At 41.3% G+C, this 55136-nt stretch carries 54 protein-coding genes; 27 read left to right on the top strand and 27 right to left on the bottom strand.

Features of this window, described 5'->3' with window-relative positions; genetic code table 11:
* A partial coding sequence (locus tag ABWK04_03765) for an RNA-guided endonuclease TnpB family protein (GenBank protein MEZ0361004.1) occupies positions 1–764 on the top strand: 764 nt, incomplete at its 5' end.
* Here the strand turns inward: ABWK04_03765 and glyA are convergent.
* Positions 722–1990: a serine hydroxymethyltransferase gene (glyA, locus tag ABWK04_03770; GenBank protein ID MEZ0361005.1), complete on the bottom strand. Its 1269-nt coding sequence runs from the start codon at positions 1988–1990 to the stop codon at positions 722–724. The two genes, ABWK04_03765 and glyA, sit on opposite strands and share 43 nt — an antisense overlap.
* 299 nt (positions 1991–2289) lie before the next feature.
* Between glyA and ABWK04_03775 the strand changes: the two genes are divergently transcribed.
* Entirely contained in the window at positions 2290–2547 is a 258-nt protein-coding gene (locus tag ABWK04_03775; GenBank protein ID MEZ0361006.1) for a thioredoxin family protein, read from the top strand.
* Positions 2548–2792: 245 nt separating this feature from the next.
* On the opposite strand, the gene ABWK04_03780 is transcribed toward ABWK04_03775, so the two are convergent.
* From ABWK04_03780 to ABWK04_03795, 4 genes are read right to left on the bottom strand one after another with little or no spacing between them, the layout of a single operon-like run.
* Positions 2793–3443, bottom strand: coding sequence for a 3'-5' exonuclease (locus ABWK04_03780; protein ID MEZ0361007.1), 651 nt, complete (start codon positions 3441–3443; stop codon positions 2793–2795).
* Positions 3443–5296, bottom strand: a complete 1854-nt coding sequence (locus tag ABWK04_03785) for a putative nucleotidyltransferase substrate binding domain-containing protein (GenBank protein MEZ0361008.1) — start codon at positions 5294–5296, stop codon at positions 3443–3445. The genes ABWK04_03780 and ABWK04_03785 overlap by 1 nt, the downstream gene beginning before the upstream one ends.
* Positions 5297–5336: 40 nt before the next feature.
* Positions 5337–6878, bottom strand: coding sequence for a cation/acetate symporter ActP (gene actP, locus ABWK04_03790; GenBank protein MEZ0361009.1), 1542 nt, complete (start codon positions 6876–6878; stop codon positions 5337–5339).
* A gap of 3 nt (positions 6879–6881) precedes the next feature.
* Positions 6882–7172 (bottom strand): DUF485 domain-containing protein, encoded by a 291-nt coding sequence (locus tag ABWK04_03795; GenBank protein ID MEZ0361010.1) that lies wholly within the window; start codon positions 7170–7172, stop codon positions 6882–6884.
* Positions 7173–7412: 240 nt separating this feature from the next.
* On the opposite strand from ABWK04_03795, the gene thiS reads away from it, so the two are divergent.
* The 4 genes from thiS to fsa are packed head-to-tail and all read left to right on the top strand — an operon-like array spanning position 7413 to position 10451.
* The gene (gene thiS, locus ABWK04_03800) at positions 7413–7619 is read left to right on the top strand and encodes a sulfur carrier protein ThiS (protein ID MEZ0361011.1); all 207 of its coding nucleotides are present in this window, start codon (positions 7413–7415) and stop codon (positions 7617–7619) included.
* A 27-nt stretch (positions 7620–7646) separates the two neighbouring features.
* Positions 7647–8450, top strand: a complete 804-nt coding sequence (locus ABWK04_03805; GenBank protein ID MEZ0361012.1) for a thiazole synthase — start codon at positions 7647–7649, stop codon at positions 8448–8450.
* Positions 8447–9772 carry a protoporphyrinogen oxidase gene (gene hemG / locus ABWK04_03810; GenBank protein MEZ0361013.1) on the top strand — a complete coding sequence of 442 codons (1326 nt, stop codon included), beginning with the start codon at positions 8447–8449 and terminating at the stop codon, positions 9770–9772. The genes ABWK04_03805 and hemG overlap by 4 nt, the downstream gene beginning before the upstream one ends.
* A 25-nt stretch (positions 9773–9797) precedes the next feature.
* The gene (gene fsa / locus ABWK04_03815) at positions 9798–10451 is read left to right on the top strand and encodes a fructose-6-phosphate aldolase (protein MEZ0361014.1); all 654 of its coding nucleotides are present in this window, start codon (positions 9798–9800) and stop codon (positions 10449–10451) included.
* Here fsa and rseP read toward each other — a convergent pair.
* Genes rseP through ABWK04_03845 form a run of 6 tightly spaced genes read right to left on the bottom strand, consistent with a single transcriptional unit; the run spans position 10448 to position 16387 of the window.
* Positions 10448–11743: an RIP metalloprotease RseP gene (gene rseP / locus ABWK04_03820; protein ID MEZ0361015.1), complete on the bottom strand. Its 1296-nt coding sequence runs from the start codon at positions 11741–11743 to the stop codon at positions 10448–10450. The genes fsa and rseP overlap by 4 nt on opposite strands.
* Positions 11744–12145 (bottom strand): secondary thiamine-phosphate synthase enzyme YjbQ, encoded by a 402-nt coding sequence (locus ABWK04_03825; GenBank protein MEZ0361016.1) that lies wholly within the window; start codon positions 12143–12145, stop codon positions 11744–11746.
* Positions 12145–12630, bottom strand: a complete 486-nt coding sequence (locus tag ABWK04_03830) for a V4R domain-containing protein (GenBank protein ID MEZ0361017.1) — start codon at positions 12628–12630, stop codon at positions 12145–12147. The genes ABWK04_03825 and ABWK04_03830 overlap by 1 nt, the downstream gene beginning before the upstream one ends.
* On the bottom strand, positions 12618–12926 hold the full coding sequence (locus tag ABWK04_03835) for a metal-sulfur cluster assembly factor (protein ID MEZ0361018.1): 309 nt from the start codon (positions 12924–12926) through the stop codon (positions 12618–12620). Before ABWK04_03835 ends, ABWK04_03830 begins: the two co-directional genes overlap by 13 nt.
* 7 nt (positions 12927–12933) lie before the next feature.
* Positions 12934–13908, bottom strand: a complete 975-nt coding sequence (gene galE / locus ABWK04_03840; protein ID MEZ0361019.1) for a UDP-glucose 4-epimerase GalE — start codon at positions 13906–13908, stop codon at positions 12934–12936.
* A gap of 34 nt (positions 13909–13942) precedes the next feature.
* Positions 13943–16387 carry an ATP-dependent Clp protease ATP-binding subunit gene (locus ABWK04_03845; protein ID MEZ0361020.1) on the bottom strand — a complete coding sequence of 815 codons (2445 nt, stop codon included), beginning with the start codon at positions 16385–16387 and terminating at the stop codon, positions 13943–13945.
* Positions 16388–16495: 108 nt separating this feature from the next.
* On the opposite strand from ABWK04_03845, the gene ABWK04_03850 reads away from it, so the two are divergent.
* Complete coding sequence (locus tag ABWK04_03850) at positions 16496–17752, top strand: NADP-dependent isocitrate dehydrogenase (protein ID MEZ0361021.1); 1257 nt, start codon at positions 16496–16498, stop codon at positions 17750–17752.
* On the opposite strand, the gene ABWK04_03855 is transcribed toward ABWK04_03850, so the two are convergent.
* The 3 genes from ABWK04_03855 to ABWK04_03865 form a co-directional block, all read right to left on the bottom strand.
* Positions 17717–18895, bottom strand: coding sequence for a polysaccharide ABC transporter ATP-binding protein (locus tag ABWK04_03855; GenBank protein ID MEZ0361022.1), 1179 nt, complete (start codon positions 18893–18895; stop codon positions 17717–17719). The genes ABWK04_03850 and ABWK04_03855 overlap by 36 nt on opposite strands.
* 250 nt (positions 18896–19145) lie before the next feature.
* Positions 19146–21032, bottom strand: a complete 1887-nt coding sequence (locus tag ABWK04_03860) for an ATP-dependent DNA helicase (GenBank protein ID MEZ0361023.1) — start codon at positions 21030–21032, stop codon at positions 19146–19148.
* Positions 21033–21124: 92 nt separating this feature from the next.
* Positions 21125–21331, bottom strand: a complete 207-nt coding sequence (locus ABWK04_03865; protein MEZ0361024.1) for a chromosome segregation protein SMC — start codon at positions 21329–21331, stop codon at positions 21125–21127.
* Positions 21332–21554: 223 nt separating this feature from the next.
* Here ABWK04_03865 and ABWK04_03870 point away from each other — a divergent pair, with 223 nt between their 5' ends.
* The gene (locus tag ABWK04_03870) at positions 21555–22814 is read left to right on the top strand and encodes a ComEC/Rec2 family competence protein (protein ID MEZ0361025.1); all 1260 of its coding nucleotides are present in this window, start codon (positions 21555–21557) and stop codon (positions 22812–22814) included.
* Here the strand turns inward: ABWK04_03870 and ABWK04_03875 are convergent.
* The gene (locus ABWK04_03875) at positions 22780–25071 is read right to left on the bottom strand and encodes a DNA topoisomerase (ATP-hydrolyzing) (protein ID MEZ0361026.1); all 2292 of its coding nucleotides are present in this window, start codon (positions 25069–25071) and stop codon (positions 22780–22782) included. The two genes, ABWK04_03870 and ABWK04_03875, sit on opposite strands and share 35 nt — an antisense overlap.
* Before the next feature lie 53 nt (positions 25072–25124).
* Here ABWK04_03875 and queF point away from each other — a divergent pair, with 53 nt between their 5' ends.
* Positions 25125–25502 carry a preQ(1) synthase gene (gene queF, locus ABWK04_03880; protein ID MEZ0361027.1) on the top strand — a complete coding sequence of 126 codons (378 nt, stop codon included), beginning with the start codon at positions 25125–25127 and terminating at the stop codon, positions 25500–25502.
* On the opposite strand, the gene ABWK04_03885 is transcribed toward queF, so the two are convergent.
* The 5 genes from ABWK04_03885 to ABWK04_03905 form a co-directional block, all read right to left on the bottom strand.
* The gene (locus tag ABWK04_03885) at positions 25480–27402 is read right to left on the bottom strand and encodes a DUF3488 and transglutaminase-like domain-containing protein (GenBank protein MEZ0361028.1); all 1923 of its coding nucleotides are present in this window, start codon (positions 27400–27402) and stop codon (positions 25480–25482) included. The two genes, queF and ABWK04_03885, sit on opposite strands and share 23 nt — an antisense overlap.
* On the bottom strand, positions 27389–28528 hold the full coding sequence (locus tag ABWK04_03890) for an HD domain-containing protein (protein ID MEZ0361029.1): 1140 nt from the start codon (positions 28526–28528) through the stop codon (positions 27389–27391). Before ABWK04_03890 ends, ABWK04_03885 begins: the two co-directional genes overlap by 14 nt.
* A 118-nt stretch (positions 28529–28646) precedes the next feature.
* Positions 28647–29561, bottom strand: a complete 915-nt coding sequence (locus ABWK04_03895) for a hypothetical protein (GenBank protein ID MEZ0361030.1) — start codon at positions 29559–29561, stop codon at positions 28647–28649.
* Positions 29562–29615: 54 nt separating this feature from the next.
* A complete protein-coding gene (locus tag ABWK04_03900) occupies positions 29616–29765 on the bottom strand; it encodes a hypothetical protein (protein MEZ0361031.1) in 150 nt (49 codons plus the stop codon).
* Positions 29766–29834: 69 nt separating this feature from the next.
* Positions 29835–30491 (bottom strand): ATP-binding protein, encoded by a 657-nt coding sequence (locus tag ABWK04_03905; GenBank protein ID MEZ0361032.1) that lies wholly within the window; start codon positions 30489–30491, stop codon positions 29835–29837.
* Positions 30492–30509: 18 nt separating this feature from the next.
* Between ABWK04_03905 and surE the strand changes: the two genes are divergently transcribed.
* From surE to cmk, 7 genes are read left to right on the top strand one after another with little or no spacing between them, the layout of a single operon-like run.
* Positions 30510–31262, top strand: a complete 753-nt coding sequence (gene surE / locus ABWK04_03910; protein MEZ0361033.1) for a 5'/3'-nucleotidase SurE — start codon at positions 30510–30512, stop codon at positions 31260–31262.
* 15 nt (positions 31263–31277) lie between these two features.
* On the top strand, positions 31278–33518 hold the full coding sequence (purL, locus tag ABWK04_03915; GenBank protein MEZ0361034.1) for a phosphoribosylformylglycinamidine synthase subunit PurL: 2241 nt from the start codon (positions 31278–31280) through the stop codon (positions 33516–33518).
* Positions 33476–33961, top strand: coding sequence for a signal peptidase II (gene lspA, locus ABWK04_03920; GenBank protein ID MEZ0361035.1), 486 nt, complete (start codon positions 33476–33478; stop codon positions 33959–33961). The genes purL and lspA overlap by 43 nt, the downstream gene beginning before the upstream one ends.
* 22 nt (positions 33962–33983) lie before the next feature.
* Complete coding sequence (gene gatC / locus ABWK04_03925; protein MEZ0361036.1) at positions 33984–34265, top strand: Asp-tRNA(Asn)/Glu-tRNA(Gln) amidotransferase subunit GatC; 282 nt, start codon at positions 33984–33986, stop codon at positions 34263–34265.
* A 4-nt stretch (positions 34266–34269) separates the two neighbouring features.
* On the top strand, positions 34270–35286 hold the full coding sequence (gene recA / locus ABWK04_03930; GenBank protein ID MEZ0361037.1) for a recombinase RecA: 1017 nt from the start codon (positions 34270–34272) through the stop codon (positions 35284–35286).
* Complete coding sequence (locus ABWK04_03935; GenBank protein ID MEZ0361038.1) at positions 35267–36364, top strand: type IV pilus twitching motility protein PilT; 1098 nt, start codon at positions 35267–35269, stop codon at positions 36362–36364. Before recA ends, ABWK04_03935 begins: the two co-directional genes overlap by 20 nt.
* Positions 36364–37035 carry a (d)CMP kinase gene (gene cmk, locus ABWK04_03940; GenBank protein ID MEZ0361039.1) on the top strand — a complete coding sequence of 224 codons (672 nt, stop codon included), beginning with the start codon at positions 36364–36366 and terminating at the stop codon, positions 37033–37035. Before ABWK04_03935 ends, cmk begins: the two co-directional genes overlap by 1 nt.
* Positions 37036–37060: 25 nt before the next feature.
* On the opposite strand, the gene ABWK04_03945 is transcribed toward cmk, so the two are convergent.
* Together ABWK04_03945 and ABWK04_03950 are read right to left on the bottom strand one after the other, a co-directional pair.
* On the bottom strand, positions 37061–38266 hold the full coding sequence (locus tag ABWK04_03945) for a porin (protein MEZ0361040.1): 1206 nt from the start codon (positions 38264–38266) through the stop codon (positions 37061–37063).
* Between the two features lie 85 nt (positions 38267–38351).
* On the bottom strand, positions 38352–39785 hold the full coding sequence (locus tag ABWK04_03950; GenBank protein ID MEZ0361041.1) for an aldehyde dehydrogenase family protein: 1434 nt from the start codon (positions 39783–39785) through the stop codon (positions 38352–38354).
* 23 nt (positions 39786–39808) lie between these two features.
* Between ABWK04_03950 and thiE the strand changes: the two genes are divergently transcribed.
* The 3 genes from thiE to ABWK04_03965 are packed head-to-tail and all read left to right on the top strand — an operon-like array spanning position 39809 to position 42172.
* Complete coding sequence (gene thiE / locus ABWK04_03955; protein MEZ0361042.1) at positions 39809–40450, top strand: thiamine phosphate synthase; 642 nt, start codon at positions 39809–39811, stop codon at positions 40448–40450.
* On the top strand, positions 40447–41316 hold the full coding sequence (locus ABWK04_03960; GenBank protein ID MEZ0361043.1) for a 5'-3' exonuclease H3TH domain-containing protein: 870 nt from the start codon (positions 40447–40449) through the stop codon (positions 41314–41316). The genes thiE and ABWK04_03960 overlap by 4 nt, the downstream gene beginning before the upstream one ends.
* Complete coding sequence (locus ABWK04_03965; GenBank protein MEZ0361044.1) at positions 41270–42172, top strand: lysylphosphatidylglycerol synthase domain-containing protein; 903 nt, start codon at positions 41270–41272, stop codon at positions 42170–42172. The genes ABWK04_03960 and ABWK04_03965 overlap by 47 nt, the downstream gene beginning before the upstream one ends.
* Here the strand turns inward: ABWK04_03965 and ABWK04_03970 are convergent.
* A complete protein-coding gene (locus ABWK04_03970; protein MEZ0361045.1) occupies positions 42169–43437 on the bottom strand; it encodes a nodulation protein NfeD in 1269 nt (422 codons plus the stop codon). The genes ABWK04_03965 and ABWK04_03970 overlap by 4 nt on opposite strands.
* A 67-nt stretch (positions 43438–43504) precedes the next feature.
* Between ABWK04_03970 and rpmF the strand changes: the two genes are divergently transcribed.
* From rpmF to mgtA, 4 genes are read left to right on the top strand one after another with little or no spacing between them, the layout of a single operon-like run.
* Entirely contained in the window at positions 43505–43690 is a 186-nt protein-coding gene (gene rpmF, locus ABWK04_03975) for a 50S ribosomal protein L32 (GenBank protein MEZ0361046.1), read from the top strand.
* Positions 43690–44709 (top strand): phosphate acyltransferase PlsX, encoded by a 1020-nt coding sequence (gene plsX, locus ABWK04_03980; protein MEZ0361047.1) that lies wholly within the window; start codon positions 43690–43692, stop codon positions 44707–44709. The genes rpmF and plsX overlap by 1 nt, the downstream gene beginning before the upstream one ends.
* Positions 44709–45632 (top strand): beta-ketoacyl-ACP synthase III, encoded by a 924-nt coding sequence (locus ABWK04_03985; GenBank protein ID MEZ0361048.1) that lies wholly within the window; start codon positions 44709–44711, stop codon positions 45630–45632. The genes plsX and ABWK04_03985 overlap by 1 nt, the downstream gene beginning before the upstream one ends.
* Positions 45605–48037, top strand: coding sequence for a magnesium-translocating P-type ATPase (gene mgtA / locus ABWK04_03990; GenBank protein MEZ0361049.1), 2433 nt, complete (start codon positions 45605–45607; stop codon positions 48035–48037). Before ABWK04_03985 ends, mgtA begins: the two co-directional genes overlap by 28 nt.
* A gap of 7 nt (positions 48038–48044) precedes the next feature.
* Here mgtA and ABWK04_03995 read toward each other — a convergent pair whose 3' ends face one another.
* Positions 48045–49142 carry a DEAD/DEAH box helicase gene (locus ABWK04_03995; GenBank protein ID MEZ0361050.1) on the bottom strand — a complete coding sequence of 366 codons (1098 nt, stop codon included), beginning with the start codon at positions 49140–49142 and terminating at the stop codon, positions 48045–48047.
* A 168-nt stretch (positions 49143–49310) separates the two neighbouring features.
* Here ABWK04_03995 and ABWK04_04000 point away from each other — a divergent pair, with 168 nt between their 5' ends.
* Genes ABWK04_04000 through ABWK04_04015 form a run of 4 tightly spaced genes read left to right on the top strand, consistent with a single transcriptional unit; the run spans position 49311 to position 52833 of the window.
* The gene (locus ABWK04_04000; protein MEZ0361051.1) at positions 49311–50549 is read left to right on the top strand and encodes a molybdopterin-dependent oxidoreductase; all 1239 of its coding nucleotides are present in this window, start codon (positions 49311–49313) and stop codon (positions 50547–50549) included.
* 14 nt (positions 50550–50563) lie between these two features.
* Complete coding sequence (locus tag ABWK04_04005; GenBank protein MEZ0361052.1) at positions 50564–50845, top strand: cytochrome c; 282 nt, start codon at positions 50564–50566, stop codon at positions 50843–50845.
* A 16-nt stretch (positions 50846–50861) separates the two neighbouring features.
* Positions 50862–51983, top strand: coding sequence for a geranylgeranyl reductase family protein (locus ABWK04_04010; protein MEZ0361053.1), 1122 nt, complete (start codon positions 50862–50864; stop codon positions 51981–51983).
* Between the two features lie 4 nt (positions 51984–51987).
* Positions 51988–52833 carry a family 1 encapsulin nanocompartment shell protein gene (locus ABWK04_04015; protein ID MEZ0361054.1) on the top strand — a complete coding sequence of 282 codons (846 nt, stop codon included), beginning with the start codon at positions 51988–51990 and terminating at the stop codon, positions 52831–52833.
* Here ABWK04_04015 and ABWK04_04020 read toward each other — a convergent pair whose 3' ends face one another.
* The 3 genes from ABWK04_04020 to ABWK04_04030 all read right to left on the bottom strand — a co-directional run.
* Entirely contained in the window at positions 52834–53388 is a 555-nt protein-coding gene (locus ABWK04_04020) for a TetR/AcrR family transcriptional regulator (protein MEZ0361055.1), read from the bottom strand. It lies immediately after the preceding gene.
* A 27-nt stretch (positions 53389–53415) separates the two neighbouring features.
* A complete protein-coding gene (locus tag ABWK04_04025; GenBank protein ID MEZ0361056.1) occupies positions 53416–54789 on the bottom strand; it encodes a TolC family protein in 1374 nt (457 codons plus the stop codon).
* Positions 54786–55136 (bottom strand): efflux RND transporter permease subunit (locus tag ABWK04_04030; GenBank protein ID MEZ0361057.1); only part of this gene is annotated, 351 nt, incomplete at its 5' end. The genes ABWK04_04025 and ABWK04_04030, both read right to left, overlap by 4 nt.

Consider the following 55136-nt stretch of genomic DNA (forward strand, 5'->3'; position numbering starts at 1 on the left):
ATCTGACTGTGAGGGTTTATAAGGAAATTCAAAAGTTAAAGCCAGTGGATAGAATATGTGCCATAGACGTAGGGCTTAAGCATTTTGCCACCATTTGCTATTCGGATGGCTACTCAGAAAAGGTGGAAAACCCGAAGTATCTTGTCAAAACAGAAAAGAGGGTGGCAAGAGAGCAGAGGAAACTCTCAAGAAAGCAAAAGGGTTCAAAAAACTATGAAAAACAAAGGCTGAAGGTGGCAAAACTTCATGAGAAAGTCAAAAACCAGAGAGAGGACTTTTTGCACAAGCTGTCCAGAAGGATAGTGAGCGAAAACCAGGCCATTGTCCTTGAGGACTTAAATGTGAAAGGTCTTCTCTCTGGCAATCTTTCCAAATACATACAGGACAGCTCATGGAGGAAGTTTTTTGAGTATCTATCCTACAAAGCTTTGTGGTATGAAAGAGAGCTGATTTTTGCGGACAGGTTTTATCCATCTTCCAAGACCTGTCATGTGTGTGGATACAAAAATCAAGAGCTCAAACTGAGCGATAGAGAGTGGGTCTGTCCTGTATGTGGCACAAGACATGACAGGGATATAAACGCAGGCAAAAACTTATTGCTTTATGGGTTCGCTCACCTTACGAGCGGTAGGGTCGGAACGGCCCGAGCTAAAGCCTGTGAAGAGGCGAGAGCCTCAATGAAGCAGGAAGCTCCACCTTATAGAAGTGGGAGTAGTTCACTTCATTTGGATAAGGCTGATATCTCCTCCCTAAGTTCTGGATAAAGGGGAAATTGCTCACAGAGGTCTATAACCTCCTGTCTTACTTCCTGCAGAATCTTCTCGTCTCCTATGTTTTTTATCACCTTAGATATAAGTTTTGCTATCTTCCTCATTTCATACTCTTTCATGCCTCTGGTGGTCATTGCAGGTGTGCCTATCCTGATACCGCTTGTTTTGACGGGCGGTAAAGGATCAAAGGGTACAGCGTTTTTGTTCACCGTTATGTTTGCTTTTCCAAGTGCCTCTTCTACCTCTTTACCCGTCAGTCCTGTATCTCTTAGGTCCAAAAGTACTATGTGGCTGTCCGTTCCTCCAGAAACCACTTTGAAACCTTCTCTCATAAACTCCTCAGCGAGGACTCTGGCATTGGCTACGACTTGTCTGGCATACTCCTTAAACTCTTCTGTCATAGCCTCTTTGAAAGCTACAGCCTTCGCAGCTATGACGTGCATGAGCGGTCCCCCCTGCACTCCCGGAAATACTGACTTGTCTATATCCTTAGCGAACTCGCTTTTGCATAAGATAAAACCGCTTCTGGGTCCACGCAACGTTTTGTGTGTGGTTGAGGTAACAAAATGTGCATGCGGTACTGGATTAGGATAAACACCTCCCGCTATTAAACCTGCGTAGTGTGCCATATCTACCATAAGGTAAGCGCCTACACTGTCAGCTATCTCTCTCATCTTAGCCCAGTCTATAATCCTGGGATATGCGGAAGCACCACCCACTATCAGTTTCGGCTTATATTCCTTTGCGAGCCTATACATGCCATCGTAATCTATAGTTTCCTTTTCCGGATGCACTCCATAATAAACCGCGTTATATATCTTTCCTGAGAAATTAACTTTCGCCCCGTGGGTGAGATGTCCACCGTGAGCTAAATCCATACCCATTAGCGTATCTCCGGGTTTTAACACAGCCATATATACCGCCATATTTGCCTGTGTACCCGAATGAGGCTGTACATTTGCATGTTCAGCACCAAATAGGAGTTTTGCTCTCTCTATAGCCAGATCCTCCGCAATATCCACAAACTCGCATCCACCGTAATACCTCTTGTGAGGAAGCCCTTCTGCATATTTGTTGGTCATTACGGAACCCTGAGCTTCCATAACTGCAAGGGATGTAAAGTTCTCGGAAGCTATAAGCTCAAGATGGTAAAACTGCCTCTCGTATTCCTTCACTATAGCTTCGTAAATTTCCGGATCAGTCTTAAAAAGGTGTTTCATTTTTCCTCCTCAATTTTTAAAATTCTAAGGTGTAAGCTTTTGTATGTCAAGTCAAGTGGAGAATGCTTTAAAATTCCAGCCGTATTTTTCAATTCCGCAATTTATAAAATACTCTCACCTCACATCGAAAAATTCAAAAGTTTGAGGAAGTGAGCTTCAAAAAAATCTACGGACATCCTACTGCTGAAGAAAATAAATTAAGAAACATGAGATGGTGAGGATGGACTTATATATCAGAAACAGGTTGATGACAACAATGGACGGAAAGAGCTTGTTAATTTTGCATAGGAGGTTTTTGTATGGAGATAAAAATCTATGGAGGACCTGATTGTAGAAGTTGTCAGGAACTTTTTGAACGTATAAGAGTAGTTGCCGAAGATCTGGGGCTTAAGGCGGACATTCAAAAGATAACGGATATAGAGGAGATAATAAACTTTAATGCTCTTCCTGTGCTAATGATAGATGGCATAATAAAACACATAGGCAAACCTATACCAACTGTGAGTGACATAAAAGTTTTGCTTACTTCAGCCAGTGTGACCTCCTCCCCTCATTAATTGAGGGGCTTCCTGCTTCACAGAGGCTTTCGCCTCTCCACAGGCATAAGCTTGGGTCGGTCCAACCCTACCGCTCGTAAGGTGAGCGATCCCATATATAAAACATTGCTGGCTGACTTGGTTTCGTCAGCCTCACATACCTTTATAGCACATTCAAGAACAATGTCAAGTCCTTTTTGTCTGCTTTCATCTCTCCTTTAAAAAGGAGAGCCTTCTGGTTGTAGGTCGTAAATCCTTAAAGCTTATCACCATACTCTCAAGGGCAGATCCTTCAATTTCTTTCTCCCGTAAGGTTTTATAAGCTTCAGGAATATAAGAGAGGTCATATAAGCATCTTCTAAGGCTGAGTGGTAAGAGCTGTAGGGAAGTTCAAGATCGGAAAGCATCTTCTCCATAGGAATAGGCTTTTCACCTTTGTAAAGATCAAGTACATCAAGAGAGTACGGTATAAAAGGGATACTGCAAAAATTCTTTACGAGCTTTTTGATCATTACAAGATCTATATAAAGGAAGTAACCTGTTAGCAAGCTACCTTTTGCAAACATTAAAAACTCCCTGCCCACTTCGGATCGCTCTCCTGCAAAGCTAAGATCGGAAGGAGTTATACCGTGTACCTCAACGGAGGATCTTTTAGGTGGTTTTTCGGGTTTTATAAGCCTGTAAAAGCTTTGGGAAAGGTCAAGATACAATCTATCAACCTTCAAAGCGCCTATAGCGATAGGCTCATCCCTTTTCATGTCAAGACCCGTTGTTTCTGTATCAAAAATTACAAAGGTGGCATCCTCAACCTTTGTGTTCAGATCAATATCCCAGTTACACATATAAAATCTATCCTTATAGATCCTTTTGTAGGTGTATCTTGTGCACCTGTTTAAGAGATTGGGATAGTAAAACATCACATAAAGTACCTCAATTGATACCTGTGACGCAGAATGTCTTGAAACTCTTCCACTATACCAAAAACATCTTTAAGTACTGACCTTTCTGCTCTTGAAAGAGCTTGGGGGTTTATGTAGTTGGTAGGCTCTTTAGACCTATGCAGATCCTCAGCTTGAAACTTTAAACGAAGCCCCATAAGAAACCTGTAAGCATCTTCAAGATCTTTGGCAAACCTTTCCGAAAATACGCCTGCAGAAGAAAGCTCCCTTATCCTGTCAAAGGTGTTGGTAGATCTTATCCTATGTTCAAGAGCTAACACTCTCACACCCTGCACTATGGGAAGTATTCCACCCGCTTTTATGTCAAATTCCCCTTTGTGAAGCCCAGATCTCTCCACAACAAAACCTCTAAAAAAGCCCAAGGGCACCTTAAATCTCACAGCTTGACCTGCCAAAAAGGATAGGAAAACCATATTTTCGCTCACCTTTTTGAATACATGTTCCCAAAGTCTCTCCACAAGTGAGTGAGATCCGAAAACACCTCTGAAATCAAAAAATATGGACACGTTTAATGTATGCTCGCCTTTAGGATTCTCTATCCAAGTATCTATCTGTTTCATCCACCCTTCAACGCTTTTTCTCCATAGAGGATTTGACAGCATAACATTACCAGGGCATGGAGGGAAGCCTATATTGAGAAGATTCCTCACATACTTTTCCGAGAAATCTTCAAAATACTCACTGACTTTAATATCAAGCATGGGTTTATCTTCGTATATAATGGCGTTATCCTGGTCCGTTTTAAGGCTCTGCTCTTTCCTTCCCTCGCTTCCCAACACAAGTATGTTAAAAGCTGTAGGAGGTTCTATGCCCATGTCTTTTATGGTGAGAAGTACCGTCTTTTGCATGATCTTATCGTTTATCTCTGATATGTACCTTCCCACCAGTTCAGGATCCGCACCCTGTGAAATGTATTCAACAGCTACCTGAGATACGAGAGAGTAAACATAAGTGAGATCCTCCACACCCTTTGCCTTACCTATATCCTTCACGAGAAAAAGGAGATTTTTGCTCTCGTAAGCTATCATATCTTTATCCTCAAGTACACCTACTATTTTCCCTTTATCTTTTACCACAAGCCTCCTTATATTATGCTTTGCCATCAATAAAAGGGCATCAAAAAGGAAAGCGTCAACATCTATCTCTATAACTGGAAAGGAAGCAACTTCCTTTGCTTTCACCTTTTTGAGATCATGTCCGGAGGCTACCACCTTCCTTATTATGTCTCTCTCAGTTATTATGCCTGTGGCGTTACCATCACGCACAAGGGCAAAGGTCAGATCCGCACCTATCATCTTCAGAATCACTTCTGAAAGTTTTTCCTCACCATCAACTAACAGGGGTGATGAAAGTTTTATCTTTCTTATAGGTAAGTTAGTCAGCTTTTCAAAACCTACATTTATAGCGTTCTTTTCCTTGCGTAACCTGTTTATGAGTTTATTGGTATAAAAATTTCTAAAATCTTCGTAATTCTTAGTCAACCTTTCAAAGACACCCTTTGGGATCATAAAAAGTATAGTATCTTCTACCGCCGTGGCGCTTGAAGATGATGGTATGTTTCCCAAAAGGGACACATAACCGAAGCTGTCCCCTTCGTGAAGGTAATCAATAACGATACCATCTTTCTTTAAAACTACAGCACCTTTCCTTATAACGTATAAAAACTCAAGCGGAGATTCACCTTCTTTGAAAATCACTTCACCTTTGGAATAGTATCTCACGAGAAGGTTAGAGCTAAGACGAAGTATTTCCTCATCTGGAAGCTGGTCAAAAGGATAAATCTCTTTAAAGAAGCGCTCCGGATCTAACATCTTTTAAAAGATGGCTCGCCACAAGGCGAGCCTTTTTCCTTCATTCGGCACCTATGCCTAAGTAAGTTCTTATCTTTTCTTCTTCGTACTTTTTCTCGGCGCTTTCCTCTTTTGTAAGCAGTGAAACCAATATACCCATCAAGAAAGAGGCGGTCATAGATATTAGGGCTGGATTCTTCCATGGAAATATGGGAGCTTGATTTTTAAGTACATCTACCCACACGGTAGGACTGAGAATTATGAGAACTACAGCCAAGAACGTACCAGTTAATATGCTTGCAACCGCACCGGCTGTAGTGAACTTCTTCCAAAAGATGGACATCACCAAAGGAGGAAAGTTGGCACTTGCGGCTATGGCAAAGGCAAGACCAACCATAAAAGCCACATTCTGCCCTTTAAAGACTATACCGAGGATGATGGCGAGCACTCCAAGTATTAAGGTAGCTACTTTAGCAACCTTCACCTCTTCCTCTTCTGAAGAATGCCCACCTCTCACCACATTTACATAAAGGTCATGAGATAAGGTAGAAGCACCTGCTAAGGTAAGACCTGCAACGACCGCAAGTATGGTAGCAAAGGCAACCGCAGCGATAAAACCTAAAAATACGGTTCCCCCGACAGCTTCTGCGAGCAGAGGAGCTGCCATGTTTCCACCTTTATCTATCTTGGATATGACCTCTTGTCCGGCTAAGGCAGCAGCTCCAAAACCTATTATAAAGGTCAGTATGTAGAAATATCCTATAAAGCCCGTTGCGTAAAATACGGACTTTCTTGCCTCCTTTGCGTCTGGAACTGTATAGAATCTCATAAGTATGTGAGGCAGTCCAGCGGTTCCAAACATTAAAGCAAGACCCAAGGATACAGCATCCCATGGATTTGCTACAAGACCGCCAGGCACAAGCATCTTATCTCCATACTTTTGTGCAACACTTGAAAATAGCGACATGGGATTAAAACCAAAATGGGAAAGAGCCAGAATGGCAAGCAGAGTAGCACCACCCAAAAGCAGTACAGCCTTTATAATTTGAACCCATGTGGTAGCAAGCATGCCACCAAAAAGCACGTAAGCTATCATAATAGTTCCCACTATGACTACAGCGATTTCGTAAGGTAGTCCGAACATGAGCTTTATAAGACTACCAGAACCCACCATCTGAGCTATAAGATAGAGTATAACTGTGGATAAAGCACCCAAAGATGCGGAAATCCTTATAGGTTTCTGAGATAATCTGTAGGCAACCACATCAGCAAAAGTGTACTTACCCAAGTTTCTTAGCTGTTCAGCTATCAAGAACATAACTATGGGCCATCCCACCAAAAAACCTATGGAGTAAATGAGTCCGTCATAGCCTTTCAGTGCTACAAGTCCAGCTATACCTAAGAAGGATGCAGCGCTCATGTAGTCTCCCGCTATTGCAAGTCCATTCTGAAGACCTGATATGCTTCTTCCTGCAGCGTAAAACTCAGTTGTTGTTCTGGTTCTCTTTGCTGCCCAGTAGGTTATCCCAAGTGTTATGGCAACAAAGAGGAAAAAGAAAGCTATAGCTACCAGATTTGGTTGTCCAAGACTTGTCTGTGGCATAGCTTACCTCCTGAACTTATTTTTAATCTCTTCAACTGCGCGATCGTAATAGGTATTTGCCCAATAAACATAAATACCTGTAAGAAGCCAAGATATAACGATTATGGCGATACCGACAGGTATACCGACGGTTAGACCTTCGCTCACTTTCTGGCTAAGAATGTCCTTTTTGAAGGCTAAAACAAATATAAAGCCAAAATACATAAGAAGCTGAAGTACAGTCAAAAGTGTAGCGACCGTGTTTCTTCTTGATGCAAGCTCTTTGAACTCCTTTGATTCCAGTACTTCTTTCATGATAAACCTCCTCCTTAAATTGTATGATTTATTTTATAAACCTTTTGAATTTTGTCAAGAATATAAGATTTTTTGCATATAAATAAGGCAAATTTCCCACTTTTTCAATCAATAATCTTTCTTATTATACACAAAAATAGCTGATAAATATCATAGATTTTTGAATATCAAAGAAACAAAAACATGGATCATAACCACAGCCCTCTTGATTAAAAGGCTTTGAGTAATATCTTTTTACACATGATCGTTTACGTAAACGGTGAAAAGAGAGAAATAGAAAGGAGCATGAACATTTATGAACTTTTAGAGTATTTGGGTGTGGCTTACAGGGAAATAGGGCTTGCTGTTTCGGTAAATGGTGAAGTAATTGCGAAAGGTGAATACAAGAACAGAAGGATTATGGAAGGTGACAGCGTGGAGATCATACACATAGTAGGTGGTGGTTGAGATAAAATTTAGTAATGGAGGTATAGTATGGTTGATCTTGAAAAGTTTTTGGAAGAAGATCCATTTGAAATCGCAGGCAGAACTTTCAAGTCAAGGCTCATAATAGGATCTGGAAAGTTTAAGAGTTTTCAGCAAAATAAAGAAGTGCTTGAGGCGAGCGGTGCGGAAATAATAACCGTCGCAGTCAGGAGAGTGAATATCACCGATCCAACAAAGGAAAATCTCTTGGATTATATAGATCCTCAAAAGTATCTGATACTCCCAAATACCGCAGGATGTTACACCGCAGAGGAAGCTATAAAGACGGCTATGCTTGCAAGAGAAGCTACAGGTATAAACTGGATAAAGCTCGAAGTGATAGGAGATCAAAAAACATTACTTCCTGATATGGAGCAGACGTTAAAAGCTGCAGAGTTTCTCGTAAAAGAGGGATTTATAGTTCTTCCTTATATATTTGACGATCCTGTTTACGCCAGAAAGTTTGAGGATGTAGGTTGTGCTGCGGTTATGCCACTTGCCGCACCTATAGGCTCAGGGCTTGGTCTTCAGAATCCTTACAACATCATGTTTATAAAGGAAGCTGTTTCTGTCCCTGTTATAGTTGATGCGGGAATAGGAAGCGCTGCGGACATTCCTCCCGTTATGGAACTCGGTGCGGATGCTGTACTCACCAACACAGCCTTAGCTGAGGCAAAAGATCCCATAAAGATGGCTGTTGCGATGAGATACGCTGTTATAGCGGGAAGACTCTCTTATCTTGCCGGAAGAATGCCAAAGAGAACTTACGCTGTTCCTTCCTCTCCCTTAAGGGGAATTCCTTACAAATCATGATTGATGTTGCAGTTATAGGCGGTGGAATATCTGGGCTTTCGTTGGCTCACCATCTCAAAAAAGCTGGACTTGACATAAAGGTATTTGAAAAGGAAGATTCCTTAGGAGGAAACATACAGAGCGAGTATGTAAACGGCTATCTGTGTGAGCTTGGACCCCAGACCATACTTGCCGATAATATGGTAGAGAAATTTTTAAAAGATGTAGGTATAGAAGTCCTTTATGCTAACCCATCTTCCAAAAAGAGATACATATACAAAAATGGTAAGTTAATACCTCTTCCCATGTCTCCCTTTGAGTTTTTAGTATCACCCCTTATCTCCATCAGTGGAAAGTTGAGGCTTTTAAAAGAACCTTTCATCCCCAGATCACCAAAAAAAGAGGAAAGTATAGCTCAGTTCGTAAAGAGAAGATTCGGAAGTGAGTTTTTAGAATACATTGTGGCTCCCTTTATATCGGGAGTTTACGCTGGTAATCCAGAAGAGCTATCCATAAAGTATGCGGTCAGAAAGGTTTACGAGCTGGAAGAAAAGTATGGCAGTGTCATAAAGGGAGGTATTAAGCTAAAAGCTTTAGGTCCATCCGGAAGGCTTGTCTCTTTTCGTGAAGGAAATGCAGAACTTATAAAGAAGCTATCTGAAGGTCTGGATATTTTTAAAGAGAATGTGGTTTTGAGAATAAGAAGAAAGGATGACGCTTTTATCCTTGACACTAAAGAGGGTAAATTTGGGGCTAAGGCAGTTGCGGTTTGTACTCCGGCAACCTCAGCAAGTTATCTGCTTAGGGAACTCTCTTGGAGTATATCCGAGGAGTTTGACAAAATTTATTATGCGCCTGTTGTTGTAGTGCATGTAGCTGTAGATAGTGGCAGTTTGCCAGAAGGCTTCGGTTTTTTAGTACCAAGAAAGGAAGGCAAAAGGATACTGGGGGTGATCTTTTCCTCACAGCTCTTTGAGGGGAGAAGCCCTGTAGGTAAGGATTTGATGACAGTTTATCTTGGCGGTGCAACTGATCCTGAGATAATCCAGTATGAAGATGAAGCCATTGCGAGCGTATTAGAAAGGGAGCTTGGAGAAATCTTAGGCATACAAAATATTGAGATCGTCAAAATTATGCGCTGGAAGAAGGGTATACCTCAGTATACGCTGGGATACGGCAAATATCTTCAGCTTGCAAGCTCTATGGAAAAGGAACAGCCGGGGCTTTTCCTCAGCGGTAATTACCTTTATGGGGTTTCCGTTGCTGATTGTATAAGAGCCTCTTACGTGGTCGCTGAAAAGATTATGAATTTTCTTAGAGTGAAAGGGAGCGTTGTTGTATAATTTAAAAAAATAAGGAGGTCTGAAGATGCAGTTTTTCTTAGATACGGGAAATGTAGATGAGATAAAGCAAGCCTTGGACTGGGGGATTCTTGACGGTGTAACTACAAATCCCAGCCTTATATCCAAGACAGGTAGACCCTTTATGGAAGTAGCTAAAGAAATCGTCAAACTCGTTGACGGACCTGTTAGTCTGGAGACTGTTTCTCTTGATGCTGAAGGCATGGTAAGAGAAGGAAGGATGCTTTCAGAATTGGGAGATAATGTAGTTGTAAAGATACCTATGACACCTGAAGGTGTTAAGGCTATTCAGGTGCTTGAGTCAGAAGGCATACCGGTAAATGTAACACTCGTCTTTTCACCTGCACAAGCCCTAATAGCTGCAAAAGCAGGAGCTACTTTCGTATCACCCTTTATAGGAAGGATAGATGATGTGTCTGGTGAAGGAATGAAGCTTATAAGGGAAGTTAGGACCATCTTTGATAATTACGATATAGATACGGAAATAATAGTAGCAAGTGTACGCCATCCCATGCATGTGGTAGAGGCTGCCCTCATAGGTGCTGATATATGCACTATGCCTTTTGATGTCATGAAAAAACTCTTTAACCATCCTTTGACGGATAAGGGAATAGATCTATTTCTCAAAGACTGGGAGAAGGTGCCAGGTAGACCATTCTAAATTCCATTCCCCGTTATGAGTCTTACTATGTCGTTGAGTATAACGAGAGCAGAAAGAGCTATAATGATAGCAAAGCCCACCCTTTGCCAGTTTTCCTTGAACTTTTGAGATAGAGGTTTCCCTCTCAAGGACTCAATTAAAAACAGCAAGATGAGACCTCCGTCGAGTACAGGTAAGGGTATGAGGTTAAAAACTGCAAGTTGGACGGATATAAAAGCCATCATACCCAAAAAGGCTATGATACCCTGCTGAGCCGATTCACCAGCAAGCTGGGCTATAGCTATCGGACCTCCAAGCGTTTTTACGGATATTCCCCCAGTCGCAAGTCCCCATATGGCTTTTAAAGAAAGCAAAGTAAGGTTCTTTGTCTTTTCAAAACCTTCTAAAAAGGCTTTGTCTACAGGCTCTTTTACGCTCACGATCTGTATACGAGGTGATATACCCAGTATAGGGATGCCCGTCTTTTTGTCTTTTATAGGGACAACTACTTTTTCTAAAACTTGCGTTCCCCTTCTGAGCTTCAACTTTACAACATCACCTTTTGTATCTCTTATGTTTTTTACAGCGTCATACCAACTGCTGATACTCTTTCCATTTACCTCCAGAATTTCATCACCTTCTTTTATACCTACCTGATCTGCAGGACTTTTAGGAAGGACGTTACCTATTACCGGTTTTATGTATGGTTCAGCGCCAAAGGAACCCGCTTTAGAAAGCTCAACCTTTCCAGAAAGTAATAGCTTTTGATCTCCCCTAAGAACTACCACATTCCAGTCCTTTTTCAGTATGCTGTTAAGTACCGCATTTTCTACATCCTTCCAAGTGCTAACCTTATTTCCATTTATTTCTACAATGATATCGCCTGCCTGCAGTCCTAATTTCTGAGCTGGGCTTTTTTCTGCTATCTGTCCCACAACAGGTTTCTCAAGTACGTAAGATGGTGTAGGTCTTCCTACTGCATATATGAAGGAAAAGACCAAGATCGCCAAAAGGAAGTTGAAGAGTGGACCTGCGAAAGCTATGAGGATCTTCTGCCAGTTTTTCTTTGAGGAGAAAGCTCTCGGATCTTCCACTTTTTCTTCTTCACCGTAAAGCTTTACAAATCCCCCTAAAGGCACCGCGGACAACCTGTACTCTGTTTCTCCCCACCTTTTTCTCACCAATACTGGACCAAAGCCTATAGAAAAGACCTCCACCCTTACGCCGAAGATCTTAGCAAACAAAAAGTGTCCAAATTCGTGAAACCATACAAGCACACCTATAAGAACGAGAAAAGCTAAAAGCGTTTCCATTTATCTCTCTCCTATTACTTTTACTATCACCTTTCTTTCACGTGGTCCGTCAAACTCAGCTAAAAATACGGATTCCCATCTGCCAAGCATAAGCTCACCATTCTCAACAGGTATCACCCTTGAGTTCCCTATTATAGCACTTCTAATATGCGCTGCGGAGTTACCTTCCGAGTGAGCGTAAGAGCGGTCCTCCCAAGGGATGAGCTTTTCCATCGTGTAGGTTATGTCTCTGACTACATCTGGATCTGCACCCTCGTTTATGAATACTGCCGCTGTTGTATGCGGAACGTATACTATACAAATACCCGACCTTACACCTGACCTTTTGACTTCCTCTTTTACATTTGCGGTAATATTCACGATACTTGTCCTTTTGGTTGTTCTTATGCTAAAGACTCCCATCACTTCTGCGTTATCTTAAATACACACTTATCATTACCTTGCGCTTTGCACTTTATCTCTTTAACTTCAAACCTTTTATCAAGAAGTGCGCTCAGAAACCCTTCAAAGAAGCCAGCCATAGGCTCGCACACAGGATTTTTGCTCTTTCCTATAGCCTCTACAAGTATGGAACCTTCAACTTTTATCTCCATGGTATCTATGTCGTACTCAAAGATATCTAAAAGCCTTGAAGACTCAGCTATAACGGTGAGTATCTCAAGAGCTTCATCAAGCCTGTCAGTATAAACACCATACCTCTCTTTAAGTATTTTAGCTCCCTTTTTGCCTCCATAACTTGCAGCTCTCTTTATTACCTTCTCAATGCCTAACTTGGAAAGCTTGTGAAGATCCCTATAACCGTCTATAAGAGCTGCACGGTGTATAAGTACAGACTCTCTCTCGATAGCTTCAGCCAAGGCGCGAAACTTATCCCTCAAATATTCCATCCCATACTCCTGAGCCGTTCTTTCCCTTCCTCAGATATTTTATCTTTATTCCATGCAGGTTCAAAGACAAAGTTTACGACAACGTCCTTAAGCTCTGGAAAACTTTTGAGTATATATTCCCTTATGTACTGTGCAAAGTAAGACTTTGCTGGACAACCCTGGACTGTAAGTGTCATGTCTATGTATGCGATGTTATCCTTCACAACTATCCCGTAAACCAATCCAAGATTAATTATATCCAGAGGTATTTCCGGATCTCTCACCTCTTTTAATCTCTCGTAAATTTCCAGCTCCATAGCTTATTTAAATATAGCTCATTTCCCACTTCCATGCTGTATTTATGATAAAGTCCAGATCATCGTAAATTGGTTGCCAGCCTACCTCTTTCTTTATCTTAGTGCTGTCCGCTACCAACTCAGGTGGATCTCCCTCTCTTCTGGGTGCATATTTTACGGAAAAATCTACGCCGGTCACCTTTTTCACCTTATTTACGACATCAAGCACAGAATAGCCATGTCCATATCCTACGTTAAAAATGTTGCTTGCGCCACCTTCGAGGATGTAGTACATGGCGTCAAGGTGCGCCCTTGCGAGATCCGTTACGTGAATATAGTCCCTTATACAAGTCCCATCCGGTGTAGAATAATCGGTGCCGTAAACTTCCAAATAGGGGATTTCCCCCTTAGCTACCTTTAAAGCTCTGTGTATAAGATGTAGTGCATTTTGTCCTCTCTCACCAAGCTTTCCTTCTGGATCTGCACCTGCTACATTAAAGTATCTCAATATTACAAAGCGCAAGGGATAACCGGAAGATGCCACATCTTTTATGGCTATCTCTGACATGAGTTTGCTCCAACCGTAAGGATTTATAGGAAGCGTAGGATCTTCCTCTTTTATGGGTATGTGAACGGGTATTCCGTAAACTGCGGCAGTGGAGGAAAAGATGAGATACTTTACCTTAGCATGTATCATGCTTGACAAAAGGTTTAGTGTTGCGCAGAAGTTATTCCTGTAATAAGCAACAGGGTCTTTAACGCTTTCAGGGACAGATATCTTAGCTGCGAAGTGCATAACTACATCAGGTTTAAAGTCAAACATAACACTCTCTAACTTTCTATAGTCTAAAAGGTCAGCAACTACAAGTTCACCGTAAAGTACCGCATCTTCGCTTCCCGATGAGAGATTATCGTAGATGAGCAGTTCATACCCCGCTTCACCCAAAAGTTTTACCACGTGAGAGCCAATATAACCTGCACCACCAGTTAAAAGGATTTTCATTAGGAAAATTATAAAACGAAAGTGAGCGGAGCTTTTACTCCGCTCTTTCACTAAAAATGGCTTCCAGCTTCTCTTTCTTTTTCAAGGGTTTAAGATACGGTTTGTCATCTTTTATCCTTATCTCTACCGTATCTACGTCTTTTAAACTACCTCTCAGAAGTTCCTCCGCAAGCAAATCCTCAACATGATGCTGTAATGCACGTTTTAAACTTCTTGCTCCATATTCAGGTTTGTATTCTTTATCTATGAGCCAATCCACAAAGCTCCTGTGAATTTTCACGCTTATACCCCAATCTTGCAAGTTTTTGTTTACCTCCTTGAGCTGAAGCTCCAGTATTTTGGCAACATCCTCTTTTTCCAGAGATCTGTAAACTATTATCTCGTCAAGTCTGTTGAGAAATTCGGGATTAAACGTTTTCTTTACTTGTTCCATAACGTTCTTCTTCATCTGCTCAAAGTCTATAACGCCAAACTTCTGCTCAAACCCCATCTTGCCACCATGAGCTATGAGCCTTGCGCCCAAGTTGGATGTCATTATGATTATGGTGTTGGAAAAGTCAACAGTCCTACCCATGGCATCTGTCAGTCGTCCATCATCGAAGATCTGGAGAAAGATGTTAAACACGTCGTGGTGAGCCTTCTCTATCTCGTCAAAAAGTAAAACGGAATAAGGTCTTCTTCTTACCCTCTCGGTGAGCTGTCCACCCTCTTCGTAACCTACGTAACCCGGAGGCGCACCTATTAGCCTTGAAACCGTGTGCTTTTCCATGTATTCTGACATATCAAATCTTACCAGAGCTTCTTCCGTACCGAAGAGATACTCTGCTAAGGCTTTGGCTGTTTCTGTCTTTCCTACTCCAGTTGGTCCTAAAAAGAGAAAAACGCCTATGGGTCTATGTCTACCTTTTAACCCTACCCTTGACCTCCTTATAGCTCTCGCTACAGCCTTTATAGCCTCATCCTGACCTACAACCCTCTTTTTGAGTTCCTCTTCTATGTGAAGGAGTTTCTCCATGTCACTTTCGTGAACGCGCTTTACGGGTATGCCAGTCCATCTTGAGACAACCTCGGCAACATCTTCCTCAGTTACCTGGGGTCTATTCTTTGCCATTTCTTGTCTCCACTTGGTCTTGAGGTTCTCAAGTTTGGCTCTGAGTCTTAACTCTTCATCCCTTAATCTTGCAGCTTTTTCATAATCTTGCTCATTGGCAGCGTTTTCTTTTTCTACCTCAATCTCCTTTATTTTCTCCTCAAGAGCCTTGAGGTCAGGTGGCAGGTTCATAGCCCTAAGCTTTACAAGAGAACCGGCTTCATCTATAACATCAATAGCTTTATCAGGAAGGTTTCTCTCAGTTATATACCTCACAGAGAGCTGTACAGCCTTTTCTATTGCTGAAGTGGTGTACTCTACGTTATGGAACTCTTCAAACTTCTGCTTTAGCCCGTAAAGTATGCGTATTGCGTCCTCTTCACTGGGTTGATCCACCAAAACCGGTTGAAATCTCCTTTCTAAAGCTCCATCCTTTTCTATATACTTTCTGTACTCGTCAAGGGTAGTTGCTCCTATGACTTGTATCTCACCTCTTGCCAGAGCAGGCTTTAACATGTTGGATGCATCAATGGATCCTTCAGCTGAACCTGCACCTACCAGAGTGTGAATTTCATCTATAAAGAGTATAACGTTGGGTGCCTTTTCAAGCTCTTTCAGAATGTTTTTGAGCCTTTCCTCAAACTGTCCTCTGTACTTTGTTCCCGCGACGAGAGCAGCAAGATCAAGCGCTACAACCCTCTTGTTTTGAAGAGGTTCAGGCACTTCCCTATTTGCTATCCTTTGAGCCAGCCCTTCTACTATGGCTGTTTTGCCAACGCCAGGATCTCCCAAAAGCACAGGATTGTTCTTCCTCCTCCTTACGAGTATCTGTATGACTCTTTCTATCTCTCTCTCCCTGCCCACTACAGGATCAAGTTTCCCTTCCCTTGCCATCTGGGTAAGATCCCTTGAAAATCTGTCCAGATTGGGGGTAGGTGCGTATTTAACACTTTCTTGAGGTGGCAATTCCCCGAGTATTTGAAGAACCTCCCTTCTGACCGAATATTCGTCAAGCCCGAAACCTCTTAGGATCCTTCCACCCAGACCTGTCTTTTCTCTAACTACACCTATGAGGAGGTGTTCGGGTCCTACAAATTGGTGGTGCAATATGCGGGCTTCCTCAACCGCAAACTCAAGCACCCTTTTTGCGTCTGGAGCAAAGAGTATCTCACCGGAGTGGCTTCCTCTGGTGATCTGCCCTATAATGGCTTTTCTGACCTTATCTGATGTGAGTCCGAACTTGGACAGTATAATGGTAGGAAGATCCTCATCCTTTATGAGGGCAAGCAAAATGTGTTCACTCCCGAGATATGTATGTCCAAGCTCAAGAGCTTCCTCTCTCGCTTGTAAAATTACCTGTCTCGCCTTTTCAGTAAATTTCTCAAACATCTTTCACACCTCACTTATTTAATAAAGATATGTGAGCATTACAGTTTGGCAATGGCAAAACCCGAGTGCTAAAATACTAAATAAGGAGAGGTGAATGCGATGGTAAAAATGGACAACCTTTACAGATGGGAAGGAAGCGTGAAACTGCCTCAGGAAGGCAAATTTATAAAATTGAAGCAAGACAAGAGTATAGAAGTGCCAGACTTTCCTATAATACCCTTCATTGAGGGTGACGGTATAGGGGCTGAGATCATGCCTGCTATGATACACATCGTTAATGTGGCGGTAGAAAAAGCTTACGGTGGATCAAAGGGTATATATTGGGTGGAACTTTTAGCCGGGGATAAAGCTGAGGAAAAGACAGGCAAAAGGATGCCCGAAGAAACTTTAGATTTTTTAAAGCAAGCTATAGTAGGTATAAAAGGACCACTTGGTACACCTGTAGGAAAGGGAGGCAAATCTCTGAATGCCATTTTGCGTCAGTCTATGGACTTTTATTCTGCGATAAGACCAGTTTACTGGCTCGGACAACCCGCACCTATACCTGATCCCGAAAGGGTTAATGTTGCTATCTTTAGGGAAAATTCAGATGATGTTTATATGGGTATAGAGTATATGCCAAAAGCGGAAAACACGCAAAAGATCAGGAAGTTCCTGATTGAAGAAATGGGGATATCCGAGTACGCCCTTCCTGAAGATTGTGGTATAACAGTAAAACCTATGAGCGAGTATAAAACAAAAAGGCACGTAAGAAAAGCCCTAAAGTGGGCGTTGGAAAACAACAAAAAGGTAGTAGCGGTTGTAGGGAAGGGGAACATAATGAAAGCTACTGAAGGTGCTTTTATGAACTGGGCTTTTGAAGTAGCCAAAGAGCCTGAATTTAAAGGCAAGGTCATAACGGAAGGTGAACTTAAAGAAGGGCAGGTACTTATGGTGAAGGTGATCACCGATCAGATGCTTATGCAACTTGTACTCAAGCCTGAGGCTTACGATGTGATAGTAACCCAAAACTTGAACGGGGATTACATATCGGATCTCGCATCAGCCCTCGTTGGAGGTCCCGGATTTGTCCCAAGTGGAAACATAGGTGATGGATATGCCCTTTTTGAAAGTACACACGGAACAGCCTACGATATAGCTGGTAAAGGTATAGCAAACCCCCTATCTTTGACACTTTCAGGTGCGATGATGCTTGAATACTTAGGTTGGAGAAAAGCCTCTGAATTTATATACAGAGCTGTGAGAACTGCGATAAATGACAGACTTGGAACTCCCGATATAGCGAACGGATTTAGAAAACAGGGAATACAAGCAAAAGAGCTATCCACTTCAGAGTTTGCTAAAGCTATAGCTGAAAGGATTTAGCTCTATACTCCCTTTTATTTTGAATATACCGAGATCTGTGACGGACTCTTTGGGTACATCAAAGGGCAGGCTTTTTACATCGTAAATTACTGTAGCGGTCTCATCAAGCAGATAGGCATCAGCAAAGTACCTACCGTGCAGAAGAGGAAAATCTTCAAAGGAAAACACTACATCAGTGCTATCTTCTACGATCACATCAATACTTTCGTGTTTGGTAGAATATACGCTGAGTAGTATATTGTCATTTCTCCTAAAGAGCAAGGCAAGTACAACCTTCTCTTTTTTGTTTGATCTGACTCTTAACCAAGCCCTGAACGTTTCTCCCGGTTTTATCTCTTGATGAGAGATCTTAAAATCCTCTATATACGCGTGGGTCAGGTTAGCTCTGTGTATCTCCATTTGTTCTTGGTCCATTTTGTCCTTTTCTCTCATGTAGTCCTCGTACTCTTTGACTACGGAAAAGGGATCACCCTCCATCTGTATCTTACCGTCTTTTAGCCACACAGCCCTGTCACATACATTGGTTATCTGATAGGTGGAATGTGTTGTGAATATAAGTGTTCCGCCCCTCTCTTTAAATTCCCTGATCTTATCAAAGGATTTTTTTTGGAAATGTATGTCACCCACAGAAAGAGCCTCATCTATTACAAAAACTTCGGGATTTAAAGCTATCATCACGGAAAAAGCAAGCCTGACTACCATTCCCGTTGAGTAAGTTTTTATAGGTTGATACAAAAAGTCACCCAGTTCGGAAAATTCCCTTATAAAGTCAAGCCTCCTGTCTATCTCGCTTTTGGAAAGTCCATTCAAGGATGCGTACATGTATGCATTTTCTACACCGGTAAACTCGGGATGAAAACCTGCACCAAGTTCCAGTATAGCACAAACTCTTCCAAATACTTTTACCTCTCCTAAGGTAGGTTGCTGTATGCCCGATATGATAGAAAGTAGGGTACTTTTTCCAGCACCGTTTTCTCCAACAATACCGAGCGCTTCTCCTTTTCTCACTTTAAGATTTATATCCTTTAGAGCCACTTTTTCATAGCTGAGGTTCTTCCTAAGGAGTATTTCAAAAAGCCTGTCCGCAGGCTTTCTGTACACCTTATAAACTTTTGATACACCCTTTAGTTCTATTATATGCATGCTATAAATGCTTATTTTAACCCAACTCAGCAAGAAGTCCCCCACTTCTACTTTGTAAGTGGGGGATGAATTGCCTATTTTTCTCTTGACGAACAATAAGTTTCGGTGTAAATTATTATCGCTATGAAAAGATGGGCTTGCTCACCTTACGAGCAGTAGGGCAGGAACTGTCCGAACTCAAGCCTGTGGAGGAGCTAAAAGCTCCGTTGAAGCAGGAAGCTACACCTTCTATAAGGTGGAGTAGTTCACTCTATACACAATTCAGAGTCTTTATCTTTATGCCCAGCTCCTCTACCGCTCTGTGAAATTCTTTAAATTTGAATATCCTTCTGTCGCACAATACTATGGTTCCACTGTCATCTTTGCTTCTGATAAGCCTGCCTATACCTTGCTTGAACTTTATAAGAGCCTTCCGTTTTTGATACTCAAAGGGATCTTCTCCTACAGATTTGAGGAATCTCAGCCTGTGGAAGGTTACAGGATCTTCCGGACTCTCAAAAGGAAGCTTTGCCATCAAAAGTCCTTTCTTACCTTTCACATCAACACCAAACCACAAGCTGTCAAATCCAGCAAGAGCTTTTATTCTGCCCTCTCTGAGATCCTCTAAGATCTTAGAAAGATTATCTTCTCCCTGAAAAACCAATCCATCTTCATTTTCAAAGAGCTTTCTGTGTTCTTTGTTAGTTAGTAGAATTAGAAGCTTATCATAAAGTGTTCTAAGGTATTTATAAGCCCTTACAAGACAGTTCTTCCAATTTTCTTCTCTTGGATCAACCTTATACACTAAAAAATTGACCTTATGGTACGGTAGCGTGTGTTCAAGTTCGTAATACTCCCCTTTTATACCAAGAGTTTTTTCTAAATCTACGGGATGAGCTGTAGCCGATGTGATAATAACAGCCTTATAGCTATTAAAATCCGTAAAGTTTACTGGAAATACTGGAAAACATTCTATCCTGTAGTTGTAAGTGCCGAGCTTTTTACTCCAATTTCTGCTTACCATAAAGCCAATTTGAGGATTTTCTTCCTTCATGAGCTTGAAAAATTCTTTCAACTTCAAAATCCTTCTGCTAAGTAGTTCGTAACTTTTTAGCTTCTTCAAAAAATTTTCTTCCTCCTGACTCATTTCATCATAGTTGGACTTTAGCTCTATATAGTCTTCCCATGCGATCATACCGCTTTTCAGAAGGTAATCTTTGAGATTTAAGCTCACGAAAAGCCTATCTTTCAAAAAACTCAAAATGCTGTGAGTTACCTCTTCTTTTATGCGGGAGTAAAGTGATAAGATAGGCATGATTATACGTTTTTCAAACTCTTGCGCATAAGGGAGCGGGCTTTCAAGAGGTACTTGATCTTTATCTTGTTTGAAAAGGGTTTCAAAGTTATGTATAAAAAAACTTTCCAGATCAACATCCGCAGACGGTAAAAACTCCCTTATCTTTCCGAGAATATCTACCCTTAGCGTGTAGAGAGATATCCCGACTGTTAGGCTACTTGTTGCGTATCTATCAAGCTCATGAGCCTCATCAATTACGAGGACTCTCTCTTGTGTATTTTCAAACTCCTTAAGACTCAAAAGGGCGTGGTTTATAACGAGAATATCCGCAGATTTTTCAAGTCTCTTTAGCCTTCCCCAGTAGTAGCAATCGCGCTTGTACCTACAAAGGTTTCTATAGTGCGAAGTGCAATAATCCCCATCAATACAAAGCTTCTCTTTTAGTTCTGCATTAAGATTCACAAATTCAAAATCTCCATCCCATCCTGAATTTATCGCCTCCTCAATTTGGGGAATTTCCACCCTTTCAGTATAGTATCTGTCCAAACACAGGTAATTGGACATTCCCTTTATTATCAGATAACTCACATCACGCCCAGTTATATAATGAACGTAACTCCTAAGGACTTCTATATCTCTTCTGAGCTGTTCCTGTAAAAGCTTAGTACCTGTAGAGATTATAGCTTTCTGTCCTTTTTCTATAAGCGGTATCAAATACCCATAAGTTTTTCCTGTACCGGTAGGTGCCTGAACTATCTTAATACCCCCCTCCTCTATTGCTGAAAAAACTATTTCAAAAAACCTTTCCTGAACCCTTCTTCTCTCAAGCCCTTTTTGTAATAAAAATTCATACAAAACCACAGCTTATTATATGATATATAAAAAAATAAATAGCCTAAGATAGTAAGAGGAGTCTTAAAGTTCCTTGATTTTTTTAGGGCAACTGAATAAGGTTATGATGTGTAATCCGGAAGTCCAGACTTGTCAAGGGGATATACTGCCGTTTTCTCTTTAAGAACTTTCCATTCCTTTAGCTTTTGGGTTATCAAATCGCCAAGAGAGATGTTTTTCTTAACACTCTCTATTCGTAGTTCTTCCCATAGATCGTACGGTAGCTTAACAGTAGTCCTCTTGTATGCGGGTTTTTTCCCTCTTCTCATGATTTGATTATAACAGAGAACATTTTGATGTCAAGATGCTTTAATGCGTTGATGACCTTATGACTTGATGGCACACGGTTTAAATGCTTGTGTATCAAAGCTTTAAACTTTATAATCCCACATTCAACCATACATAAGGTGATTCTTGGAAATTAATTTCATTTGAAGAAGAAGATAGTAGCATGTAGTTAAACCCGCATATGGCTTTATACTTTTATTGCAGATGGAGGGAAGGCATCTTAAACATTTGGTTCTATTTCTGGTGGTTCTGATCATTAGCTTTTTTAGGGTTGAAAGGGATAAGGAATACCTGCAGGAGGATTTTGGTAAGGCTAAGGTTTTGGTTTTGGTGGAAGGTTTACCAAATGTGGAAGCAAACAGGTTAAAAGTCAAGGTAAAGATAATAGGTGGGGACCTTCCTGAGATTTACGATAAGACGGGATATCTTACGCTTTTTGGTGCTGAGGATCTACCTTCAAAAACTTTTGAGGTCTTAGGAAGGGTTAGACTTGCTTATGGAAAGGTGTTTATCAACGCAAGCTACACACACATAGGAAAACTCGTTTTTACACGGGAAAGTATCAGAGAACTGTTCATGCGCAGAGTTGACGAGAGAATACAAGATCAAGAAATTAAAGCTCTCGTTTTTTCTTACCTCTTTGGCGAGTCTCAAGAAGTTTTACCTTTTGAGTACCAGACTGCTTTCTGGCAAACTGGTCTGTTGCACATTTTGGTGGTGTCGGGTTTCCACCTGTCACTTGTTGCTCTTATCTTGAGGTTTTTACTGCCGGGCAGGTACGGGTTTATTCTCTCGCTTATTGGCATAAGTTTTTACTCTTTCTTTATTGTGCCTTTAGATCCGCCGGTATTGAGAGCCTACATAATGATATTTTCTGCCTTCTTGATACTGCTTATATACAGAAGACCTGATTACCTCAGCCTACTTTTCCTTTCCGGTTCCATTATACTTTTGATATTTCCCGAATACTTGAGTTCATATTCCTTTTGGCTTTCTTTTACCGCCACACTTTATCTCATCCTCGCTAATGTTAATGTAGATGGTATAAAAAATTTTTTCCCTTCCAGACAGCACTATTACATATTTATGTCCTTTTGGGGTTCGCTTTTTGCAACGCTTAGCACTTCAAACATAGTGGCAACTTTTTCTTACATTACGCCTTTGGGTATTGTGTTTACACCGCTTGTAAGTATGATATTTATACCTTTTACTGCTTATGGGATATTGGAACTTTTTACTTTTTTCAGTCTACCTACCTTTCCACTTGAGCTGTTTGGTAAGATTATTTTAAACTTGGTAAGTATAATATCACACATAAGTTTCACATTAAACACCTCTATATCTGTGGAAATGGCTATATTTTTGAATATTACTGGAGGTGTTCTGCTTTACTTTTTGAAAGATTGGTGGAAAGTTTTGGTTGTTTTCCTTAATGTGCCTTTTTTATTACCACTTTGGTTATGAGGTCGTCACCTATATCCCACCTTTGGCTCTCTTTAAGAAGTACTTCACCTTCTTCAAGCTTGTCATAGAAAACTCTCCCTTTCTCCGTTGCTATCATAATTTCCACGACATCTTTTATCGGTACTATGTCTGCAAGGTGGCTTTTGGTGTAACTCATAACGCCTATACCTTTTGACCCTCTCCCTTTCACAGGTATGTCCTTTGAGCTGATCTTTTTTATGCTTCCTCTTTCTGTGATCAAAATAAGGTAAGGGCAATCTGTTAAAGCTCTCGCACCTTTGAGCGTGTCATCCCCTTCAAGCTTTATACCTATTACACCCTTTGATCCTACAGTAGCTGGAGGTATTTCCCTTATGGGAAATCTTAGGATCTTACCCTTTCTCGTAAAGAGTATTATGTCACCTTCTTCCGGTGATTGTAGAACTCTTACCACCTGATCCGTCTCTTCAGAAAACTTTATTATGGACATGCCTTGAGACTTATACTCAAAATCCACTATAGGTATCTTCTTTACGTATCCCGCTTTTGTGATCAACACTATACGGTCACTAGCCTGAGATCTCACAAAGGCACCAACAATGCTTTCGTCCCTTTCTTTGAAAGATACCTTGCTTCCCTGCAAAGCCTGAGAACCAGCTATCCAGTAAACCCGCCCCCTATTAGAAACCATAAATAGCCCTTCATCAAAGGGAACATCTAATATGTTAACTATCTGCTCTTCCTCCTCTTGTATTTGTTCAAGGGGTGTAATCTTCCCGTTAGAGTATATAACTATGGTGAGCTGTCCTACTTCCTCTTTCCCTTCAAAACCCAAAACGAAGCTCTTTCTAGGTGAAGGGAATTCTTTAGCCAATTGCTCCATTTCCTGCACAAATACCTTTATCCTCTCTTCCTCACTACTTATAAGTTTTTTATAGTACTCTATATTTTGGATAAGTTCCCTTTCCTCTTGCTCAAGCCTTGATCTTTCCAAAGAAGTGAGTCTCTGAAGCCTCATATCAAGTACAGCGTTGGCTTGTTTTTCACTCAAAAGGTAGTTTTTTATGAGCTTTTCTCTGGCTTCTGCGATATCTTTGGAATTTCTTATATCTCGTATGACACCGTCCAAATGCCTTAGAGCCATTATCAAGCCCTGAACTATATGAAGCCTATCTTCAGCCTTTTTGAGATGATGCTTTGCCCTTCTTAAGATCACTTCAAGTCTGTGCTTTAAAAACTCTTGTAAAATACCCTTTATGCCTACCTGTTTAGGTTCGTTATCTATAAGTACTACAAAATTCAGAGGGAAGTTTTTCCTTAGCGCCGTGTGTCTGTATAGCTTTTCCAAGACTTTTTGACCATTCGCTTCCCTTTTTAATTCTACCACTATCCTTATACCTTCTTTATCCGATTCGTCTCTTATATCCGATATTTCTCTGATTTTGCCCTCCCTCGCAAGTTCAGCTATCCTCTTTATGAGTTCCGCCTTATTTACCTGATAGGGTATCTCGGTTATAACTATCTGTTCCCTTCCTCCCTGCAATTTTTCTACGTGAGCCTTTGCCCTGACTCTCACATACCCTCTTCCTACGTGATAGTAATCAATAATTTCAGCGTAATTTTCCACTATTCCCCCCGTAGGGAAGTCGGGACCCTTTATGTATTTCATTATCTCCTGAGTTGATATGTCTGGATTCTTTGCCAGTTCTATGAGCGCAAGACACACCTCTTTGAGATTATGCGGTGGGATGGATGTCGCCAACCCTACAGCTATACCCGTACTACCGTTGCAAAGCATGTTGGGAAACTTTGATGGAAGAACGGAAGGTTCTATAGTTGAACCGTCAAAATTTGGGGCAAAATCTACAGTACCATCTTCTATATCCTCAAGGATTTTGACTGCAACCTTGGAAAGCTTGGCTTCAGAGTACCTCATAGCAGCAGGAGGATCACCGTCTACGGAACCGAAGTTGCCCTGTCCGGTGATCAAAGGATACCTCATATTAAAGTCTTGAGCCATTCTGACCAAAGCATCGTAAACTGCCTGATCACCGTGAGGGTGATAGTATCCAAGTACCGTGCCAACGATCCTCGCACTTTTGACAAAGGGTTTATCTGGCATAAGACCCATTTGGTACATAGCGTAGAGTATTCTTCTCTGCACTGGCTTTAGACCATCGCGTGCGTCAGGTATAGCACGCCCCACTATTACGGACATAGCGTAATCTATGTAGGACTGCTTTACCTCTTCTTCTATGGGAACTGTCGTGATTTCCATGCCTTTATAAAATTATACACCACTCCAGATGAAGGTTATATCTTAATATAATTATGGAAAAAAAGTACGGTGAGCTTGCAATAGAATCCGCACAGTTGGAAGCCTGGGAAAATCCATCCCCGGAAAGAGACTACGTGATAGAGATAACTTTTCCCGAATTTTCTTGCTTGTGTCCGCGTTCTGGCTATCCTGATTATGCTACCATAAGAATACGTTATATTCCAGATAGGTATATAGTGGAGCTAAGGTCCCTCAAGTTGTGGCTCAACAAGTTCAGAAACCGCTACATTTCCCACGAACAGGCTACTAACGAAATATACGCAACTCTTTACGAAACTTTAAAACCTAGATTCCTTGAGGTAGTGGGTGACTTTAATCCCAGAGGTAACGTACATACATTGATAAAAATCAGGAGTGATGGACTGTACTGATATGCTTTCCTTTGTTGAGCATCTTTTTTATACTGTCAAGAGCTTCATACCCATGAAGTATCTCATCACGGTACACCTTATAAGGTGAGAATCTGTGTCTGTGGTATAGGGTCACAATGTATTCCACATAGGGGTATATATCCGAACCTTTTAGATCCCTAAGAAGTTCCCCAGGAAGGGTTTTGTCTTTTACCTTCAAAACGTTCAAAAGTTTTCTGTATAGATTCTCTGGCGTTTTTCTGCTGTATATATACAGCTTAAAAGTAGCGTAAAGAATCACAAAAAGGAAAGCAAGCTTAAAAGCTTCCAAGAAAAAACCTTTCAGATTTGCAGGTTTAAGACCCAGTTTTATGTCCTTATGTAGCTTCTTAAAGAGTGAAAACTGCTTCTGTGAAGAAAAACCGACGACATTTGAGTACCAGAAGCTTATCAGTGCATCCGTGATCAAGGATAAGCTTGATATATTCTTTACGCCCGGTGATGTGTAGGGGGGAGTGGTGTCTATCCTCACCCAACGACCCTTTATGTATGCTTCAACCCACACATGAGCCATAGAGTTGGTTACTACATAATATCCGCCATAATCGTTCCATACTTCTCCTCTGAAACCTCCAACTACTCTTGCTGGTATACCCATAAGCCTGAGTAATATGGCTGTGGCACTCGCATAGTATTCGCAGTTCCCTCTTTTGGAGACGAAGAGAAAATAATCCAGAGGATCGCCTTCGTACCTGTCAAGCGTCAGGGAATACTTAAATCCTTTTGAGAAGAACTTCTCAACGTTTTTTATCATATCTTCCTGATCCTTTGCTCCCTTTGAAAGTTCGCGAGCAAGCTCCACTATGCTTTTAGAAACATTTTTAGGTACTTCCATATAGCCGTGAACATCCTCCTGGTAAGGAGGTATGTCTGTAGAAATAGCCGTGTATCTTATGGGTCTTGTGATCTCCTTTAAAGACATAAAAACGCCACCCGAGGACATGTATACATTTCCTACCGTACCCTCTACATTTTTTAAAGCGACAGGATAATCAAGAGCGGGAAGGTATTTTTCAAAGGTAGGTTCAAGCATAACCGTATAAGAGGTAAGCTTGCCTTTCAGAGTGGGCATGGGTATCTGTTCTTTTTTCGTACTTATCCATTCGTTTCCTACGTAAGTGTCAAATACGGAAACTCTCCAGTACATATTTTTAAGCCCTTTGGGAAGACCGTAAACCCTGAAAACTACGCTGTTATCCTGTTGTATCTGTCCTACCTTACCAAGGCTTACGCTGTCTGCTATGCCTGTCTTTAATCCGGAGCTTGCCCTTCCAAAAAGATCAAAGAGTGGCGTTTGGGTCCTGGGTAGAAGAACGAAAAAGGGTACGGTAAGTAGGCTCACCGCTGAGAAAAAAGCTACGGATATCAATGCGTAATATTTTATAACCTTTTCGCTCACTACCTTTTCACCTACGCTCTTTTGTAGATTTATGAAAACCAAAGAAGAAACACCCAAACATATTTCAAGTAAAAGCAAAAGTGCAAAACTCACACTCAGGTTATAAACGGTTGAAACCGATACCGCAAAAAGGCTTAAAAGAAGTATTTGATACATATCTCTGGGCTTTTTTTCTTCAAGGCTTTTTATAGCAAGTAGGAGAAGTACCGCGTTGGCAAAGGGTCTTAGCAGATCCTCCAGACTGATAAAAGACAGAAAGTAAAGGGAGAAAATGACAGCAAAGATGTTCAAAATAGTTCTCCTTATAGGATACACTCCTTTTACATCCGCATATATTCCAACAGCATAAACAAAGAGAAAGGTAAGATAAAAGATCCCTTCGGCTACATTGTATAAGGAGAAAGCTCCCACTAAGGCACAAAGATGCACGAGAAACAGGCTTACGGATCTAACGCTTACCATAATATCCCCTCTTTGCAAGAAAGCTTTTGAGTTCATCTATCATACTTTTTTCTGCATAAATGCGGTATATTTCTATGTCCCTCAGGTTAGAAAGTATTCCTGATAATTCTTTTAGCGAAAAAGTTTTACCATTTTCCGAAATAGGAATATCCTCATCCAGCACTTTTTTGCTTACATAATCAAATCTCATGAGTTCAGGTTCGTATATGGAAACTAACTCCTCTTTGACTTCTTCAAACTCTTTTTTTGATTGGGTGTGAAAAACTTCCCTGAAATGCTCCCTGCCTATGAGCCTCCTCACATGCAAGTCTTCCGGATGCTTGAGCGCCACTGAAAGTATATCCCCATCCGTTAAAGTCATAAGTAAGTCCGTATTCAGAAAGTACTCTTTTCCAAAAAAATTCTCTATCATCTCAATTAGATGTATATTAAGAATTCTCACCACTTTGTGAAAATACACCTGGACATACATAAAGTATCGCCCAAGAATAAAGCTCTCTAAGGCTCTTATGGCGCTCATGTTTACTGTTTTTTTACCTTCCACCAGCTCAATATGATTTAAAAGCCTTTCGTAATCAAAAAATCCGTATGATGTTCCACAAAAGTATGCATCCCTTCTCAGATAATCCATCCTGTCTGATCCGAACTCACCAGTTATTATGTTGGATAGGAGTGTTTCGGAGCTGTCTTTACACCTCTTGAAAGCCAATCTTGCTATCAGTTCTATTTCATCCCACGAAAATCCTTCCTTTCTAAGTGTATCCATAATTTGACCCTGAGTTACTACCCTATAACCTACATCTTCATGTCCTTTACTACCAAGAAGAACCTCAGTGGTGTGAGAAAAGGGAGGATGTCCTATATCGTGTAAAAGTCCTGCGAGCCTAACTATCTGTAAAAGTCTCCTATCTTTTAAACCTAAGCTGTTGTATATGCGTGTGGATAGCTCCATAACGCCTAAAGAGTGTTCAAAACGTGTGTGCTGAGCAGAAGGAAACACCAAATAAGCTACCCCTAACTGTCTTACGTACCTGAGCCTTTGGAAAGGTACGGAATCTATCAGTTTAAGTTCGTGATCCTCCACCCTCACAAAACCGTATATAGGATCGGAAAAATCCTTAAACATCAATGACTTTCTTCCCTTTCCCGTTCAATCTCCTTTATTTCCTTCATAGTGAGATCAAAGTTGTAAAGTGCTACAGTGACATCTTTGAGGTGTTTGGCAGCACGCACGTAAGCTTCTTTTAATCTTCCCTCGGGAAGTTTCTCTGCCTTCTCAAGTAAGCCTCTATGGAATAGTAGCAGACTGTTCCTGAGTTCGTTAAAGTCCATCTCTTACCTCCTTTGATCCTCTTGAAGATACCTTTTATACTCTTTATGAGCTTCCTCCAGACTGATTCTTCTCTGTCCCCCCTGTTTATAAATTCTATTTTTACGCTCTCTACAGCTTTCCCTTTCTGAAGTTTTTTTAGAACTTTTGAGAGATCACCCTTTAGCTTACCGAGGTTTATATTGTAGTAAACATCACCCAGATTTATGATCCTGTTTAGACAATCTCTTACATAAGGTACTATATTCCTGTTGTTTTGACGCGAATAGAGTTTAAAGGCGGATGCTAAGGATATAAGCGCTTCAAAAAAAACTGCCTCCTTTTTGAATCTCTCTTTTTGAAACTCACAGTAGTTTTCAAGCTCATCGTAGAGTCCTTCGTTGAACATAAGGGCTGATGTACAAACTGCATCGTAAGCTGTTACACTGCGTCCGTAATGAGAAACTCTGTTTATAATACCCCAATACTTTGCAATCTTAGAACCGAGCAAATTTATATCTCTACAGTATTTCTGATCTATCCTTATGAAGTTAACATCCCTTTCATCAATTCTGTATATATCCTTGCCTGTGTAGGTATTGCCGTACAAGTCATTGATGGTGAACAAGTTCATTTCCACAAGCACATCTTTCCAAGAATTTCTCGTATTTATAAAGTTTTTACTCGCACACCTTAAAAACTGATCAAGATCTACGGTGACCTTTCCCTCCTTTCTAACGAGTTGCACGTAGCACAGAAGATATAAAAGAAGTTCTTTTTTGGATGTATCTTCAAGCACTTCAAGAAAGATACTTTGCAGTTTATCCGTTTCTTTTATATAATCCAACATAACTAAAATATTAAACCCGGATCACACCGCTGACAAGCACTTAAGAGAAGTTAATCAATCCTTTACGCTGACTACTTCTTCCTTCCTTCTTTCCTTTGCTTCAAAATCTGAGGGTTTAATGTCCTTGAGGGCTTCCTTTGCCTTCTTCTTTTCCTCTATGAGGGCTTTCATTCTTTCAAGCTCTTCTTTCGTATAGCAACACATGGCTTTCACCTCCTTAGGTTGATGCTTTTTACTTTATGCCTCGCTCCATCTTATGCAATATGCTTTTTGTCATGGTATGAGATACAAGATGGTGTTCATTTGATGTATTTTAGATACTACAGCTTCAGAAAGGCGATCTTCTATGGTTTTAGCTACCTCTTTTTCATTTACCTTTCGTAGAGCATAGTTGGTAGTTATTATAGTGCTTTTCATGTGGTTGTATCTGTATGAGATTATGTGAGTAATTATCTCTCTTTGCCAGTCCGAGAGGCGCTCGCTTCCAAGATCATCAAGTACCAAAAGAGGACTACGGAGTAATACGTGCATGAGCTTTGTGTATCTTTCACTATCTTCCATCACACTCTTGAGTTTGAAAAACATATCTTTTGTGTCAAAAAAGATACCTCTCACGCTCTTGTTGGTGTAAATGCTTTTTAAAACTGAAACAGCCAGATGCGTCTTTCCCATATGTGGAGGACCTAAAAGTGTCAGTCCCTTACCTTCGGAAGGATCAAAGCTGTGAGCAAAAGAGATGCAAACTTTCAGAGCCTGTACTTGAGAGCTTGACACTGGAACGTAATTTTCAAAGTCAGCATTTACAAACCTTGGAGGGATGTTCAGATACTTCGCTATGTCTTTAGATTTAAATTTGCAGGAGCATATCTCAACTGTGCGACCCTTATCCACAAATCCTGTGCCACCACAGATGGGACAATTTTCAGCCATACTTTAAAATATAGAAAGATGTTTACTTTTTTGATCACCAATGATGATGGTTACTTTTCTGAAGGGATAAAAGCTCTCAGGGAAGCCTTAAAAAGCTTAGGTAAGGTGATTTGCGTAGCTCCGGATAGAAACCTGAGCGGTGTAGGTCACTCTCTCACTTTCAACTCACCTTTGAGAATTAGGAGGGTGGATGAGGATTTCTGGACAGTTGTAGGAGGAACGCCTGCAGACTGCGTACATCTTGGTTATTATCTCATACTGGACGGTAAAAAACCCGATCTCATCTGCTCAGGTATAAACGAAGGACCCAATCTGGGAGAGGATATCACTTATTCCGGAACTGTATCTGGAGCTATGGAAGGTAGGATTTTAGGTATACCTTCTCTGGCTTTTTCAGTTTTCGGTAGGGATGATGTGGATTTTGCGGAGATAGCCAAATCGGCAAAGGAGATTGTTCTTAGAGTTTTAGAAAAGGGAATGCCCGAAGACACTTATCTAAACGTGAATATCCCCAATCTGAGAAAGGAAGATGTAAAGGGTTTTCTCATTACAAAGCAAGGAAAGAGAAGTTATAAAGAGAAGGTTTTGAAGCTTTCCGATCCTCATGGAAAGCCTATCTACTGGATCACCGCCGAAGAATTTGGATGGAGGCTCGAGGAAGGCACAGATTACTGGGCTGTTTATCACGGGTACGTTTCCATAACCCCATTACAGTTAGATATGACAAACTTTGGAGCTTTGGAGGAACTGAAAAAGAACTGGGAGTTATGATAAAATCCTTCTCTAATGGTTGAAGCTTACAAACTTCATGGACTTACCAAAGAGGAGTACGAGCGCATACTTGAAAAGCTTGGAAGAGAGCCAAACGAAGTAGAGCTTGGTATTCTCGGAGCTATGTGGTCCGAACACTGCTCTTACAAATCATCAAAGAGGCTCCTGAGAATGTTCCCTACCAAGTCGGATGCTGTCATTGTGGGACCTGGTGAAAACGCAGGAGTTGTGAAGGTAGATGATGATGTGTGGATAGCCTTCAAAGTAGAAAGTCACAACCACCCCTCTTACATAGAGCCTTTTAACGGATCTGCAACGGGTGTGGGAGGCATAATAAGGGATGTGCTTTCCATGGGTGCAAGACCTATAGCCTTGGGTGACTCTCTGAGGTTCGGACCTATTAAAGACCGCAAAACTTTGTACGTACTCAAAGGCGTGGTAAAGGGTATAAGTCACTACGGAAACTCCATAGGTGTACCGACTGTTTGTGGTGAAACTTTCTTTGAAGAATGTTACGCTACAAATCCACTTGTCAACGCTTTTTGCTTGGGTATTTTACCCGCTGGAAGGATGTATAGCTCAAGGGCTAAGAAGGTTGGACAGGTACTTACACTTGTCGGTTCTTCAACGGGAAGAGATGGTATACACGGTGCAGTAATGGCATCTGGTGAGTTTTCGGATGCTGTGGAGTCCAAAAGATCTCACGTGCAGGTAGGCGATCCGTACTTTGGTAAAAAACTCATAGAGGCTCTTATGGAGATAATTGAAAGGGATCTCGTTGTGGGTATTCAGGATCTTGGGGCTGCAGGTCTTGCAGGTGCTGTATCCGAGGTAGCAAGTAAGTCACGTATGGGTGCTGAGTTGTATCTTGAGAGAGTGACGCTCAGGGAAGAAGGTATGAATCCTTACGAGATACTCCTTTCGGAAAGTCAGGAAAGGATGCTTCTGATAGTGGATGAGGAAAAGTTGAAGGAAATAGAAGAGATAATCAAGAAACACCACCTTGAGTACGCGCATGTAGGAAAGCTCACGGACAGTAGTATGTTGATAGCGTACTTTCACGGGCAAAAAGTAGTTGAGCTTCCTGTTAGTCTTATTGTTGAAGAAGCACCCATTTACGTAAGAGAGATCAGAGAACCCTCCTATATAAAGGAAGTAAGGCATTTTAATCAGGATCTTCTTCCAAAAGTAGATGTAAGAAAAGCCCTTCGCAAATTGCTTACTTCGTTAAATATTTGTTCCAAAGAGTGGGTGTATACCCAGTATGACTATCAGGTAGGAACTAACACAGTTTTGAAGCCCGGAGGTGATGCCAGTATTTTACGCATCAAGTGGCCATATCGTCCAAAACTCAAGAGCGAAAAGCTTTTGGCAATAAACATGGAAGGGAATTCAAGGATGGTTTATCTCAATCCCTATGAAGGTGGAAAGTTTGTTATAGCCGAAGTGTGCAGAAACTTAGCGTGTGTTGGAGCAAAACCTGTTGGTATCTCAGACTGTCTCAACTTTGGAAATCCTGAAAGACCAGAAGTTATGTGGCAGCTCCAAGAAGCCATAAAAGGTATAGCTGAAGCCTGTGAATATTTGGGTGTTCCTATAGTGAGTGGTAACGTATCCTTGTATAACGAAACTGTTGAAGGAAAAAACTTCAGGAACATATATCCCACGCCGATAGTAGTAGGGGTAGGAATCGTAGAAAATAGAAAATTCATGGATCACAAGTTTAAGGAAGAAGGAGATTTCATATTTCTCATAGGGGATCTAAAAAGAAGTTCAAGGCTTGACGGAAGTGAGTTTTTGAGAGAGATACACGGTAAAGTCGTCGGAGATGTGCCAGTGGTTAATCTTGAGAAAGAAAAAGCCCTTCACAAACTCCTTCTCAGACTTATAGACGATGATCTTATACTTTCAGCCCACGATGTATCAACGGGAGGACTTATAGTGTGCTTGCTTGAGTGCGTTTTTGGAACTTCCTTTGGAGTTGGTCTGAACCTATATACGGATGAAAGGCTTGATTTCTTTCTGTTTTCCGAAAATCCCACACGTGTGGTAGTGAGTGTAAAAAGGGATAACGTAGAAGCTTTTAAAGATATTACAGAGGAGGAAGGTTTAGATTGGATGCTTTTAGGAAGAATCACTGAAGATAAGAAGCTTAGAATAGAACTCTATGACGAACTTATCCTTGAGGAAAGAGTGGAAGATCTGGAGGACTTATGGAAAAACTCCTTAGAAAGAGCGTTATCACATACCTTATAACCTTTGGCTTTTTATTGACAGGTGATCTCATAACAAAGAGTCTTGCGGAAAAATATCTCAGTAGTAGAGAGGTGAGCCTTCTTCCTTTTATGCACCTGGTTTTAGTCTATAACAAGGGTGTAGCCTTTGGCTTCCTTTCCGATGCGCCCGATATAATAAGACTGCCTCTCATACTTCTTACACCGATTGTCGCTCTTTCGCTCACACTCCTTTATACAATCAGACATAATGACGCAAAGAATGCTTTTCTTATGGGTATGATAGGTGGGGGAGCTATAGGAAACTTATACGACAGGTTCTTTCTCGGATACGTGAGGGATTTTATATACATCTCTTACGGTAAGTTCTCGTGGCCAGCCTTTAATCTTGCCGATATGGGTATAAGTATGGCTATAATGTTTTTAGTTCTTAAATCTCTTCTGAATCACTCTGGAAAAAGGTGATAAAATAAATTATATTATTCGTATGGTGGACATTAAAACGGTAGAAAAGACCGCTTATCTTGCGAGGATAGAACTCAAAGAGCATGAGAAGGAGATTCTCAGCAGGCAATTTCTTGACATACTTGCCTTTGTGGAACAGCTAAAAGAGGTGAATACGGAAGGTGTAGAACCTATCGCTTATCATATCTGCACACCTTTGAGGGAAGACATACCGAGTGAATGCTTAAGTCAGGAAGAGGCTACAAGTAACGCACCACAGGGAGAAAGGGGATTTTTTGTAGTGCCCAGAGTCGTGGAGGTGTAAGTTTATGATAGAAGAAAAAGAAGTCGTTGAAAAGAGAAAAGCCCTTGAGAACGTACTTCTCGGAATAGAGAGAAGGTTCGGGAAAGGTTCCATAATGCCCCTTAAAAATGCCGAAAGAGTCAAAGTGGATGTCATACCTACAGGTTCACTATCCCTTGATATAGCAACGGGGATAGGAGGCATACCAAGAGGTAGGATAGTGGAGATATTCGGACCTGAATCTTCCGGTAAAACTACGCTGGCTCTTCATGTGATCGCGTCAGCTCAGAAGATGGGGGGTATAGCGGTATTCATAGATGCTGAGCATGCCCTTGATCCCAAATATGCGGAAAAGATAGGGGTAAACACGGAAAGCCTTTACATATCACAACCCGATTACGGCGAGCAAGCCCTTGAGATAGTTGAAAGTCTCGTGGCAAGCAACGCAGTAGATGTAGTCGTAATTGACTCAGTCGCCGCACTCGTTCCAAAGGATGAGCTGGAAGGTGAAATGGGAGAGGCACATGTGGGAAAACAAGCAAGACTTATGTCTCAAGCTCTCAGAAAACTAAAAGGTATGGCACACAAAGCAAATACAGCTATCATATTTATAAACCAGCTCAGGGAAAAGATAGGTGTTATGTTTGGAAATCCAGAAACTACACCGGGAGGAAGGGCGCTTAAATTCTTCGCCGATATGAGACTTGACGTAAGAAAGATAGGGGAAATAAAGGACAGTAACGATAGGGTAGGTAGCAGGGTAAAGGTAAGAGTGGTAAAAAACAAATTAGCTCCACCTTTTCAAGAGGCTGAGTTTGATGTCATATACGGTGAAGGAATATGCAAACTCTGCGATCTTATAGATATAGCTACTGAGCTAAAGATACTAAATAGGAGCGGTGCCTGGTACAGCTACGGTGATACTAAGCTGGGGCAAGGCAAAGATCAGGCTAAGAAGTTTCTTGCGGAAAATCCGAGCATAGCTCAGGAGATAGAATTAAAGGTAAGGGAGGCTTCAGGACTTGCTCCAGCTGATACTTAAAAGGGCTATTGAATCGGGAGCTTCTGATGTTCACATAAAGTCGGGTAGTCAGCCTGTTATAAGATCTAAAAAGAGGCTTGTGAGGCTTGCTGACTTTCCCGTTATAGAAGAGAAGATGATGGAACTTTTTGTGAGGGAGGTACTGGAAAAAAACAGGAGAAAGATGGCTGAGTTTGAGGAACTTGGGGAGACGGATACATCATACTCCCTGCCGGGTGTAGCACGCTTTAGGGTAAACGTCTATAAGCAAAGAAACACTACAGGTATGGCTTTCAGAGTCGTGCCTTTTGATGTCCCCCCCTTTGAAAGCCTTAATCTACCAGAGGTTATGCGAAGGGTAATTTTGGAAAACACCAAAGGCTTCGTGTTGGTAACCGGTCCCACGGGATCTGGCAAATCCACAACCCTCGCAGCCCTTATAAACATCATAAACAAAACCAGGGATGCGGTAATAGTTACCATAGAAGATCCCATTGAATATCTCTTCAGAGATGAGAAATCCTTTATAGTACAGAGGGAAGTAGGTATAGACACGTCTTCTTTTTCAAGGGGTTTGAGAGCATCTCTGAGAGAAGATCCGGATGTGATAATGGTAGGAGAGATAAGGGACAGTGAAACAGCTCAGATATGCCTTCAGGCTGCCGAAACAGGTCACTTAGTCTTTTCAACACTTCATACGCTCGATGCCAAAGAATCCATTAACAGACTAATAGGTATGTTCAACCTTGAAGTCAGAGAACAAATAAGGATACAGCTTGCAGAAACGCTTATCGCCATATTTTCTCAAAGGCTCCTTCCAAAAGCGGACGGTAGCGGAGTAGTGCCTGCGGTTGAGGTTTTGGTAAACACAGCAGCGATAAAGGAGGCTATACTTGATCCTACAAAATTTGATGAAATACCTACGCTCCTTGAAAAGGGGAAAAGCGTTTACGGCACTCAGACCTTTGATCAGCACCTTGAGGAACTTTACAGGAGAGGTCTCATAGACTATACTACAGCCCTGTTATTTGCCAGCAAACCTGGTGATCTTGAATTGAGATTAAAAGGCATATCTTCGGGAGGAAGGAGCTTCTTTTAATGAGGATAGCTATAGATGGACCTGCTGGAAGTGGAAAAAGCACCGTAGCTAAGGCAATATCAAAACTTTTATCTATACCTTACTTGGATACTGGAAGTGTCTATAGAGCTTTTGCTTATATCGCAAGAGAGAAGAAAAAGGACATCAAGAACTTAAAAGAGGTGCTTTCTCTGTTTGATAATGCACCCATAGTAAAGTTAGACATAGCTAAAACGGAGATCTATTATGAAGGTACTAAACTGGATGCAGAACTTAAAGGCGAGGAAATAGGTAGGTACGCATCTCTTATAGGTAGCGTGCCACAGTTTAGGGAAAAGATGATAAAGTTTTTTAGAGAGCTTTCAGACGATATGCAGATAGTGGCGGAAGGTAGAGATACGGGTACACATATCTTCCCAAATGCACCTGTGAAACTCTTTATTACTGCAAGTCTTGAAGAAAGAGCCAGGAGGAGATTCCTTGAGCTTTTGTCTTCAGGAGTTGATGCAGACTACAAAAAGATTCTTGAAGCTTTAGCGGAGCGAGACAGAAGGGATATGGAAAGACCTCTATACCCTTTTAAACCTGCAGAAGATGCCATCATCATAGATACCACCGGTATGAGTGTTGAGCAAGTAATCCAAGAGGTATTAAAGATCATTAAAGAAAAAGCCTCACACCTTAAGGTGTGAGGGTAAGAACGCGAGAAAGAGCCTTTTAAAAGATAGTTTGCAGTGCTATGGTATAGTCTGTGAAGTTTTTACCGCTGTTTTGGTTATAGCTCTTTAATACACCGTTTGGTGTCACAAAATCAACACCTAAGCTCATTTGAGCGTTCCAACCCTTGATATAGTAATTGAGAAATACGGAGGTTCTGCTTACCTTACCTTTTGCGGTCAGATCCTTAAACTCCTTGTATTCCGAATATTCATATCTTGCTGCCAGAGCAGGTTTTCCTATGCCTATCATCTGGTCGTAAAGTATCTGTCCCATCACGTAGTAAGCGTTAGTCTTAGGTTTTTTGTTAGCTACACCCAAATTAGATGGCAAGCTCGTTTGACCTATGTATCCTAATTGCAAATTAGGTACAACATCTCCAAATTTCTGCTCCCACATAACATCAGCAGTCCATGCCTTAGCTGTACCGGAACTTCCTTTTCCGTCATCCCACTTTTGAGCCCAATAAGCCACGCCTATGTTAAGAACGTTTTGCTTACCAAGGTAGCTATCTGCCTTACCCCAACCCTTGTCCGCCTTGTAGCCGAGCATAACCGGATTGAACTCAAGTCTCATACCATAAGCTACGTTATCCTTAGTGCCGAGATTTGGATCCGTGTGATCAAATTTACCGTCAAATACGCCTAACCTATACTGGAGTATACCGTCAGCTATATTACCCCAGAAGCTTATACCTGCATCCCTGTCTCCGCTAAGCGTGGCAGGTGCAAAGGGGTTCCAACTTGGTGCTTTGTAACCATTTGTACCATCACCCGCACCCCACCTTATGCCCGTGGGTATGATGTAATTTCTGGAAGAGGTAAGGTTACCCCTCGCAAAGGGTATTCTGTACTTACCTGCCCTTACTTTGAACTCATCCGCAAGGTCAAGAGTTATCACTCCATCGTTGATGCTTGCAGAATTTGCCTGATGAACTCCCCTATTTGTGGTGTTTGGAGAAAAATCTCCTTCAAACTCAAACTTTACATACTTGTTTACTTGCCCAGCCATATTGATGGTAGCTCGCCTTATGGAGAAGTCTGTGTAGTCTTTGACATCACCTCTCGCCTTCCCCAGTTTCTGAGCTGTGATTCTCAAAGTTAAATCAAGTGTAGAAAAAGTGTTTTCATCCAGCTTTATGGATGCTGCCTGAGCTGGAATAACAGATGCGCACAGTAAGGCGCTCAAAAACAAACCTTTTCTCATCATACTACCTCCTTGCGTTTTGATTATTCAGGGAAATTTTAGAAACGCTATGTTAAGGTTTTATTAATGCTTGGTTAATTTTCTGTTAAGGATTAAGATCCCATACGACCATCTTTATTTCTGTGTAATCCTCTATGGCAAATCTTGGACCTTCTCTCCCTATTCCTGAATGCTTTACACCACCGTAAGGCATGTGATCAGCCCTAAAATTGGGACCTTCATTTATCAATACACCTCCAGCCTCTACCTTTTTTATGAACTCCCAGGCTATATCAATGTCTTTGGTGAACACACCTACTTGAAGACCATACACAGAACTGTTTACCGCTTTTATTGCTTCTTCTATATCCCTATACGGATTCACAACTACAACAGGAGCAAAGGCTTCTTCTGAAAAGAGCTTGGTATTTTCCGGTACAAGGCTAACTATCGTGGGTTCTAAAAGTGCCTTGCTTTCTGCACATGCTACGCCACCCCTTACGAGCTTTGCACCCTCTTTGATGGCTTGTCCTACCCATTCCTGTACTCTCTCCACTTCCGAAGAGCTTATCATTGGACCCACATCCGTATCTTCCCGCATTGGATCGCCCACATTCAGATTATCAACAGCGCTTTTTAAAGCTGACAGATAAATATCAAAGACATCTTCGTGTACGAAGACTCTTTGAACGGATATACACACCTGACCGGCTATAGCGTAACCCCCCTGAATGGTTTTTACCACAGCCTTATTTACGTTTCCGTCCTTATGTAACACCAAAGCTGAGTTAGAGCCAAGTTCCAAAATCACCTTCTTTATGCCAGCCTGTTTGGTGATGATCTCACCTATCTTTTTACTTCCTGTGAAGGATACAACTCTTACATCCGGATGGGTGGTCATAGCTTTACCAACGTCACCATATCCCGGTATTACGCTTATGGCTTCTGGTGGAAGTCCAGCAGAAAGGAGAAGTTCGCCAAGCATAAGAGGGGTCAAAGGTGTTCTTTCTGAAGGCTTTAAGATCACCGCATTACCTGCAGCCAAAGCAGGTGCTACTTTGTGCATGGAGAGATTGAGAGGAAAATTGAAAGGCGTTATAGCCGATACTATACCTACCGGCTGTCTTATAAAAAAGCCAACTTTCCCCCTACCATTCGGGTGAGCATCCAAAGGTACTACCTCTCCACTTATCCTCTTTGCCTCTTCCGCTGAAAAGATAAGCGTCTGTATAGCCCTTTGGACTTCTGATCTTGCCTCTCTTATAGTCTTTCCAACTTCAAGCACTAAGGTTTTTGCGAACTCTTCGGCTCTGTCTTGGAGCATCTGGGATGCCTTCATGAGTATGCTGTACCTTTCGTGAGGGGTAAGCGAGGACATTTTTCTGAAGCCTTCTTTTGCTACCTCTATAGCTTCATCAACTTGCTTTTCAGAACCTTTAAAGACCTTACCTATGACTTCACCGGTATATGGATAGTGTATATACAGTTCCTCCTCACTCTTGACATACTTCCCACCTATTAACATACCCTTCTCAAGCATGATATTATTATAGAATGCGAAAGATGAATCTGTTTGTGTATCTTGTGACGGATGACAAGTACTTTATGGAAAGAGATCTTGTAAGTACCACTGAGCAGGCTTTGCAGGGAGGTATAACAGCCCTTCAGTACAGATTTAAAAATAAGAGCGCAAGACAGATGTACGAAGAGCTTCTGGTACTTAGGGAGTTGACAAGAAGGTACGGAGTAGACCTTGTAGTAAATGATAGAGTGGATCTTGCAATGGCTGTAGGTGCAGATGGTGTACATGTAGGAAAGCAGGACCTTCCTCCCGACATTGTTAGAAAGATAGTAGGAGACAGCATGTACATAGGTTATTCGGTAAACAGCGTTGAAGACCTCAGGGATGTGGATCATCTACCTATAGATTACGTAGGATTCGGATCCGTTTACGAAACAACCACAAAGGAAAATTACAGATTAGTAGGTATAGAAGGTTTGCGTCAAGCTGTAAAGCTTACTCAAAAACCTATAGTAGCCATAGGTGGCATAACCCATTATAGGGTGAAGGAGGTTCTGGAAGCTGGGGCAAAAGGTGTAGCTGTAGTTTCAGCTATACTGGGGTTTGAGGATGTAAAAAAGGCTTCCGAAACGCTTGTACAAGCATGCAAAAGCGTCTATAGAGAAAGGCTCTTTATGCCATGAAAATCCTTTATATACTTGACGGTTCAGCTTTTGTGTATAGGAGTTTTTTCGCCCTTCCTCAGCTTTCAACCAAGAGCGGATTTCCTACTGGTGCTGTATACGGCTTTATGAGAGCTATCCTTTCCATACTTAAGGCGGAAAGACCCAAGTACTTCGTTGTGGTCTTCGACCACCCTGCACCTACTACAAAAAAGGAGATCTATAGCGACTACAAAAGTAAAAGACCACCTATGCCAGATCCTCTAAGGCTGCAAATACCTGTCATAAAAGAACTTTTGAAGCTTATGGGAATTCCCCTTTTGGAAGTGGAAGGTTACGAAGCCGATGACATTATCGGTTATATTACACAAAAGGCTGTGGAACTGAGCTTTTACGTAAAGATATACTCACCGGATAAGGATATATTACAGCTTGTGTCCGAAAAAGTGAGTGTTATAAACCCTATCAGTGGTGAGTTTTTTGACAGACAGGCTGTTTTGAAAAAGTTCGGGGTAAGCCCAGAACTCATACCGGATCTTCTCGCCTTGGCAGGTGACAAAGTGGATAACATAGAAGGTATAAAGGGTATAGGGAAGAAGACAGCCATTAAGGTACTTGAAAAGTACCAAAGCGTTACTAACATACTGAGGAACTTTGAAGATTTCCAAGCTTTCTTCCCTTATGCTGACAGAGAAAAACTTGAGCTGTCTTACGCTCTTGTAAAGCTACATCCTGTGCCAGAAATGAACTTGAAAGAGGAGGATATACGCCTCAAAAAGCCGGATATGGAAAGTTTAAAGAGAAGACTTCTTGAACTTGAGATGAAAAGTTTGATAAAAGATGTGGAATCGTTATCAAAAAGTCTATCTCAAAGACAGCTTTTTTAAATTGGTAAAGAAGATTTTAATACCAATTTTATTATCCACATCATTTTTAGCTCTCTTTTTTGTGTATGTTCCTTTAGATAAAGTGATGAATAGCCTCAGTCGTGTATCTTTAGATGAATTCTTTCTTGCCTTTTTCTTCTATACAGCAAGTCAGATAATAAGGAGTTTTAGGTGGCTACCTTTGATGAGAGGTCTAAGCTTCTTAGATATTTACCTTATAAACAGTGCCAATATATTCTTCAATAACGTGCTTCCTGCGAGAACCGGTGAGTTAAGCTGGTTTTATTATGCAAAAAAACTCGGCGTATCTTTAAAGCTTTCTGTATGGTCTTTCCTTTTGGGAAGGCTTTTTGATCTTCTGGCTCTTATTTTTATAGCTTTGTTTCTCTATACAGTAATTGAAAAGTCAGTTCTGACCTTTTTCATTTCCCTCATAATGATATTTTTGTCTCTTTTTTTCCATAAAGTATACCTCTTTTTACCTTCTTGGGGAAAAATTGGAAACCTGAAAAGTTATCTCAAAGATAACACGAGCCTTCGGCTCTCAAGCTTACTCTTTTTGTGTTCCACCTTTTCTGTGGTTTTTAAGTTTGTTGCGATAGTTCAGCTTTTGAGTGTGTCCTCCTATTTACTAAGTTTTTTGTCTTTTTCTTTCGGTGAGCTAAGCAGTGTCCTCCCATTTCACAGTTTTATGGGTTATGGTACTTACGAGATCAGCTTCTCAATACCTGCAAAATTTGCAAGTGCTGACATGAAAAAGTGGCTCGTTGAGGGATTTATAGCTCACAACTTCTTACTTTTGTCTTCAGCTTTCTATGGGATCCTTTCCGTATTTTTGCTTCACAGAAAAAACTAAGATTTTCTCACCTTCAAGGTTAACCCCTTAACCTCTTCTATGAGTACAGCATCTCCCTTTTTTATATCCTCTTCACTCACCGCATTCCATATTTCTCCATGTACAAACACTTTTCCCTTGCCTTTTGCAAAGTCTGTTATGGCTTCTCCTACCTCTCCTATGAGTTCCTCAGTTCCCAGCATCTTCTTTCTCTTTTGAGCTTTAAAGCCGAGCCTTCCCGCAAATAGGAAGAAAGCTACCGTAAGAATTACCATAGTGGTTATAACGGAGATGGGTATGTTACCGTAAGGTGATTCTGGACTTATAAGTATGAAAGAACCGAGAGCTAAGGCTATGCCTCCAGCTATTGCAAGTCCTCCTAATGAGGGGGTAACCACTTCAAGAGCTAACAGTAAGATACCGGCAAGTATCAGCAAAAGTCCAAGCCAGTTTACACCCACCACACCCAAACCGTAAAGACCTAAAAGCAGTGATATTATCCCAACAGCACCTGGTACAATGCTTCCGGGATTATAAAGTTCAAAAAATATACCGTAAAACCCGATGAGTAAAAGCATATATGCGATAGTAGGATTAGTAACCAGATTTAAAAACTCTTCTCTCAGGCTCTTTGATATTTGATAAACTTGGACTCCTTCCGTTTCGAGTATTATTTTTCTTCCATGCTTTTCAACAATCCTACCGTTCAGCTTATTCAAAAGATCAGTCCTGTCCGTGGCTATGAGATCTATTATGTTAGCTTTTAGAGCCTCCTCAGGAGTCAGAGATATGCTTTTTTTTACCATGCTTTCCACAACTTCTACGTTTCTCCCCTTCTCTCTGGCTATACTCCTTACAAACGCCAAGGTGTCCTGAAGTACCTTCTCCTTCATAACATCGTTCTGCCCTTCCCCACCTATTTGGACAGGATGAGCAGCGCCTATGTTTGTGCCAGGAGCCATTGCAGCAATATCTGCCGATATGGTTATTATAGCACCCGCAGATGCAGCACGTCCACCCGATGGATACACAAAAACTACAACGGGAATAGTTGTCTTTTGAAACTCCTGAACTATTTCCCTCATTGAGGATTCAAGACCTCCAGGGGTATTAAGCTCAAGTATAAAAACACTTCCCTCTTCACTTTGTGCCTTTGATATGCTTCTCTTTATGTAATCCACTGCCACTGGCGTGATGGCATCTTGCCACTGGGCAACAAAAATCCTTGGAAAACCCTCATTCAAAAGTGAAAACATAAACAGAAAAAATACAGCTAAAGCACGCATCATCATGTCAGTTGGTATTATAATAGTACTGCATATAAAGTTTTTAAATTAACGAAGGAGGCGTATTATGGCTGTTCCTAAGAGGAAGACATCCAAATGGAGAAGGGACAACAGAAGAGCGCAAAATTTCTTCTCTAAAGTAAAGCTTTCATCACTTGCAACTTGCCCTAATTGTGGGGAACTGACGATCCCTCATAGGGTATGCCCTTACTGCGGACATTATAAAGGTAGGGAAGTTATCAAAGTAAGTTGATGAATACACCGAAGATAGCGGTTGATTGTATGGGGGGCGATTATGCTCCTGAGGAGATAGTCAAGGGGTGTCTTTTAGCTCACAGGGAACTTGACGTCATACTGTATCTCGTAGGTGACGAAAAAAGGATAAAAAGCGTATTAGATAAAGAAAATAGCTATGATAGGAAGAGACTTATACTTATTAATGCGGAAGATGTGGTGGGTATGAGCGAACCCCCGTCTAACGTTCTTAAAAAGAAAAGATCGTCCCTTTATATTGCGGGGATTTTGCTTAGAGAAAACGAGGCTGACGGGCTTGTATCTGCCGGAAATACAGGTGCTGTACTTACTGTTGGCAAGTTTCTGGTGGGGGCATTGGAACACATAGAGAGACCAGCTATAGGCGTGGCTCTTCCCAATCCTAAAGGAAGAACGGTTCTCATTGATGTAGGGGCGAACGTAGATTGTAAACCCAAACATTTACTTCAGTTTGCCATAATAGGGCACACTTACGCTAAGGAAATCCTCGGAGTACAAAATCCTAAGATTGGCATACTCAGTATAGGTGAAGAGGAAGGAAAGGGAAATGAGCTTGTGAGGGAGTCCTACGCCCTTTTAAAGAAGAGTAAGTTAAACTTCTTGGGAAATGCGGAGGGTAGGGACATATATGCTGGAACTTTTGATGTGATAGTTTGTGACGGTTTTGTCGGAAACGTGATCCTAAAAGCCAGTGAAAGTCTCGGTATGGCTGTGCTTCAGATGATAAAGGAGGAGGTTCAGAAAAGCCTCATCGCAAGAATAGGAGCGTTGCTCATAAAACCTGCCCTCAATAACTTTAAGAAAAAAGCTGATTTTGCCGAATACGGAGGTATTCCACTGCTGGGTGCCAAAAAGCCTGTTATAATAACCCATGGAAGGGCAAACGCAAAAGCTATAAAGAACGCTATAAAGGTAGCTAACGAGTTTTACGTGCATCACTTTAACGAAAGACTCGCCGAATATATAAGGAGTCTCAGCCCAAAAGAGGTAAAAATCTGATGGGAACAACTATAACGGGAATGGGTTATTATGTACCACCAAAGGTGCTTACTAACTTTGATTTAGAAAAGATAGTTGACACATCAGATGAATGGATAACTACCAGAACGGGAATAAAGGAGAGGAGAATAGCTAACGACGAAAATGTTACTCAGATGGCTTATATAGCAAGCCTTGAAGCTATCAGATCCGCACGCATACAGCCGGAAGACATAGAAATAATTCTTCTCGCCACGCTCACCCCTGAGCTGAGATTTCCATCCACAGCATGCCTTTTACAAGCCAAGCTTGGAGCGACAAAATCTTACGCTTTTGACATATCGGCTGCGTGTAGCGGTTTTATTTACGGGCTTGAGCTGGCTGATGCCTACATAAGATCTGGGAAAGCTAAAAATATACTTCTCGTAGGCGTTGAGAAACTATCAGAGATAGTAGATTGGCAAGATAGAAGCACCTGTGTGCTTTTTGGAGATGGGGCGGGTGCTGTCGTATTATCCAGAGGGGAAGGAGAGATACTTTCTTCCAAGATGCTGTCAGATGGAAGCTTGTGGGAAATACTTTACGCTCCAAAGTGCGGATACATAAGCATGAGAGGTAAGGAACTTTTTAAGATGGCGGTAAGGAGTATGGAAGATGCGTGCAGGTACGTTCTTGAAACATCAGGTGTAAGTGTTGAAGAAGTGAACTTGATGATTCCCCATCAGGCGAATATAAGAATAATGGATGCCCTTGCTGAGAAATTAGGTATACCAAAAGAAAAGGTTTACTCCAACATACACAAATACGGCAACACTAGCGCAGCTTCCATACCCATAGCCCTCTGTGAAGCGTATGCCGAAGGTAAACTAAAAAGAGGCGATCTGGTGATGCTGACAGCAATGGGAGGAGGACTGACTTGGGGAGCAATGCTTCTAAAATTTTAGGACTATCCTCAAGTCAAGCCAACGAAAGACTCAAAAGATACGGCTATAATAGGATAGAAAAGGGGAAAAGGCTAAGCGATCTGGATATCCTTTTAAGTCAGTTTAAGAATCCTTATATCTTCTTGCTTCTCTTTACCGCAATTTTATCAGCCTTTTTGGGTGAGAAAACTGATGCTTTTGTAATAGTTAGCATAATTCTACTCGGTGGTCTTTTGGACTTTTGGCAGGAAAGGGGAGCTAACAAAACGGTAGAGAAGCTCCTCTCTATGGTGAAGACGCACGCGACTGTGATAAGGGATGGTGTGGAAAGAGACATTCCCATGGAGGAAGTCACAGTAGAAGATGCGGTGATTCTGAGGGCGGGTGATATGGTACCTGCGGACGGTAAAGTGCTTGAAGCAAAAGACCTTTTCATTAACGAAGCTCTGATGACTGGTGAAGCCTATCCTGTGGAAAAAAATGTAGGGGACGATGTTTATATGGGTACGCATGTGGTAAGCGGTTTTGGAGTAATAAGAGTTTTTAAGATAGGTAGAGATACTGAGTATGGAAAGATAGTTGAAAAGTTAAAGCTTGGTAAAGGAGAAACGGATTTTGAGAGAGGTCTAAAGCGATTCGGTTATACGCTCCTTGAGGTGGCAACATTTCTCATTTTTCTGGTTTTCGCGATCAATACTTATTATAACAGGGGTGTCATAGATTCACTCCTCTTTGCGCTTTCTCTGGGTATAGGCATAACGCCCGTACTTCTTCCTGCGGTAGTCAGCGTTGGTCTCTCTTACGGAGCAAGACATATGGCTCAAAAAGGTGCTATAGTAAAAAGGCTTACATCTATAGAAAACTTTGGAAGTATGAACGTTCTGTGTTGTGATAAAACTGGAACTCTTACAGAAGGAGTCATGAAAGTTTATACTTTCAGAGATTTATCAGATAAGGAAAGCAAAAAAGTAGCTCTCTTTTCATATCTAAATTCATATTTTCAAACAGGTTACAAAAACCCAATAGACGAAGCTATAAAGGAAGAATTAAAATCAACGGATATCTTAGAATTTAAAAAGCTTGATGAACTTCCTTACGATTTTAATAGAAAGCGCCTTTCTGTACTTATCAAGAAAGATCAAGAAAATCTTTTAATAACTAAGGGTGCATACTCACATGTAATAGATATCTGCACGTATGCAGAAATTGATGGAGAAGTTGTTGATATTCGCAAGGTAATGCAGGAAATTCAAAAAATTTACACGCAATACAGCACGCAGGGTTTCAGATTAATAGCAATTGCATACAAACCTATGAAGGGGGAATCCATAAGTTATGGAGATGAGGAAGGAGAAATATTCCTTGGCTTTGTGGTAATGCACGATCCACTAAAGGAAGATGCAAAGAATGTTGTAGAAAAGCTGTTAAGCCTTGGTGTGGAGCTAAGAATCATAACTGGAGACAACAGGCTCGTTGCTGAGTATGTAGCAGAAAAACTCGGCTTAAAAGGTAAAGTTATGAGTGGTGAAGACTTTAAAAATTTCTCCGAAGAAGCTCTTATAAGAAGAATCAAGGATGTTTTCGTATTTGCGGAACTCTCTCCCTTGCAAAAAGAGAGGGTCGTTAGCGCTCTGAAAAAGGCGGGTTACGTAGTGGGATACATGGGAGACGGAATAAATGATGTTACCGCTATGAGGAGTGCCGATGTGGCTATATCTGTGGAAAACGCTGTAGATGTGGCAAAAGAGAGCGCTGACATAGTTTTTCTTAAACCAGACCTAAACACAGTAATAGATGCCGTACTTGAAGGCAGGAAAACTTTCCTTAACACCATGAAGTATTTATTTATGCAAACAAGCTCCAACTTTGGTAACGTGTTTTCTATGGCTGGTGCATCCCTTTTGGTCCCTTTCCTTCCCATGCTACCAAAACAGGTTTTGACCGCAAACCTCTTAACGGATATCGCGGTAATGTCCATACCAGCCGATGGTGTGGATGATGATTGGATAAAGCTCCCAAAAAGGTGGAATATAGAGTTTATTGAAAAGTTCATGTTCTTTTTTGGGCTTTTGAGTTCCTTTTTTGATTACATTACTTTCACCTTCCTTCTTTACATACTTGGAGCAACGTCTGAAACTTTCCGCACCGCATGGTTTCTTGAAGGATTATTTACCCAAATCCTTGTCCTACTCATATTACGCACAAGGAAACCTTCTATAAAAAGTAAACCCTCCTCTCTCCTCATATTTACTGTATTCGTAACGGGAGTAACAGGCTTACTTATACCCTTTACCCCTCTTGGAAACCTGTTAGAGCTAAAGCCCTTAAACTTGACCCTTTACGTATTTATCTTTTTGATTACTCTCCTTTACCTCGTGTCAGTGGAAGCACTAAAAAGGCTCTTTTACAGAAGATACAATCTCTAACAGCTCCTTATACGCCCGTGTATCTTTCTTTTACCCTCTTTATTCTCCAGAGAGCTTTACTGTCCTCAGGTGTTATCAAGCTGTATGCCTTTCCGTAACTTCCTATTCTTCCAGTTCTCCCTATTCTGTGTATGTAAACCTCAGGGTCTTCAGGAATATGGTAATTGATAACTAAGCTCACTCCTTTTATATCAAGACCCCTTGAGGCAACATCCGTTGCCACAACAGTTCTTACTTTTCCTTCTCTAAAGAGCTTAAGGGCGTTCTCCCTTTGTCTCTGTGTCATATCTCCATGCAAAGACACTACACTAAAACCTCTGTTTTTGAGTTCCTGAGATATATCCTTCGCATCCCTTTTTGTCCTCACAAAAATTATGACCTTTTCAAGTATATGGTCTCTGAGTATCTTCTCAAGCTCAGATATCTTTTGCTTGGGAGAGTTTAGTCTTATGAGCCTTTCCTCTATCTTAGGTTTTAATTCCGCGGATATGACCCTTACCACTTTGTAATTATCTCTCAAATGTTTTTTTGCCAACACCTCTATCTCTTTTGGTATAGTTGCGGAAAAGAGAAAAGTCTGTCTATCTATTGGTGTAAAAGATATTATGTATTCTATATCTTCGGCAAAGCCCATATCAAGCATTAGATCAGCCTCATCAAGAACTAAAAAGGAGACACTGCCAACATTCAATGTACCCCTATTTATGAGGTCCTTTATTCTGCCCGGAGTCCCTATAACTATGTTAGGTGTAACCTTAGACAGAAGCTCCAGATCCCTCCCTACCGGTGTACCTCCGTAAAAAACGAACACCTTAAGTGCCTTGTACTTGGATAAGGCATAAAGCTGATCCTTGACCTGGAGGGCAAGTTCACGCGTTGGCGTTAGAATAAGTGCCTTTAAACCTCCATCCTTATTTATACTTTCCACGATGGGTATGCCAAAGGCAGCTGTTTTCCCTGTTCCAGTAGCTGCCTGTCCCATAATATCGTAACCTTTAAGAGCTAACGGTATAGCCTCACTCTGTATAGGTGTAGGTTCTTTAAAACCAAGCTCCCTTATAGCTTTTCCAAGTGGTTCACTTAACTGTTGAAAATTAAACTCCATAACGATTAAAAACCTCCTCTTTTAATTATACGTCCCTTTCTCTTTTTTGCAAAAATTCTTATAGCCTAATATAAGATGAATTTATGCTTTAATAAAAGTTTCTTATTGAAATTCCTTATTAAAGAAAATAACTTTATACAGTCAATTCTGAAAGGGAGGTTAAAAAAAATGTTAAGTAGGCGAAACTTTTTGAAAGGCGGTCTCGCTCTAAGCGCTGGAGGACTTCTGGTGCCAAAGTACCTTTTGGCAGCGGTTGATCCTTCCTTACTTAGTACTGCGGCGAAAGAGCTTCCAGAGGGTGTACTTGAGGAACAAGTTTTGGAAGCTCTCCCAGGTAAAAAACCTCTTATCAAAAAAACTTACAGGGCACCTAACTACGAAACGCCTGTTAAGTACTTCAACGAATTCTTCACACCAAACGATGTTTTCTTTGTGAGGTATCACCTTTCTAACATACCTGAAGTAGATGCAAAAACTTGGAAGCTGACCATAGGAGGTGATGCGATAGAAAAGCCTCTTGAGCTAACGCTGGAGGATCTCAAGACCAAGTTTGAACAGGTGGAGCTTGTGGCTCTGTGCCAGTGTTCAGGGAACAGGAGGGGATTATTTAAACCGCATGTAGCGGGAGTTGAGTGGGGATACGGAGCTATGGGGAATGCAAGGTGGAAAGGAGTAAGACTGAAAGACATATTGGAGAGAGCTGGTTTGAAGGGTAATGCTCTTGAGGTAGTACTCAACGGTGCGGACACAGGCGTGGCAGCAGGAACGCCAGACTTTATAAAGAGCATACCAGTTTGGAAGGCTCTTGACGAAAACACCATGATAGCTTACGAAATGAATGGAGAGCCCCTGCCTCACTGGAACGGCTTTCCTGCAAGAGTAATAGTCCCGGGTTGGACTGCCACTTACTGGATGAAGCATATAATTTCTATTGATGTTGTCTCCAAACCTTTCGATGGCTTTTGGATGAAAACAGCGTATAGAATACCTCTGGGAAAGTTCCCTATAAGGGACAGATTCATATCTCAGGAAACTGCAGTCAACACACCTATAACTGAGATAGTCGTAAACTCTCTAATCACAAATATAAATGATGGGCAAAGGTTCAAGCTTGGGCAAATGGTTGAAATAAAAGGTATTGCGTGGGACGGTGGGTATGGTATTAACATGGTGGAGATATCCACTGACGGAGGTAAAACCTGGCGTGAAGCTGAGCTGGGTAAGGATTATGGTCGCTACTCATGGAGGCAGTTCACTTACAGATTTAGACCTCCCAAAAAGGGAACCTATACTATAATGGCAAAGGCAAGCAATAGGATAGGGCAGACACAGACCTTTGAGCTTATATGGAACCCTGCAGGATACCATCACAACGTAGTTCAGAAGATAAACATAAAAGTCGTATAAGGAGGTAAATAGATATGAGTAAAGCTCTTATATTTGGATGTATGCTTATGGCTATTTCCTTTGCTGGAGAGGAGAGTATAAAGCTAAAAGATGGTGAAGGTAAAGCTCTCGTAGAAGCAAACTGCTCTGCATGTCATAGTCTTGACTACATTCAAATGAATTCCCCCTTTCTTGACAAGAAGGGTTGGGAGGCTACCGTTAACAAGATGATAAAAGCTATGGGCGCACCTATAAAGCAGGAGGATGTCCCTAAAATAGTTGAGTATCTTACCAAGTACTACGGTAAGAAAGAATAAGTGTTAGACTATCTTTATGAGGGGTTATGATGTCATAGTGATAGGCGGGGGACCTGCGGGTTCTTCTGCCGCTTATTACGCTTCAAAAAACGGTCTTAAGGTGCTAATCCTTGAAAAGTACAAAGTTCCACGATTCAAACTGTGCGCAGGATGTATCTCAAAAAGGATAGCTCCATACCTTCCGGAAGGTTGGGAAAGATTCGTGCTTAACAGGATAAAGGGGGGTATCCTAGGATACGGTGGAAGGGAGGAGTTTGAGCTTTCAGCTGATGAGGAAGTAGCGTATATTACGGATAGGGTTGAATTTGATACCTTTCTCTTAGAGAAAGCTCAAGGAAAAGGAGCAGATTTTGTGGATGAGTGTGAGGTCTTAGGTTTTGAAACAGAGGGAGGAAAGTACAGAGTAATAACTTCAAAAGGCAATTTTCATGCAGATTTTATAGTTGGTGCGGACGGTTTTTACTCAAAGACAGCTCAAGCCCTTGGCTACAAAAAGGACAAGTTCTTTAAAGCTCTTGAGTTTTTTACGCGAGGTGATCTTAGCGAAAAGGTAATGATAGATATAGGATTAGTCAGAAGAGGGTATGCGTGGATATTTCCGAAAGGTGAAAATCTGAGCGTAGGCACAGCCTGTACACAAAGGGGAGATCTAAAAAGAGTTCTAACCGAATATTCAAGACTCAAGGGTGTAAAACCAGAAGGGAGGATGTATGGCTGGTACATACCTTATATAGAAAAAGATGGAGATGTATTCTGCGGTAAAGATCGCGTGCTTTTGGTAGGTGATGCGGCCAATCTCACGGATCCTCTTTTAGGAGAAGGTATATATTACGCAGTACGGAGCGGAAAACTCGCAGCTCAAGCATTAGCTGTTTCACCTTCAAAACCTACAGAGCAATACAGAAAACTTTTGAAAGATCTCGTTTCTGAGCTTGTTTACGCTGGAAAAATAGCTCGCCTCGGCTACAAATTTCAGAAGGTTGCTTACACAATGAGTAAAAAGGGTATATTAAAGAGCTATTACGATCTTCTTCTTGGAAAAACAAGCTATAAGGATCTCTATAGAAAGGGTTTCGTTTATTTTTTAAGGGAGCTTGTAAAAGAATACGCAAGCTTTTATAATTATTTCTGGAGGTAAAGTAATGGACTTTCTTGGAAAGGATATGTCACCCCTCACGGAGGAAGAGTGGAAAACGCTTGAAGAGACAGTAATTGATGTAGCTAAAAAGGCTCTCGTATGCAGAAGGTTTATGAACGTAGTTGGACCGTTGGGAGCTGGACATCAGGTGATATCTTACGATGTTTTTCTCGGAGTTGAGCCGGGAAGTTGTGAGGTAAGACCCGGTGAAGAGAGCGAAATGTGTGAACCTGTAAGGACAGGTACAAGGAAACACCTGATTCTTCCTACCGTATATAAGCCCTTCACTATAAGCTGGAGGGATCTTGAGTATTGGAGGCAGTTCAACCTTCCCATAGACACATCTTCCGCTGCAAGTGCGGCTTTTGCCACCGCGGTTGCAGAAGACACTCTCATACTTCACGGAAATAAAAAGCTCGGTATTGAGGGGCTTCTCACGGTGGAAGGAAGGCAGACTATGTCTATGAGTGATTGGGATGTGGTTGGTAACGCTTTCAACGATGTATCCATAGGTATAGCAAAACTTTCCGAAATGGGCTTCTTCGGACCATACTATATGGTGCTTAACCCAAAGCAGTACTTCCAGCTTAACAGGGTTTATCATAATACTGGACTTCTTGAGCTTGAACAGATAAAAAAGGTAGTTACAGAGGTTTTCTATACGCCAATAATACCTGAAGGTAAGGCTCTCCTGATCTCTTCTGGACCACAAAATATGGACATAGTTTTAGGGCTTGACATGAGTTTGGCGTATACTGAAAGCACTAATATGGTACACCAGTTTAGAGTTATGGAGATCCTCGTTCCCAGAATAAAGCGTCCCGGTGCGGTACTCGTAATAGGTAAGTGATCAGGATGTGAGAGCCTTCCAGAGAAGGTCTGCTACCTCTCTTTTGATCTCTTCACGTTTTTCCAAAAGCCCAGCTTCCGTAAGGAGAAATACCCTCTCAAGGGTACCCACAAACATAGCAAGCGCGAGTTCAGCCCTAACCTTGACGATCCCCTTTCCCTCTTGAAGGAGTTTCAATACCGCATCCTTTGGAAGTTTTATAAACTCTTTTACCTCTTCAGCCCTCAAATAGTGAAAGAGATCTAGATATTTAAAAGCTTCAGGATTCTCAAAGCAGAAATTGAGAAATTCTTCAACAGCCCTATAAAACTTTTCTTTGTATGTCTTTTCTTCAAAAGAGGACATAAGTCTGTTGTAGAACTCTTCCGAGTACATACCGAAAAGCCCTCTCACTATCTCATCCTTGCTGACAAAGTGTCTGTATATGGCCCCTTCCGTTACACCTACATCCTTGGCTATATCCTTTATAGTGGTTTCCCTTATGCCTTTTTCAGAAAAGAGCTTCAGTGCGGATTCTAAGATCCTCTTTTTTGTACCCTTTCGCTTTAACCTCATAACTTTATTATAACAGAAAGTGACGGCTCACTCTCTTTTCCATCCACCTCCGAGAGCTTTGTAAAGTAGCACCTGCTCTTTGAGATACTCACCCTTAAAAGTGATTAGCTCTAAGAGAGAAGTCTCATAATCCTTTTTTGCTTGCAGGACATTTATGTATTCCACCAGCCCGTTCTCGTACTGCTTTTGTGCAACTTTGAGTATGCTATTGTAATTATCTATCTGCATCTTCTGAAGTTCCATCTGTTCTTTTAGAGCCTCAAGGCTTATGAGAGCTTGATTGACTTCAGAAAAGGCGTTTTTTACGCTCTGTATATATTTTATCAGTGCCTGTCTTTTCAGAGATTCGGCTATATTAACTTCGGATTTAGTTCTCCCAAAGTCCAAAAGGGGTGAAAGGAGTGAAGCACCAAGACTCCACATATTTGCGGAGGAAGTAAAAAGATTGGACAGGCTCGCACTGCGAAGCCCTGTAGCTCCTGTAAGGAATATACGCGGAAAGTACTCTGCTTTTACAGCACCTACATTGTAATGGGAAGCTATAAGGTTCTGTTCTGCTGCAAATATGTCCGGTCTTTGCTCCAAAACATCAGATGGAATAAAGGAGGGTATTGGTATTGCTTCAGGTAAACCTTTACACGTTAGATCGTCAGAAGAAAATATACCTTTTGGTTGTCTGCCAAGAAGTAGTGAGAGAGAGTTTTTTATCAGCTCCCTCTTTTCGTTAAGCTTTTTAAGATTAAGTTTTGCGCTATCAAGAAGCGTCTTTTCTTGCTCCACCGGGAGTATATCTATTAGACCGTTTTCATACTGCCTCTTTCTGTAGGTGTAGCTCTCTTCGTATCTTTTAAGCAAGTCTTCCATTATGCTTATCTGTTCTTGAACAGTACATAAATCAAAGTAGAGTGTAGCCACATCCGCAACAAGCTTAAGCCTTACTGTATCTGCGTAAGCCTTCTGAGCGAGAAGTCTGTGAAGCTCTGCCTTTTGATAATCCCTGAGTTTTCCGAAAAAGTCAAGCTCGTACGACAGAACGCCTGATATAGTAAAATCGCTGTAAGTTATACCACCAAAAGGCTTTGCCCTTTTGCTGAGCTTTTGCCTGTTTGCGGTAACGCTAAGATCAAGCTCGGGTAAAAGCTCTGCGGTGGCTAAACTGTAATAATAAGACGCTTCCTTTATCCTCTCATAAGCCAGAAGCAGGTCATCGTTATTTTTTAGAGCTTCTTCTATAAATGTATTTAGCCTCTCATCCTTATAGTTTTCCCACCATCTTTGATCTATTTGTGTCTTCTCTTCCCCTCTTACTTCTGGCAGATCTATCTTAGGTCTTTCGTACTTAGGCGTCAGAGAACAGGAGAACAAAAATATACCGAGTAAAAAAACTGTAATCTTTTTCATGCTACTTCCTTCCTGCGCAATCCCTGAACTTTTTTAACTACGTAATAGAAAACAGGTATAAAGAAAGTACCTACAAGCGTGAGCGCAAGCATTCCTCCTACTACAGTGAAACCTATGATGTGCCTGCTCCCAGCTGAAGGTCCAGTCGCCAAAGCTAAAGGCAAGCTACCCATTATAAAGGCAAAAGATGTCATTATTATAGGTCTGAACCTTATCCTTGCAGCTTCAAGAATAGCTCCTAAAAGATCCGAGCCATCTTTAAGTTTTTGCTCTGCAAACTCCACAAGAAGTATGGCATTTTTGGCTGATAATCCTATCAAAGTTATTACACCGACCTGTGTGTAAAC

It is taken from the genome of Hydrogenobacter sp. (assembly GCA_041287335.1).
GTDB lineage: Bacteria > Aquificota > Aquificia > Aquificales > Aquificaceae > Hydrogenobacter.

Bases quoted from the DNA above. Each gene is read 5' to 3' on its own strand.
- fsa (MEZ0361014.1), top strand. From the start codon at position 9,798: ATGCAGTTTTTCTTAGATACGGGAAATGTAGATGAGATAAAGCAAGCC.
- plsX (MEZ0361047.1), top strand. From the start codon at position 43,690: ATGAATACACCGAAGATAGCGGTTGATTGTATGGGGGGCGATTATGCT.
- ABWK04_03965 (MEZ0361044.1), top strand. From the start codon at position 41,270: ATGTGGAATCGTTATCAAAAAGTCTATCTCAAAGACAGCTTTTTTAAA.
- thiS (MEZ0361011.1), top strand. From the start codon at position 7,413: ATGATCGTTTACGTAAACGGTGAAAAGAGAGAAATAGAAAGGAGCATG.
- ABWK04_03805 (MEZ0361012.1), top strand. From the start codon at position 7,647: ATGGTTGATCTTGAAAAGTTTTTGGAAGAAGATCCATTTGAAATCGCA.
- recA (MEZ0361037.1), top strand. From the start codon at position 34,270: ATGATAGAAGAAAAAGAAGTCGTTGAAAAGAGAAAAGCCCTTGAGAAC.
- ABWK04_03780 (MEZ0361007.1), bottom strand. From the start codon at position 3,443: ATGTTTTACTATCCCAATCTCTTAAACAGGTGCACAAGATACACCTAC.
- actP (MEZ0361009.1), bottom strand. From the start codon at position 6,878: ATGCCACAGACAAGTCTTGGACAACCAAATCTGGTAGCTATAGCTTTC.
- ABWK04_04025 (MEZ0361056.1), bottom strand. From the start codon at position 54,789: ATGAAAAAGATTACAGTTTTTTTACTCGGTATATTTTTGTTCTCCTGT.
- gatC (MEZ0361036.1), top strand. From the start codon at position 33,984: ATGGTGGACATTAAAACGGTAGAAAAGACCGCTTATCTTGCGAGGATA.
- queF (MEZ0361027.1), top strand. From the start codon at position 25,125: ATGGAAAAAAAGTACGGTGAGCTTGCAATAGAATCCGCACAGTTGGAA.
- ABWK04_03995 (MEZ0361050.1), bottom strand. From the start codon at position 49,142: ATGGAGTTTAATTTTCAACAGTTAAGTGAACCACTTGGAAAAGCTATA.
- ABWK04_04010 (MEZ0361053.1), top strand. From the start codon at position 50,862: ATGAGGGGTTATGATGTCATAGTGATAGGCGGGGGACCTGCGGGTTCT.
- ABWK04_03905 (MEZ0361032.1), bottom strand. From the start codon at position 30,491: ATGGCTGAAAATTGTCCCATCTGTGGTGGCACAGGATTTGTGGATAAG.
- ABWK04_04000 (MEZ0361051.1), top strand. From the start codon at position 49,311: ATGTTAAGTAGGCGAAACTTTTTGAAAGGCGGTCTCGCTCTAAGCGCT.
- ABWK04_03795 (MEZ0361010.1), bottom strand. From the start codon at position 7,172: ATGAAAGAAGTACTGGAATCAAAGGAGTTCAAAGAGCTTGCATCAAGA.
- hemG (MEZ0361013.1), top strand. From the start codon at position 8,447: ATGATTGATGTTGCAGTTATAGGCGGTGGAATATCTGGGCTTTCGTTG.
- ABWK04_03950 (MEZ0361041.1), bottom strand. From the start codon at position 39,785: ATGCTTGAGAAGGGTATGTTAATAGGTGGGAAGTATGTCAAGAGTGAG.
- ABWK04_03945 (MEZ0361040.1), bottom strand. From the start codon at position 38,266: ATGAGAAAAGGTTTGTTTTTGAGCGCCTTACTGTGCGCATCTGTTATT.
- ABWK04_03775 (MEZ0361006.1), top strand. From the start codon at position 2,290: ATGGAGATAAAAATCTATGGAGGACCTGATTGTAGAAGTTGTCAGGAA.
- ABWK04_03865 (MEZ0361024.1), bottom strand. From the start codon at position 21,331: ATGAGAAGAGGGAAAAAACCCGCATACAAGAGGACTACTGTTAAGCTA.
- rseP (MEZ0361015.1), bottom strand. From the start codon at position 11,743: ATGGAAACGCTTTTAGCTTTTCTCGTTCTTATAGGTGTGCTTGTATGG.
- ABWK04_03885 (MEZ0361028.1), bottom strand. From the start codon at position 27,402: ATGGTAAGCGTTAGATCCGTAAGCCTGTTTCTCGTGCATCTTTGTGCC.
- ABWK04_03985 (MEZ0361048.1), top strand. From the start codon at position 44,709: ATGGGAACAACTATAACGGGAATGGGTTATTATGTACCACCAAAGGTG.
- thiE (MEZ0361042.1), top strand. From the start codon at position 39,809: ATGAATCTGTTTGTGTATCTTGTGACGGATGACAAGTACTTTATGGAA.
- ABWK04_03870 (MEZ0361025.1), top strand. From the start codon at position 21,555: ATGGAGGGAAGGCATCTTAAACATTTGGTTCTATTTCTGGTGGTTCTG.
- ABWK04_03830 (MEZ0361017.1), bottom strand. From the start codon at position 12,630: ATGGAATATTTGAGGGATAAGTTTCGCGCCTTGGCTGAAGCTATCGAG.
- purL (MEZ0361034.1), top strand. From the start codon at position 31,278: ATGGTTGAAGCTTACAAACTTCATGGACTTACCAAAGAGGAGTACGAG.
- ABWK04_03835 (MEZ0361018.1), bottom strand. From the start codon at position 12,926: ATGGAGCTGGAAATTTACGAGAGATTAAAAGAGGTGAGAGATCCGGAA.
- surE (MEZ0361033.1), top strand. From the start codon at position 30,510: ATGTTTACTTTTTTGATCACCAATGATGATGGTTACTTTTCTGAAGGG.
- ABWK04_03960 (MEZ0361043.1), top strand. From the start codon at position 40,447: ATGAAAATCCTTTATATACTTGACGGTTCAGCTTTTGTGTATAGGAGT.
- ABWK04_03855 (MEZ0361022.1), bottom strand. From the start codon at position 18,895: ATGCATATAATAGAACTAAAGGGTGTATCAAAAGTTTATAAGGTGTAC.
- ABWK04_04005 (MEZ0361052.1), top strand. From the start codon at position 50,564: ATGAGTAAAGCTCTTATATTTGGATGTATGCTTATGGCTATTTCCTTT.
- ABWK04_03970 (MEZ0361045.1), bottom strand. From the start codon at position 43,437: ATGCGTGCTTTAGCTGTATTTTTTCTGTTTATGTTTTCACTTTTGAAT.
- rpmF (MEZ0361046.1), top strand. From the start codon at position 43,505: ATGGCTGTTCCTAAGAGGAAGACATCCAAATGGAGAAGGGACAACAGA.
- ABWK04_04020 (MEZ0361055.1), bottom strand. From the start codon at position 53,388: ATGAGGTTAAAGCGAAAGGGTACAAAAAAGAGGATCTTAGAATCCGCA.
- ABWK04_03785 (MEZ0361008.1), bottom strand. From the start codon at position 5,296: ATGTTAGATCCGGAGCGCTTCTTTAAAGAGATTTATCCTTTTGACCAG.
- galE (MEZ0361019.1), bottom strand. From the start codon at position 13,908: ATGAAAATCCTTTTAACTGGTGGTGCAGGTTATATTGGCTCTCACGTG.
- ABWK04_03850 (MEZ0361021.1), top strand. From the start codon at position 16,496: ATGGACAACCTTTACAGATGGGAAGGAAGCGTGAAACTGCCTCAGGAA.
- ABWK04_03890 (MEZ0361029.1), bottom strand. From the start codon at position 28,528: ATGTTTAAGGATTTTTCCGATCCTATATACGGTTTTGTGAGGGTGGAG.
- ABWK04_03895 (MEZ0361030.1), bottom strand. From the start codon at position 29,561: ATGTTGGATTATATAAAAGAAACGGATAAACTGCAAAGTATCTTTCTT.
- ABWK04_03900 (MEZ0361031.1), bottom strand. From the start codon at position 29,765: ATGTGTTGCTATACGAAAGAAGAGCTTGAAAGAATGAAAGCCCTCATA.
- ABWK04_04015 (MEZ0361054.1), top strand. From the start codon at position 51,988: ATGGACTTTCTTGGAAAGGATATGTCACCCCTCACGGAGGAAGAGTGG.
- glyA (MEZ0361005.1), bottom strand. From the start codon at position 1,990: ATGAAACACCTTTTTAAGACTGATCCGGAAATTTACGAAGCTATAGTG.
- cmk (MEZ0361039.1), top strand. From the start codon at position 36,364: ATGAGGATAGCTATAGATGGACCTGCTGGAAGTGGAAAAAGCACCGTA.
- lspA (MEZ0361035.1), top strand. From the start codon at position 33,476: ATGGAAAAACTCCTTAGAAAGAGCGTTATCACATACCTTATAACCTTT.
- ABWK04_03845 (MEZ0361020.1), bottom strand. From the start codon at position 16,387: ATGTTTGAGAAATTTACTGAAAAGGCGAGACAGGTAATTTTACAAGCG.
- ABWK04_03875 (MEZ0361026.1), bottom strand. From the start codon at position 25,071: ATGGAAATCACGACAGTTCCCATAGAAGAAGAGGTAAAGCAGTCCTAC.
- ABWK04_03825 (MEZ0361016.1), bottom strand. From the start codon at position 12,145: ATGGGAGTCTTTAGCATAAGAACAACCAAAAGGACAAGTATCGTGAAT.